Genomic DNA, 55,783 nt, shown 5'->3' on the forward strand with positions numbered 1-55,783 from the left:
AAACCGGCCGCCATCACGCCGCCCATGGTCGCCGCGAGACCGAACTGGCCCTTGGCGAGAATGATCGGAGTGATGAAGGCAAAGCTCGACGCCAGGAACACCGGCACCTGACGCCCGGTGACGATCTGGAACAGAATCGTCCCCAGGCCTGCGGTGAACAGCGCGACGTTTGGGTCCAGGCCGGTAATCAGCGGCATCAACACCAGAGCGCCGAAGGCCACGAACAGCATCTGCGCACCCGACAGCACCGTGCGCCAGAGCGGATCGTTGAACTCTTGCTGCATGCTCAAGCGTCCTTCTGCTTGGTGCCGAAGATCTTGTCACCGGCGTCGCCCAGGCCTGGGATGATGTAACCGTGTTCGTTGAGTTTCTCGTCAATGGAAGCGGTGTAGATGGTCACGTCCGGGTGAGCCTTCTCTACGGCGGCGATGCCTTCAGGGGCAGCCACCAGCACCATCGCGCGGATATCCCGGCAACCGGCCTTTTTCAGCAGGTCGATGGTCGCGACCATGGAGCTGCCGGTGGCGAGCATCGGGTCGATGATCATCGCCAGGCGTTCGTTGATTTCCGGAACCAGTTTTTCCAGATAGGTGTGGGCCTGCAGGGTTTGTTCGTTGCGGGCCACGCCGACGGCGCTGACCTTGGCGCCCGGGATCAGGCTCAGCACGCCTTCAAGCATGCCGATGCCGGCGCGCAGGATCGGTACTACAGTAATTTTCTTGCCGGCGATTTTCTCGACCGACACAGTGCCGGCCCAGCCTTGGATATCGTAGGTTTCCAGCGGCAGGTCTTTGGTGGCTTCATAGGTCAGCAGGGCACCGACTTCCTGAGCGAGCTCACGGAAATTCTTCGTGCTGATGTCGGCGCGGCGCATAAGGCCGAGTTTATGGCGGATCAGCGGATGGCGGATCTCGAGGATGGGCATGGGAAAGGCTCCGGCGGCGGGCAAAAAAACCGGCCTAGATTAATCTATCCGAGGGTGTTGTCCTATAGACATACAGTACGTTAGTCCACAAACGCTTGATCTGGCCTCGCTTGATGCGTACCTTTGCCCGCTTTTCCTGAACCGCCACCCCCTGGAGAGCGCCATGTCCGCTGATCTCGAGCATATCCGTCAAATCATGCGAGAGGCTGACTGCCTGTACACCGAAGCTGAAGTCGAGGCAGCCATCGCCCGCGTCGGTGCACAAATCAACGACCAGCTGGCTGAAAGCAATCCGGTGGTGTTCTGCGTGATGAACGGCGGGCTGATTTTCTCCGGCAAGCTGCTGACTTATCTGAACTTCCCGTTGGAAGCGTCCTACCTGCACGCCACCCGTTATCGCAACGAAACCAGCGGCGGCGACCTGTTCTGGAAAGCCAAGCCGGAAGTGTCGTTCATCGACCGTGACGTGCTGATCATCGACGACATCCTCGACGAAGGTCACACCCTGGGCGCGATCATCGACTTCTGCAAACACGCCGGTGCCCGCGCTGTGCACACCGCCGTGCTGATCGACAAGGACCACGACCGCAAGGCTCGCCCGGACCTGAAAGCCGATTTCGTCGGCCTGCCATGCATCGACCGTTACATCTTCGGTTACGGCATGGACTACAAAGGCTACTGGCGTAACGCCAACGGGATTTTTGCTGTTAAAGGCATGTAAGCCCCGGCGCCAATCCCCTTGTGGGAGCGGGCTTGCTCGCGAAAGCGGTCTGACTTAAACATTAATGTTGAATGTGCAGCCGTCTTCGCGAGCAAGCCCGCTCCCACAGGGTTCTGTGTTCACAGATCCACTTTTGTGCGCCCATGCTAGAGTGCTCGGCCCCGCCCTCCGGAGCCTGTCATGAGCCTTTTGATCCGCAGCTGCGCCGCCCTGTTGCTGACCGTCAGCCTGCCTCTGGCGGCCGCCCCGGCGCCGATGCACGCGCAGTTCCTGCCCCCCGATGACCTGACCCTGCGTGACGCGGAACCCGAGCAGCAACAGCTGTTGCAGGTTACCGAGTATTCAGTGGTGGTCGGCAGCCAGCGCCAGTCCAACCAGCAGCCAATTCCGGTGACCTCACCGTTGCTGATCCGTCTCAAGGGCAAATCCTTGAACAAAGGCGCGACCATCAACCAGGTGCTGGTCAATTTCGATGGCGAAAGCAAAAGCCTGAAAAAGCCGATCTACGACGATAAAAGCAAAACCCTGACGCTGTTTTACCCGATGGCGCAGTACCGCGCGGTGATCGACTTGTTGCGCAATGACACGGTGTATTGCCAGTTCCTCAGCTACGCCAACGGCCATGTCTGGGCTGATCTGCACACGGGTGCTGTTCGTCCGCGTTGAGCCCGGTGGCAAGGGAGGGGTAAACTGCCCGCCCCGTGAAATGTCTGCGAGCTGGAGTCGGCAATGCGTAAAGATAAGAAGCAAGTGATTGGTGACGAGATCGGCGATGAGCAGATCAAGCTGTTCCTCGATTTCGAACCGGTCGACGCCACGTCGCCGTCGCTGCACAAACTGATCAAGGCCTATCGCGGCCTGCGAATCGACGACTTCGAGCGTTTTCTGACGTTCTTCGTCGCAGCCGGTCTGGATCTGGACGGCAAGGATGAGCACGGCAATGACTTCGTCGCCCTGATCAAGGATCAGCGCAACGCGGCCGAATACATCGAACTGATCAACAAGGCCCGCGGTTAACCCCAGACCTACTGGTATTTGTGGCGAGGGAGCTTGCTCCCGCTGGGCTGCGAAGCGGCCCCAAAATTCTGCGAACGACGGAAATTTTGTGAGCGCTGCGCACTCAAGCGGGACGGTGCGGCGATCCGACAAGCTCCCTCGCCACAAAGATTGTTTCACCGGCCATAAAAAAACGCCCCGCTCTCAATGAGAACGGGGCGTTTTTTATGCGGCCGAATCAAGCGTAGCTTTCGGTCTCGTTGCTGGCTTCAACCAGTTCCAGCGCGACGTTGTTCTGCACATTGATCTTGCGATACAGCGCAGCGTCGGTTTCCAGAACCTTTTCGCGGGCCGGGAAGATTTCCGCCAGTTTGGCAGCCCACTCACCGGATGCTTTGTTCGGGAAGCATTTCTCGATCAGCTCCAGCATGATCGAAACGGTCACCGACGCGCCTGGCGAAGCGCCGAGCAGGGCAGCAAGGGTACCGTCCTTGGCCGCGACCAGTTCGGTACCGAACTGCAGAACGCCGCCTTTTTTCGGGTCTTTCTTGATGATCTGTACCCGTTGACCGGCCACTTCCAAGCGCCAGTCTTCGGCTTTCGCTTCAGGGTAGAAACGACGCAGGGAATCCAGGCGCTGCTCCATCGACTGCATCACTTCGCTGACCAGGTATTTGGTCAGGTCCATGTTGTTTTTCGCCACGGCCAGCATCGGGCCGATGTTGCCGGCGCGAACCGACATCGGCAGGTCCATGAAGGAACCGTGCTTGAGGAACTTGGTAGTGAAGCCGGCGTAAGGTCCGAACAACAGTGACTTCTTGCCATCGACGACGCGGGTGTCCAGGTGCGGCACCGACATCGGTGGCGAACCCACGGCCGCCTGGCTGTACACCTTGGCCTGGTGGTGTTTGACCACTTCCGGGTTGTCGCAGCGCAGCCACTGGCCACTGATCGGGAAGCCGCCGAAGCCTTTGCTTTCTTCGATGCCCGAAGCTTGCAGCAGCGGCAGTGCCGCGCCGCCAGCGCCGAGGAACACGAATTTCGCGTCGACGTCACGGGAATTTCCGCTGTTGACGTCCTTGATGCTGACGGTCCAGCCGCTGCCGTTACGCTTGAGGCCGGTCACGCGCTTGCAGTACTTGACCTGGGCATCCGGTGCGCTGGTCAGGTGCTTGAGCAGTTGATTGGTCAGGGCGCCGAAGTTGACGTCTGTGCCGTTCATGACGCGGGTGGCGGCGACGACTTCGTCGGCCGGCCGGCCAGGCATCATCAGCGGCATCCACTCGGCCATGGTGGCCTTGTCTTCGGTGTATTCCATGTCCGAGAAGGCGTGGTGCTTGCTCAGCGTCTTGAAGCGTTCCTTGAGGAAGGAAACGCCATCGTTGCCCTGGACGAAGCTCAGGTGCGGCACCGGGCTGATGAACGTCTTGCACGAGCCGAAGGTGCTTTTCCTGGTCAGGTAGGACCAGAACTGCTTCGACACCTCGAACTGGGTGTTGATGTGCACGGCTTTCTTGATGTCGACGGTGCCGTCGGCGGCCTGCGGTGTGTAGTTGAGCTCACACAGCCCGGCGTGACCGGTACCGGCGTTGTTCCACGGGTTCGAACTCTCCGCGGCACCGGAATCCATCAGCTCGACGACTTCCAGCTTGATCGCGGGGTCGAGCTCTTTGAGCAGTACAGCGAGGGTGGCACTCATGATGCCGGCCCCAACCAGTACTACGTCGACTGCTTCGTTATGCGCCATTTAACGCGTCTCCAAAATCTGCAGCACCAAATTGTCGGCATGGCTGCCAGGTGTTCAGGGGCGTGTCAGTGATGCCCCAGGTACTCATGGCAGTATCGCCATGTCCGAATCTTCGCAATTTTTCGCAACTTCGACGGACGCTACCGGCCGGGTCTAAAAGAGTTACATGAACTCACTTCAACGCGCGGCTGGCAATTCGACTTATGGTCGATACATCCGTTTGTGCAACCAAATCCGTAGAGGACAGGCTTCAGGCTCCGGTATTCGAGGCGTACTCGGTCCTGTGTCGTTGGGCTGTTTCAGACGCTAATGGTGCATATTCAGACGCAAAACTATTCATTTGCTCGCCACACTCTTGTGAAGTTGTGAAAACCCGTTTTTTTCACGCTCTTTTGAAGACGTGAACCTCAAAAAGGGCTGCCCCAGCCTGGCACCGTGCCCGGATGGATTGCCGCCATGGGATACATGACAAGCAAAACGGGCAAACAGCTCAGTGACCGAGCGTAATGACAGCTCTGCAGATTCGCGAAAAGTGGGGGTTTTGCTCAAGGAACAGCAAGCGCGCCAGCTTCACTCGATCTGTGTGGGCGGCTCTCTGTGGGCGGTGCGGGGGTTGTCAATACAAGCGCATTGACGATGCTGCGAGGCCCGATCAGGAGACGTCCTTATAATCGGGGGGAGATTGTAGCGAAGAAACGCAGGGAAATGGTCGTGTTTAATGACTTTTATTAGGTGTTCGGTCAGGTGGTCAACGGGTGTTGAGCCCGCGCACGTGGCTGGCGCTGGCTGACACGGGCGCTAGGGGGCAGGGGATGGTGCAGCCAATTGAGACGGATTTCTTCGATTTCGACCCAGCCATCGCCCATCGGCTGAAGGCTGCACTGTTTGAATGCCTGGCAGTGGCCGTTGTGGTCGAGCAGGGCGAAGCAGCGATGCAGAGGACGTGGGTTGAACAGCGAGATCAGGTAGCGCATGGCGAAGTACCTTGTGGGGTGACTGCTGTAAAGGTTGCCAGCGAGCCGTGACGAGCAAGTGTATGGGCGGTGACATATCTGTGACAGGAACCGCGGTCTGAAGGGTTTGTCAGAGATTTCAGTATTCACTGTGAGGTGCTAGTTACCCACAGTGGCCCACCGCTATACTGCGGGCCTGTTTGTGCCTGATTCTGGAGAGAAGAGCATGTTGCAACGCCTGTTGTTCGGTTTGATCACTGTGACCAGTTTGACCCTGGTTGGCTGCGCCCACAGCCCGCAACAACTGAATCCGGAACCCAAGCTGACGACTCAGCTGGCGCCGGTCGGCCATGGTCAGCCGGTGGTGGTGCGTGTGGTCGACGGTCGTCCGTCGCCGACATTGGGCACCCGTGGTGGCCTGTACCCTGAGACCAGCGCGATCACCGTGCAGGGCGCGCAGATTCTGCCGAAGTTGCAGGCTCAGGCCGAAGCGGCCGTGCGGTTGTTGGGCTTCACCCCAACCTCCAATGCGCTGAATGCTCCGCAGTTGACTGTGACCCTGGCTGAACTGAAATATCAGTCGCCTAAAGAAGGCATGTATGTGACTGAGGCCACCATTGGCGCGACGTTCCGCTCCGATGTGCAGAATGCCAATCGTCGTTACAGCGGTCGTTATGGTGCGTCCCTGGATCAGCGTTTTGGTATGGCGCCGAATCAGGAAACCAATACCAAGCTGGTCAGCGATGTGTTGAGCGATGCGTTGACGCGTCTGTTCAAGGATCCGACGATTGGTCAGATTCTCGGCGAGTAAGCGTTCGCTGGATTCAAAAAAGCCCGGTGCCAGCAATGGCTCCGGGCTTTTTCATGTCCGCTGGTTTCAAGGAGGGTAGCGATCCAGGTTTTCGGTGTGCAACATGACGGCGCCGTGACACAGGGCAGGAATCAGTCAAATGGTTCGTTATTTGTCGGAAAGCAAGGGCACAAGGTGAGGCTTTCGGTAGAATCCGCGCCGCGGCCGCCGGTTCGGCGTCTGCCACACCTGTTCTGCTGAGGTTCGTGATGTCGTTGCATTTGATTTCGCTGTTTACCAACCATCCCGCCAAGTTGATCAACCTGCTGGCCTTGTTGTTGGCCTTCCCGGGTGGTTGGTTGTTACACGCCACTCGTCGCCGCGAACAGCGTGCGAGGGCCATTCTCGAACAAAGCCAGGGTCGTCGTATCGATGAACCGACGTTGATGCTGGATGGGGCGACCCAGCGCATGAACCGGTTTTTCTATCGTTTCGGTTTTGCCTGCCTGGGGTTGGCGTTGCTGGTGTCGTGGATCAGCACACGATTCTAAAGCGCTGACGCAAAACTTGTGGCGAGGGAGCTTGCTCCCGTTGGACTGCGCAGCAGTCCTTTCTTGGGGCCGCTTCGCAGCCCAGCGGGAGCAAGCTCCCTCGCCACAGGGCGCCGTTGTCGTATCCAGCTAAAAAATCTTACAGCGGCAATCCTGCTTTCACACGGTACTGATTGCGCACCGGCGTCGCGTACTGCAGGACCATGAACGGACGATGCTCCTCAGGACACGCGTCCAGACGCTGTTGCCATTGCTCCTGAGCCTTGGCCAGTTCGTCGGCCGCGAACACTTCAGAGGCTTTCGGCACCTGCAATTGCGGGTCGGCGTCTTTCCACTGGGCGTAGGCCAGGTAGTGCACCGGGAACAGGCGGTAGCCGCCGAGGATCTGCCGGTCCATCTCGATCGCCAATTGCTTGGTGTCGTCGAACAGCTCGGTGATCGGCGAGGCGAAGTTCACATGCACCCGGCCCTTGTAGCCGGTGATGCCCTTGGCGATGCTCACATCGTCCTCGCCCGGCACTTTGGTGTAGCTGCCGGTGGTGGCGCGGATGAACAGCTCGCGCGCCTTGGCTTGATCGCACGGGTCGTATTCGTAGCTGATCGACACCGGGGTGAGGTTCAGCGAGCGAATGACTTCGCCGAACGGCTCGTCCTTGCGGCTCATGTGGAACATCTTGAGGATGGCCGACTCGGTGCGGTCGTCGCCGTCTTTGGCCCGTCCTTCAGCCTGGGCGATCCAGATTGAGGCGCAATCGTTGCGGATCGAGTGGTTGATGTAGGCCGACAGCAGCTGATACGCCGCCATCTTCTCGCGTCGACCGGTGATCGAACGGTGCACGATAAAGCTCTTGTTCAGGCGCATCAGATCGCTGACGAAGGGCTTTTGCAGCAGGTTGTCGCCGATCGCGATGCGCGGTGTCGGCAGGCCTGCGTGGTACACGGCGTAGTTGACGAAGGCCGGGTCCATTACGATATCGCGGTGGTTGGCAATGAACAGGTAGGCACTGCCGGACCTGAACTGCTCGACGCCGGTGTACGTCACACCGTCGGTGGCTCGCTCGATGGTGTGGTCGACGTACATCTCGACTTTATCCTGCAGCGTGGCCACGGAGGTTACGCCGGCGAACTCACGGCGCAGCCGATGAGCTATAAGAGGTTTGAGCGCCCAGCCGAAAGCACCGGCAAAGCGCGGGAAGCGGAAGTGGATGAGGATGTCTAGAAACGCCTTGTCACCGAGCAGCCTGTCCAGCACCGCTGGGACTTCGCTATCGTCGTACGGTCGGATGGCATCGAATTCGCCCATCATGCTCTCTTGTTAGAAACGGCTAGGGTAAGTAAAGGTTTTGATCGAAAACCAACGGGGCACGGTCTGAAAAGTTAGCCAGACAAAAATAGCCCTGCAAATAGACCGGCGATTATACGCACAAGTCACTTGGGAGACCGCGATGCTGGAAACCGAGCGCTACGAATGTCCGTATTGTGGTGAAGAGGCTGAGGCCGTGCTGGACTTGTCCGGTGGCGATCAGACCTATATCGAAGACTGTCCGGTGTGTTGTCGTCCGATCACGTTTGTTCTGCAGACTGACGGTCAGGAATGGTTGCTCGAAGTTCACAGCGAAAACGAATGAAAGGGGCACCCCATGCAGCGAATCTACGAGCCGGAAAACCTCATGGAAGGTGAGTTGCTGCAAAGCATGTTGGCCAGCGAGGGCATCGAAGCGCATCTGGTGGGGCGCGATTTGCTCGGTGGCAGCGGCGAATTGCCGATCTTTGGCCTGCTGGGATTATCGGTTGATAACGACCAGGCGGAATACGCCCGGGAGTTAATCAGCGCCTACAATGCCGCGCTGCCGATGCCCGGCGATGAACCGGAAAGTTTTCCCGGCACGCTGGTCTGTTAGGCTGACGTTCGTTTTATCAAGAGTCGTGTTGCCCCATGTGTGGACGTTATGCCCTGTTTCGCTGGAACCCCGCCTTCGCGGCCCTGCCTGGCTTCCCCGCCGATCAGCAGGCCCAGTGGAATATTTCTCCCAACGATTCGGTGTTGATGCTGCGCGCGGGTGTTGACGGCCAGCGTGAATTGGCCCGAGCGCGCTGGGGTTTGACGCCGCCGTGGCTGACCGATTTGTCCCGTACGCCAGCCCATGCCCGGGCCGAGACCGTTGCCGAACAACCGATGTTTCGCCAGGCCCTGCGCGAGCGCCGTTGCCTGCTGCCCGCCAACGGTTTTTACGAATGGCGCGGCACGACCCGCAAGCGTCCGTACTGGCTGACACCGGGGGAGGGCTCGACGCTGTTTTTTGCGGCGATTTGGGAAGCGTATCCGGTGCAGGAACAGGTGTGGTTGAGCACGGCGGTGATCACGCAGCCGGCGGCAAGTCAGCGCCGGCCGTTGATTCTCGATGCGGCGGGGCAGGAGGCGTGGCTCAATCCAGAGACTCCGTTGCATGCGTTGCAGGCGTTACTCGCCAGTGAACCCGCGGCGTTGCGCGAGCGGGTGTTGGCGAACATGGTCAATGATCCGAAGCTGAACGGGCCGGAGTGTCTGACGCCGGGTTGATGAACCGTGAGTGTCTTCAAATATTTGTCAGGTTCAAAATCGACCCCTCACCCCAGCCCTCTCCCCACGGGGGAAAGGGAGCCGATCTCGGTTGCTTTCAGTACCTGAGTTCGGCTCGGTAACTCAGGTCGATGTACCTCGAAAGATCACCTCGGTCAGTCCCCTCTCCCCCCGGGAGAGGGTTAGGGTGAGGGGGCTCTTCAGACCTTGAACTGATTGATCAACCGCCGCTGCTGCTCAGCCAGCTTGGTCAGGTCCGCACTCGCCGCACTCGACTCATCCGCGCCGCCCGCCACTTCATTGGCCACTTGCCCGATGTTGATCACGTTACGGTTGATGTCGTCAGCCACCGCACTCTGTTCCTCGGCCGCACTGGCGATCTGGGTGTTCATGTCGTTGATCACCGACACCGCCTGAGTAATCGTTTCCAGCGCCTCGGCCGCTTTCGCCGCGTGCTGCACGCTTTCATCGGTGCGGTTCTGACTGTCTTCCATCACTCGCACCACATCGCGGGTGCCTTGTTGCAACTGCTGGATCATGGTCTGAATTTCTTCAGTGGCTTTCTGAGTCTTCTGCGCCAGGTTGCGCACTTCATCGGCCACCACCGCAAAACCGCGTCCCTGTTCGCCGGCTCGCGCCGCTTCGATGGCGGCGTTCAAGGCCAGCAGGTTGGTCTGTTCGGCAATCCCGCGAATCGCCGTCAGGATCGCATTGATGTTCTCGCTGTCCTTGGCCAAGGTCTGCACCACGCCAACGGCCTTGCCGATTTCTATCGCCAGCACGCCAATCGAATTCGACGTGTCCCGCACGATTTGCATGCCCTGCGCCGCGGCCTGATCGGCATGGCTGGCGGCTTGTGCCGCCTGAGTCGCGTTGCGCGCCACGTCCTGAGCGGTCGCTGTCATTTCATGCACCGCCGTGGCGACTTGATCAATCTCGGCCATTTGCTTGTGCACGCCGATGTTGGTGCGGATGGCGATGTCGGCGGTGTGTTCCGACGAATCACTGACGCTCTGCACCGAAGTCACCACTTGGGTGATCATCACCTGCAACTTGGCCAGGAAGGTGTTGAAGCCTTTGGCGATCGAGCCCAATTCGTCGGCGCGGTCGCTGGTCAGGCGTCGAGTCAGGTCACCTTCGCCCTGAGCGATGTCGTCGAGCATGGCAACCATCTGCTTCAGCGGCCGGGCAATGCCGTGGCCCACCAGCCAGATCACCAGCAAACCGATACCGGCAATCAATAAACCGACCATGGCCATGCCAAAGGTGTCGGACTTGCGCTGGGCGTCCAGATCGCCCTGAAGTTTTTGCAGGTCGGCCATCACCGCGTTCAGTGGCAGTTGCAGCATGAGGGTCCAGCGAGCGTCGGTCTGGCCGATGCCGAACGGCAGGTACAACTCGATCCGGCCCTTGGCCTTGTCGACGGTGTAGGTGACTTCGCCGCGCTTGAGATTGGCCATGTTGGCGATCTGCTGGCTGTCGAGGATGTCGCTGACCTTCTCGCCGAATTTGCTCGGGTCCTTGGTGTAGGCAACGATCCGGTTGTTGCCGCCAATCAGGGCCATTTCACCCGCGCCGCTGTACAACTTCTGATTCGCGCCCAGGAGCATTTCCTGGATGAAGTTCACTGAGAGGTCGGCGCCGACGATGCCCTGGAAGGCGCCGTTGAGCATGATCGGTTCTATAAAGGAGGCGAGCATCACGATTTTGTCGCCGACCTTGTAGGGCGCCGGATCGATCACGCAGGATTTTTTGGTTTCTTTCGAGCACAGGTAGTACTCGCTGGCGCGTACGCCGGTGGACAGGGTTTTCTGGTCGTCGACGTCCACCAGTTTATCCAGGCCCAGGCTGCCGTCTTCGTTGCGGAACCACCACGGCAGGAAGCGGCCGTTGCTGGCGTCGATGCCCACAACCTTGGTGTCGACGTAGGCCGCGTCGTTGTGATCGAGGACGTTTTTTTCCCAACCGATGTAGGTGCCGAGAATTTTCGGGTTCTTGACGACGTTTTCCTTGATCAGGCTGATCAATTGCTCACGGCTCAGGTTCAACTGTGGCTGGCCATCGGCACCCGGTGTGCCGATCAATGCGTTGACTCGCACCAGTCCGCCGGCAATCAGCAGTGGCGCTTCGAGCTCGCGCTGGATCTGGCTGACCTGGGTTTGCGCCAGTGACGTGAGGCGTTGTTCGATGACTTGCTCGAATTGTGCCTGGGTCCGCTGCTGGACCATGTCTTGTGTCCGTGCGCCGGAAAACAACGCATACAGCACCAGGGCTGCCACGACACTAAGAACGATGGCGCCGGCGAGGGCCGCCACGGAAAACTGGATCGACTTGAATTTCATGGGTGCTCCGCACGCAAGAGGACGTCTGCGGTGCTGTATCGGCAGGGGTGTCGATGGCCATGAGTGGAGGTTGGCGAATTGGCTGTTTTGGAGGGGTTGATGTCGCAAACGAATCATTGCGGGCCGTTATCGACCGCGGTGGGCAGCGTTATGTGAATTTTTCTCTACGCCCATGAGAGGTTTGTCTGAAATGTGCGTCTACACCTCTGTTGTATCTGGCGTCGATACAATTCCACGCCTAGGATACGCGGCATGTTTTCAGGGAATTTTTTGATGAACAAGACATTGGTTGTGTGTGCTCTGAGCGCAAGTCTGCTGCTCGCCGGTTGTCAGTCGGTCAATACCACCAGCGGTGGCGCGGTGGGCGTTGAGCGTAAACAGTACATGTTCAGCATGCTGTCGACCGACGAGGTCAACCAGATGTACGCCCAGTCTTATCAAAAGACTGTCGGTGAGGCGAACACCAAAGGCGTGCTGGACAAGACCAGTAACGAGGCCAAACGTGTCCAGGCGATTGCCGACCGGCTGATTGCCCAGGCGCCGGTTTTTCGTCCGGATTCGGCCCAATGGAAATGGGAAGTCAACCTGATCAAGAGCGACGAACTCAATGCCAACTGCGGGCCTGGCGGCAAGATCATTTTCTACACGGGGCTGATCGACAGCCTGCAACTGACCGACGATGAGATCGCCGCGATCATGGGCCACGAAATCGCCCACGCCCTGCGCGAGCATGGTCGTGAAGCGATGTCCAAGGCTTACGGTATCGAAATGGCCAAGCAGGGCGCCGGTGCCTTGTTCGGTCTGGGTCAGGACAGCCTGGCGCTGGCGGATACCGTGGCCAACTACGGCATGACCTTGCCCAACAGTCGCGCCAACGAAAACGAGGCGGACCTGATCGGCCTGGAACTGGCCGCTCGCGCCGGTTACAACCCGAACGCCGCGATCACCCTGTGGAACAAGATGACCAAGGCCTCGGAAGGTTCGCCGCCGGAGTTCATGAGCACTCACCCGGCGTCGTCGAGTCGTATTGCTTCGTTGCAGGCGGCGATCCCGAAAGTCATGCCGCTGTACGAGAAAGCCAGGAAATCTTGAGTCTTTGATCGTTCCCACGCGAGCGTGGGAACGATCAAAGAGGTCAGCTCAAACCCAACCGCTGCTCTGCATCGCCTTGTACACCGCGACAATGGCGAGGATGAAGAATGCCGACGCCGCCAGGCGACGGATTAACGTCAACGGCAATTTATCCGCGGCAAAGTTACCCGCCAAAACCACTGGCACGTTGGCAATCAACATCCCAGCGGTGGTGCCGATGATCACCAGCCACAGTTCCGGGTATTGCGCCGCGAGCATCACCGTGGCGACTTGAGTCTTGTCACCCATCTCAGCAAGGAAAAACGCGATCAACGTGGTCAGGAACGGTCCGAACTTGCGGGCGGTGCTGGCTTCGTCGTCATCCATCTTGTCCGGCACCAGGGTCCACAATGCCGTCGCGGTGAAGCTCGCGGCGAGGATCCAGTGCAGCGTCGCATTCGAGAAGAAACTACCGACCCAGGCGCCTACCGCACCGGCTGCAGCGTGGTTGGCCAGGGTTGCGGCGACGATCCCGGCGATGATCGGCCAGGGTTTGCGAAAGCGAGCGGCGAGAATGAGCGCGAGCAGTTGCGTCTTGTCGCCGATTTCGGCCAAGGCAACGATTGCGGTGGGAACGAGAAGTGAATCCAGCATCAGGGTTTTCCTAAGGGGCGGGTCGACACGGCTATGACACGTACAGCCTTCCCGCCCCGGGTAAGGTGTTCGTGTCATAGGTCTTGTCAAACCCTGCGATCCGTCTGATGCGGACGCTTGGGTCGCATACGCCATGGTCTGTTGACCAAGTATGTTGACGTATGCCGGACGAGCATGGCGCTCGTGGGAGACTACTCCCCTAGGACGGAGCGGATTCTGCCTAGGCAAATCCGATTGGGCAAGCCTCTTTTTTAAAAGAGGTATTAGCCGCGTTTGGCTCGGTAGATCCTGAAACCCTGTCCTTCAGCCTTGATTGCGCACACCCCGAGATGCTCCTCGATCAGCGGCTGATACTTCAGGAAGCTGTTCGCCACCAAACGAAGTTCGCCACCGTTTTTCAGATGTTTTGCCGCTTTTCGCAGCAAGTTCTCGGTGGCGAAGTAATCCGTGTGAACCCCGACATGGAACGGCGGGTTGCTCAAAATCGCACTCAGACCCATCGGTGCTGCGTCGATACCGTCACCGGTAATCACGTCAGCTTCCAGACCGTTGGCAGCCAATGTCAGGCGACTGCTGGCGGCGGCAAAGGCATCCACATCAAGCAAGGTGACCTGGTTGTGTGGATAGCGACGTTTCACCGCTGCTCCCAACACACCGGCACCGCAACCGAAGTCCAGCAAGTGGCCGCTCGGCAATTTGTCCAAATGTTCCAGCAACAGCGCGCTGCCGCGATCCAGTCGACCATGGCTGAACACGCCCGGCAGGCTGATGACTTTTAGCGGGCCTTCGGCCAGCGGCAATTCATAAGTCTGGGCCAGGCTTTCCAGCGACTTGGCTTCTGGCGCGTTGGCCACAGTGACCAGCCACAGCTGGCAATGCCGCGCGCTGTCGAGCTTGCGCGGTTTGCCGAAGGGGTTCAGTTGCTTGGCCGCGCCTTCGATGCCGCTGCGTTTTTCACCCACCAGATACAGCTCACGACCGGCCAGCCTGGAGGCGAGGGCGTTGAGGATGTAGTCGGTCAGGTCCTTGGACTTGGGCAGAAACACCACGGCGGTGTCGAACGCGCGCTCCGGTGCATTCACACCGAAATGGCTGCGCTCGGCGAAGCGGGCATCCAGCGCTGCTTGATCGCCGGCATGCCAGCACCAGCCATGAGCATCGGGTAGACGGCCCAACAGGTCATCGGCGGGCAAACCGGCGAGCAGCACCGAACCCTGGAATAACTCGGCCTGACGAAGCAGTACTTCACTGCGCGGATCCATACTCTGCTCCTGTAAAAAAAGTGCCGCAGTCTATCAACTGACGACCCGCAGTGCTTTACCGCTGAAGTATCCCTGTGCGTTTTCGGTCAACTGGCCCACGATCCGCTGACGTGCCTCGCGACTGCCCCAGGCGTTGTGCGGGGTGACAATCAACCGTGGAATGTCGTGGGCCAGCAGCGGATTGCCGGCGGTCGGTGGCTCGACGCTCAACACATCGGTGGCCGCGCCACCCAGGTGACCGTTGCGTAAGGCATCGGCCAGCGCCTGTTCGTCGATCAGGCCACCGCGTGCGGTGTTGACCACGAACGCACCGGGTTTCATCGAGGCCAGTTCACGGGCTCCGATGAAGTGGCGGGTGTGTTCATTGAGCGGACAGTGCAGGGTCAGCGCGTCGATCTGCGGCAGCAGTTCCTCCAGTGGCAAACGATCCGGCCGGGCAGGGCGCCCGGGAATCTGACCGAGCAGTACACGCATGCCAAAGGCTTCGGCCAGTCGTGCGACCGCGCCGCCCAGTTCGCCGTGACCGAGCAGGCCGAGGGTTTTGCCTTCCAGTTCGACAATCGGGTAATCCAGCAGGCAGAACTGTTTCGCCTGCTGCCAGCGACCTTCGCCGACAGCCTTTTGATAATCGGCCAGGCGCGTCGCCAGATTGAGCAGCAACATGATCGTGTGCTGCGCCACCGACGGCGTGCCGTAACCCTGGCAGTTGCAGACGGTAATCCCGTGGGCGCGGGCGGCGGCGAGGTCAACGTTGTTGGTGCCGGTGGCGGTGATCAGGATCAGCTTCAGCTCGGGGCAGGCAGCGATGGCGGCGGCGTCGATCAGGATCTTGTTGCTGATGGCAACGGTGGCGCCCTTGAGGCGTTCGATCACCTGGTCCGGCGTGGTCTGGGCGAAAAGCTGTAACTCACTGAAACACTCTTGCAGCGGGCTGAGGTCGAGGTCGCCCAGGTCCAGGGACGGGTGGTCGAGGAAAACGGCGCGGTGAGTGTTCGTCATCAACTGTACCTTTTGTGCAATGAACTGAAGGCGTAATCTGCCGAGCCTATCAGATGAAACACCTGTGGCGAGGGAGCTTGCTCCCGCTGGGCTGCGCAGCAGCCCCAATCCAGGCGACCGAGTTTTGTCGGGAATACCGCGTTATCCGGTTTCACGACTGCTTCGCCGCCGAGCGGGAGCAAGCTCCCTCGCCACAGAGATTGATTTCGCTCGAGTGTTTTTATTGACCCAATTGCCCCAGAGGAACCCCATGTACTGGACAGAGTTTTTGACCGTTGCCCTGATTCACTTGCTGGCCGTGGCCAGCCCAGGCCCGGACTTTGCGGTGGTGGTGCGTGAGAGCGTGACCCATGGTCGTCGCGCTGGCACCTGGACGGCGCTGGGTGTCGGCACGGCGATTTTCCTGCACGTCGGCTATTCGTTGCTCGGCATTGGCCTGATCGTGTCCCAGTCCATCGTGTTGTTTAATGCCCTGAAATGGGCCGCCGCCGCGTACCTGCTGTACATCGGCTTCAAGGCCTTGCGAGCACAGCCAGCCCAACCTGCGGCTGACGATCTGCACAAGGAAGCGGGCGAGCGCACTGCTCGCGGCGCTTTCACTTCGGGTTTCGTGACCAACGGCTTGAACCCGAAAGCGACACTGTTCTTCCTTTCGCTGTTCACCGTGGTGATCAATCCGCAGACGCCGCTGACGGTACAGGCGGGCTACGGCATCTACCTCGCGGTGGCCACCGCTGTGTGGTTCTGTCTGGTGGCGATGCTGTTCAGCCAGCAGCGCGTGCGCGCAGGTTTTGCCCGGATGGGCCACTGGTTCGATCGGACCATGGGCGCGGTACTGATCGCCATTGGTGTGAAACTCGCGTTTACCGAGATGCATTGATTGAGGTAGGAGCTGCCGCAGGCTGCGATCTTTTGGGGTTTTCAGAGAGCCAGGATCAAAAGATCACAGCCTGCGGCAGCGCCTACGAATGCTGGCGCAACGCTAGCATTTGCTGAATGTTGCAAATCATTCCTTCGGCTGATTTGGTTGTCATGGAAGGGCACTAAAGTGCTTACTTTCAGCCACGACCGTGCAGTCAGAAAAGGGACTCTTATGTTGCAGACTCGCGTTATCCCCCCAGCCGAAGGCGCTTACCAGTATCCGCTGCTGATCAAACGGCTGCTGATGTCCGGCGCTCGTTATGAAAAAACCCGCGAGATCATTTACCGCGACCAGTTGCGCTACAGCTACCCGACCCTGATCGAACGGGTCGCACGGCTGGCCAACGTGCTGACGGCGGCCGGCGTCAAGGCCGGGGATACCGTGGCGGTGATGGACTGGGACAGCCATCGCTATCTGGAATGCATGTTCGCCATCCCGATGATCGGCGCGGTGATCCACACCATTAACGTGCGCCTGTCGCCGGAACAGATCCTCTACACCATGAACCACGCCGAGGACCGCTTTGTGCTGGTCAACAGCGAGTTCGTCGGGTTGTACCAGGCCATTGCCGGGCACCTGACCACGGTAGAGAAAACCCTGCTGCTGACTGACTTGCCGGAGAAAACCGCCGATTTGCCGAACCTCATTGGCGAGTACGAGCAGTTGCTGGCGGCGGCGAGCACGCAGTACGACTTCCAGGACTTCGACGAAAACTCGGTCGCGACCACGTTCTACACCACCGGCACCACCGGTAATCCCAAAGGCGTGTACTTCACCCATCGGCAACTGGTGCTGCACACCATGGGCGTGTCGACGATCATGGGCGCCATCGACAGCGTTCGGTTGCTGGGCACCAACGACGTCTACATGCCAATCACCCCGATGTTCCATGTGCACGCCTGGGGTCTGCCTTATGTGGCGACCATGCTCGGGCTCAAGCAGGTCTATCCCGGTCGCTATGACCCTGAGTATCTGGTCGAGCTATGGCGCAAGGAGAAGGTCACCTTTTCCCATTGCGTGCCGACCATCCTGCAAATGGTCCTCAATTCCAAAGCGGCGCAAGGCACGGATTTCGGTGGCTGGAAAATCGTTATCGGTGGCAGTGCGCTGAACCGTGCGCTTTACGACGCGGCCAAGGCCAAGGGCATTCAACTGACCGCCGCTTACGGCATGTCGGAAACCGGGCCGTTGGTGTCGTGTGCACACCTCAACGATGAGCTGATGGCCGGCACCGAAGACGAACGCACCACGTACCGGATCAAGGCCGGTGTGCCGGGGCCGTTGGTGGAGGCGGCGATCGTCGACACCGACGGCAACTTCCTGCCCGCCGATGGCGAGACCCAGGGCGAACTGGTGCTGCGTGCGCCGTGGCTTACCGAGGGCTATTTCAACGAACCGCAAAAGGGCGCCGAGCTCTGGGCCGGGGGCTGGCTGCACACCGGTGACGTGGCGACCCTGGACAGCATGGGGGTGATCGACATTCGCGACCGCATCAAGGACGTGATCAAGACCGGCGGCGAGTGGATCTCCTCCCTGGACCTTGAAGACTTGATCAGCCGCCACCCTGCGGTACGCGAAGTAGCAGTTGTGGGCATCGCCGATCCGCAGTGGGGCGAACGTCCGTTCGCGCTGCTGGTAATCCGCGAAGGCCATGTGATCGGGGCCAAAGAACTGAAGGAACACCTCAAGCCGTTCGTGGAACTGGGGCACCTGAGCAAGTGGGCCATCCCGAGCCAGATCGCCCTTGTTACTGAAATTCCCAAGACCAGTGTCGGCAAACTCGACAAGAAGCGTATTCGCGTCGACATCACCGAATGGCAAGCCAACAACAGCACCTTCCTCTCGACGCTTTAAGTGTCACTTGGCGTGCCCAAAAGGGCACGCCAGCCCCACCAAGCAAGCGCTTGGCTTGTCAAATCCGAAATTTCAGCCATTCTTGCCGTGCCGACGGGTGTCGGCTTGGCAAAGGACTGTTCCAGAGTGGCTGGCAGCTGCAAATCACACTTTAGAGGGATCAAGCAGTACTACCTGCTGGCTATAGTCCGCTCAAGGATTTTTAAGAACGGAGCAAACGCACAAACGGGGGCGATGCAACTTTGGAATGACTTAGGGACTCTTTGGCTCCCAGTCATCCACAGCGTTTTTAGAAGTGCTCACTGCCATAACAATAATGCACATGGAGTAGCGTCGATGACATCAGTAAACCAGTTCTGGCGCCGGGCAAAACTGCCCCTGGCGGTCAGTCTTGCCTCTACGCTCGCCGGGCCAGCATTCGGCGTCAGTTTCAACGTTGGTGAAATCGAAGGTCAGTTCGACTCGTCCCTGTCGGTCGGTGCCAGTTGGTCTACTGAAAATGCCAACAAGAACCTCATCGGCGTCAACAACGGCGGCCGCGGCCTGTCCCAGACTTCCGACGACGGTCACCTGAACTTCAAGAGCGGCGAAACGTTCTCCAAGATCTTCAAGGGCATCCATGACCTCGAATTGAAATATGGCGACACCGGCGTTTTCGTCCGTGGCAAATACTGGTACGACTTCGAACTCAAGGACGAAAGCCGTCCGTTCAAGGACATCAGCGACAGCAACCGCAAGGAAGGCGCCAAGTCCTCCGGCGGCCAGATCCTCGATGCCTTCGTCTACCACAACTACTCCGTTGCCGATCAGCCGGGCTCCGTGCGTCTGGGCAAGCAAGTAGTAAGTTGGGGTGAAAGTACTTTCATTGGCGGCGGTATCAACTCGATCAACCCGATCGACGTGTCCGCGTTCCGTCGCCCCGGTGCCGAGATCAAGGAAGGCCTGATCCCGGTCAACATGTTCTACGTGTCCCAGAGCCTCACCGAGAACCTCTCGACCGAAGCCTTCTACCAGCTCGAATGGGACCAGACCGTTGTCGACAACTGCGGCACCTTCTTCTCGCAACCGGACGTGATTGCGGATGGCTGCGACAACAACCTGGCCGTACTGCGCACCCGAAACGGGCTCAACAGCGCACTGACGTCTGCAGGGCTGCCGGCTTCGCTGCGTAATGCCACCATCAACACCCTCGCTGCGAGGGGCGTGACCTGGGGTGACCCGGATGAAGGCGTCATCGTTCGTCGTGGTCCGGATCGCGATGCCCGTGACAGCGGTCAGTTTGGCGTGTCCTTCAAATACATGTTCGATCCGCTGGACACCGAGTTCGGCGCCTACTTCATGAACTACCACAGCCGCGCGCCGATTTTCAGCGGCAAAGGTGCTCCGGCGAGCGCTTACAGCGCGGCGGGCCTGGTGGGCTCGCTGGTGGCCAGGGGTGTTCCTCTCGCTGTCGCGCGTAACCTGGCACCGACCTTGTTGCCATTGAATGTGGCCGGTAACTCCAGCTACTACGTCGAGTACCCTGAAGATATTCGCTTGTATGGCTTGAGCTTCTCTACCACGTTACCGACAGGTACTGCGTGGAGTGGTGAAGTCAGCTACCGGCCGAATGCTCCGGTTCAGCTCAACACCACCGACATTCTCTTTTCCGGTCTGACACCTCTGAACCCTAACGTTTCCGTACTCCAGGGTACGCCAGGGGCGGATCAAAAAGGCTATCGCCGCAAGGAAGTGACCCAGCTCCAGACGACCCTTACTCACTTCTTCGACCAGGTGATGGGCGCTGAGCGACTGACCCTGGTGGGCGAGGTCGGCTTTACTCACGTTGGTGGTCTGGAAAGCACTAACAAAGCGCGTTACGGCCGTGACCCGAGCTATGGCCCTGGTCCATTGCCAAGTGGTCAGTGCGTGGCATTGAACACCTCTACCCTGGCAGGCGGACCGCAAAACAACGTGAGTCGCTACTGCGAGAACGACGGGTTCACCACCGCAAACTCCTGGGGCTACCGCGGTCGTGCCATCTGGGAATACAACGACGTATTCGCCGGTGTGAACCTCAAGCCGAACGTGGCCTGGTCTCATGACGTGGAAGGCTACTCGCCTGGCCCTGGCGGCAACTTCGAGGAAGGTCGCAAAGCGGTGAGCCTGGGCGTCGATGCCGAGTACCAGAACACCTACACCGCGAGCCTGGCTTACACCAACTTCTTTGATGGCAAGTACACCACCGTCGATGACCGCGATTTCGTTGCGCTCAGCTTCGGCGTGAACTTCTAAGCACTGCATTATCAGGACGAACACACCTATGAAAATAACAAAGAGTCTGTTCCACGTCGGTGTTCTGGGGCTTTCGCTGCTGGCGACCGGTGTCATGGCGGCGGTCCCTGCGGCCGAAGCGGACAAACTGGGCAAAAGCCTGACCCCGATGGGCGCCGAGATGGCAGGCAACGCTGACGGATCGATCCCGGCCTGGAAGCCGATGGCGAAAAACGCCGGCACCGCCGACAGCAAAGGCTTCCTGTCCGACCCGTACGCCAGTGAAAAACCACTGTTCACCATCACCGCACAGAACGTCGACCAATACAAAGACAAACTCGCTCCGGGCCAGTACGCGATGTTCAAGCGCTACCCGGAAACCTTCAAGATGCCGGTCTACCCGTCGCATCGCGGCGCGACCGTGCCGGATGCCGTGTTTGCCTCGATCAAGAAAAACGCCACCGCCACTAACCTGGTGTCCGGCGGCAACGGTCTGGAGAACTTCGAAACCGCAGTGCCATTCCCGATTCCGAAGACCGGCGTCGAAGTCATCTGGAACCACATCACCCGCTATCGCGGTGGCAGCGTGACCCGTCTGGTGACCCAAGCCACGCCGCAGCCGAACGGCTCGTACAGCCTGGTTTACTTCCAGGACCAGTTCGTGTTCCGCGACAAGATGAAGGATTACGATCCGGCGAACCCGGGCAACATCCTGTTCTACTTCAAGCAGAAAGTGACCGCGCCGGCACGTCTGGCTGGTGGTGTGCTGCTGGTGCACGAAACCCTCGACCAGGTGAAAGAACCACGTTCGGCGTGGGTCTACAACGCCGGTCAACGTCGTGTGCGTCGCGCACCACAAGTGTCCTATGACGGGCCGGGTACCGCAGCCGATGGCCTGCGTACCTCCGACAACCTGGACATGTACAACGGTGCACCGGATCGTTACGACTGGAAGCTCGAAGGCAAGAAAGAGATGTACATCGCCTCCGACAGCTACAAGCTCGACTCGCCGCAACTCAAGTACGACGACATCATCAAGGCCGGCCACATCAACCAGGACCTGGCTCGTTACGAGTTGCGTCGGGTCTGGCATGTGGTGGCAACCTTGAAGGAAGGTCAGCGTCACATCTACGCCAAGCGTGACTTCTACATCGACGAAGACACCTGGCAAGCGGCCGTGATCGACCACTACGACGGTCGTAATCAACTGTGGCGTGTGGCGGAAGCTCACTCTCAGAACTACTACAACGTTCAAGTGCCGTGGTACACCCTGGAAACCTTGTACGACCTGCAATCGGGCCGCTACCTGGCGCTGGGCATGAAGAACGAAGAGAAATCGGCGTATGACTTCGGCTTCACCGCCACCACCAGCGACTTCACTCCGGCCGCTCTGCGCCAGGATGGTGTTCGCTAAGCTGTCGTGAACAGAGGCCGCATCCTCGAGAAACGCCCCGACTGGTTCGGGGCGTTTTTTTGAACTTCATAACGATCGTTGTAGCAGCTGTCGAGCTTGCGAGGCTGCGTTCGGCTGCGAAGCAGTCGTAAAACCATGCAACGCGGTCTGTCAGACAAACCGCGTGCACCGAATTTGCGAGGACTTCGTCCTCGAACGCAGCCTCGCAGGCTCGACAGCTGCTACGAGGACGGTGTGACTGTCGGGTTTGCTCGACACTTCTGCTTGTATTCTTTTTGTAGCCATTTGTAGCAATAACCTTCATTCCCTCTTCGTTTACCGCTAGGCTGCGGACATCTGCAACGCCGCCAACCGCCATTCAAACAAGAGCCGGCCATGACTGATCTGTCCCCATACCCGGGCCCTGAAAAAATTGCCGTCGCGGCACTGGACGGGCGTTTTTTTCGGCCTCCGTTGCCCGACGGCCATGTGCTGCGGCCTCGTCTGTGCGAGCGCCTGAGTGCGGGCCTCGGTGGCAGGTTGTTGCTGGTCAGCGCACCGGCGGGGTTTGGCAAGAGTTCGTTGGCGGTGGAGTTCTGTCAGGGCTTGCCGGCTCACTGGCAAAGTCTGTGGCTGGGGCTGAGTCCGCGAGACAACGATCCCGGACGTTTTCTTGAGCGGTTGCTCGAAGGCCTCCAGGACTTTTTTCCGCAACTGGGCAGCCAGTCCCTGGGCCTGCTGAAAATGCGCCAGCGCCACCAGCCGTTTGCCTTTGAAGAATGGCTGGACGGTTTGCTCGATGAGTTGGCCGTGCACCTGTCTACGAGTACGCCGCTGCTGTTGGTGCTGGATGACTACCATCTGGCGCAGGGCCCGGTTCTCGATCGCTGCCTGCAATTTTTCCTCAATCACCTGCCTGACGGTTTGCTGGTCATGGTCACCAGTCGGCAGCGGCCGGACTGGCATCTGGCGCGCCTGCGGTTGTCGCGGCAACTGCTCGAGTTGAATGAGCAGGACTTGCGCCTGACTCACGATGAAGCCTTGACCCTGCTTGATCGGCACAGCAGCTCCTTGCGCGGCGAAGCGCTGGAGAGCCTGATCCAGCGCAGCGAAGGTTGGGTCGCCGGGCTGCGTTTCTGGCTGCTGGCGGCGTCGGAAGCGGGCTCCCAGGGTGCTTTGCCGCAGGCCTTGCATGGCGGGGAAGGGCTGATCCGCGATTATCTGCTCGAAGAAGTCATCGATTGTCTGCCCGCTGAGGTGCAGTCATTCCTTTACGACACAGCACCTCAGGAACGCTTTTGCAGCGAACTGTGCGACGCCGTTCGCGAAGCCCATGACAGTGCCGAGATCCTGCGTTTTCTGTTGGCCCACCAGGTGTTCCTGGTGCCACTGGATGAGAACGGTCACTGGTATCGCTACCACCATTTGTTTTCCGATCTGTTGCGCACCCGGCCTACCGCGCAAGCGATGGTGCCGGCGGCCAGCCTGCACTTGCGCGCCTGTCGCTGGTTCAATGCCCAGGGGCTGCTCGATGAAGCAGTTGAGCAGGCGTTGCGCGCCGGGCACCTGGACGTTGCGGCGAACCTGGTGCAGAACCTCTCCGAAGAACAACTGCTGGCCGAACAGAACGTCGGCATGTTGCTGCGCTGGAAAATGGACTTGCCCGACAGCCTGCTGGTCAGCACGCCACGGCTGATCGTGCTGTACAGCTGGGCGTTGGGGCTGGCGTGTCAGCTGGACGCCGCCGAGGAACTGGCCAGTCATTTGAGCCGCTTCCTGCCGGCCCCGTCGGCCACTGCGCAGAAATCCATGCTGGCGCAATGGCTGGCGCTGAGCGGGATCATCGCCCGCGGGCGCGGCAATCGCGAGCTGACGTTGCTCTACTGCACCGAAGCGCAGGAGAGCCTGCCCGCCAAACGCTACGGGCAGCGCCTGATGTGCCTCTCGACCCTGTCCAACCTGGCCATTGCCGACGGCGATTTGTGGCGTGCACGCGGGTTGAACCGTGAATCTCTGGAGTTGGCGCAACGGGTCGGCAACCCGCTGTTCGAAGCGCTGGCCCATTACGACCGCGCTCGTGTGCTGCAAGCGCGAGGGGAAATCCTTCGTTCGCTGGATGAGGTGCGTCAGGGGTTGCAACGCCTGCAACGGTTATCCTCGCAACGGCTGTATGCCGTACGCGCCCGACTAACCTTGTACGAAGGCTTTTTGTTAGCCCTTCGCTTGCAGCCCCAAGCCGCGCGGGCACGTTTGCAAGCCGGTTTGAATGAAGCGCGCGCCTGTCGTGATATCAGCGTATTGATCGGTCATTGCGTGATCGCCAGGCTTGAGGGCAGCAGCGGCGAATTCGCCAAAGCCTTCGCCGAACTCGCCGAAGCCGAGCGCCTGATGCACATCTGGGACGTGCCACCGATCTACTACCTGGCGATGATCACCCTGGTCAAATGCGAACTTTGGCTGGCCCAGGGGCGTACCGATCTGGCCGAAGCCTGGCTCGCTCGCTTGGGCCAGACCTACAACGGCGAACACGCGGCAGCCCCTCCGGAGTTCCATCCGCAACTGCCGCTGCATATCGAGTTGCAGCAGGCCTTGCTGGAGATCATTCAGGGGCAACCGATGCTGGCCGAAGGACGATTGAATGCGTTGCTGGAGAATGGGCAGCAAACCGGCAGGCAGTTGCTCAGCGTGATGGCACTGACTCAGAAAGTGACGTTATTGCTGGGGGGCGGACGCGAGCCCGAAGCCCGCAAGGCCCTGAGTCAGGCACTGGAAGCGGCGGCCGGTGGAGTGCTGCAACCGTTTGACAGGTTGTTGGCTGAGCATCCGGACTGGCTGCGTGGACAACTTCAACTCGGTGCGCCGACGCCCGTTTCACAGAGCCTTTCAGAACTACTTCCGTCAGTGGCAGCCCGTCCCGCAGTGGAGTCATCCACCGCGGCGGAACAACTCAGTACGCGGGAAATGGCTGTCCTGCGACTGATCGCCCAAGGCTGTTCGAATCAGGAGATCAGCGATCAGCTGTTTATTTCGCTGCACACGGTGAAAACCCATGCCAGCCATATCAACAGCAAGCTTGGGGTTGAGCGGCGAACGCAGGCGGTCGCCAGGGCGAAAGAGTTGGGTGTATTGCAGTAATCGCCGTTTGAAGACCTCCGAAACAAGTTGGGCCTTGCGATCAGAGGTTTTCGGTCATTTCTCCTCTGAGGCAGTCACTCCGGATGTCTGCCCCACGTCGATGGTGTGCTTGCGGATCGACAGTAAGCCGATGGAGCAGTCATCTTCGGTTTTACTGGCAATGGACTGTTGCAGGTTGTCACCCAGCACGTCCCTCATTTTTTTTCTGGGCAACGTTGCATTCCACTCCAGCAGCTCTTGGATCGCCGGGGCGGGGACTCCGCTGGATTTGTCATAGAGGCTTTCTGCGGTGCCGTCGCTCATGATCGCGAAGCCAGTCGTGGCTTCGATTTGCCCACGGTACAACTTTAGCTGCGACGCCGCTTTATGGTCAGTCAGAAACAGGGGGGTATTGGCGAGCTCGCCATTTTCTGGATAAGAAAGGGCCTGAAGTTGTCCGTCCGCATCAACACTTGCGATGACGCCATCGCCCAATTGGCCTGCCAGGTAGCGGCCTCGTGAGTAAGCGACGAAGGACAAGGTGCAAGCCAGGTCATTGATATCGCCGCCGAGCTTTGCAGATTTGCGTCTGAACGCGTCCAGGCAGCGATTAACCAGTCGCTGAGCTGCCTTCGCGTTGTGTTTGTCCATGTTTTGCCAGAGGCTTTCAAAGTTTTTGCAGACAAAGGCCAGGGTAGCGGTGACCGCTACTTGGGCGCCGATGTCGGATCTGGCTCGGGAGTCAGCCCCGTCGGCCAATGAAATGCACGTCACTTCGTTGGACTCTCTGGCCGCGACGTAGTCCTGGCCAGGCGTTTGAGTCTTGAGGTGCGAGCGTCCTGCCACAAACGCGCAGGCCGTTTTACAGCTGAGGTTTTCTGGCATGGGAGTGTCCTTGTTGGGAATAGGTGGATTGCCTGGCAATCCTGGGGTGCCGTCGTTTGCTTGAGCGCGAAGATCGGATTGGGCGATAAAGGGCAGACCATTCTTGCCCCGAATGCGGTTGATAATGTCCGGATCCGGAAAAAGGACGCTTTTATCGACGAGGGGGGCGTTGGCTTCCTTCCGTCTTGGTTCAAAATAGGCGCGGCGCGAGGATAACTATCAATTTTGCGCATCACAACCGCAGTACCCAGCCTTGGCACCAGGATTAAACCCATGCAAACCCCCAATACAGCCCTCATCCGCGAAACCTTCCCCGTCGGCCCGTTGCAGTGCAACTGCACGATCATCGGCGATCCGATCACCAAAAAGGCCATCGTGGTCGATCCGGGCGGTAACCACGAGCTGATCCTCGCGCGGCTCGACGCACTGGGCCTGAAGGTGGTCAGCATCATTCATACCCATGCGCACCTCGATCACTTCCTGGCGTCCGGTCAGTTGAAGGAGAAAACCGGCGCAACCCTGCATTTGCACAAAGAAGATCAATTTCTGTGGGACAACCTGGAGATGCAGTGCCAGATGTTCGGTGTGCCCTATACTCCGGTGCCACCGCCGGACCGCTGGTTGGCTGATGATGAAGAACTGGCCTGCGGTTGCGGCGTGGCATTGCACACGCCGGGTCATACGCCGGGGTCCATGAGCTTTTGGTTTTCAGAGGCTAAGCTGCTGATTGCCGGTGACACGTTGTTTCGTCGCGGGGTAGGGCGCACGGATTTATGGGGTGGCGATCAGGCGACCATCGTGCGGTCGATCAAGCAGCGGCTGTACACCCTCGACGAAGAAGCGACAGTGGTTACCGGGCATGGTCCGGACACACGTCTAGGCGATGAAATGCGCGAGAACCCTTTTGTGCGGGCGTGATTTCTAACGTTGGGGGGGGCATGGCGGAATTATTTTTATCCGCAATGATCCAACGCCCGCAAAGGTTAATGCCTTAGTCCGTTGCACCACAGAATGAAAAAAGTAGGAGCTCTACATGTTCACCAAGCAGCGTTTGATTATTGTCGCTACGGCTGTGGCCTTGCTGTCTGGCTGCGCCACGCCTAACCCTTACGACAGCCAGGGCCAGGCCGACGGTGGTTCCACGGGCATGAGCAAAACCGCTAAATACGGTGGCCTCGGCGCTCTGGCCGGTGCTCTGGCCGGTGCCGCCATCAGTCACGATAACCGTGGCAAGGGCGCGCTGATTGGCGCTGCGGTGGTGGGTGCTTCCGCTGCCGGTTACGGTTATTACGCCGACCAGCAAGAGAAAAAGCTGCGCGCCAGCATGGCCAACACTGGGGTGGAAGTGCAGCGCCAGGGTGACCAGATCAAACTGATCATGCCGGGTAACATCACCTTCGCCACCGATTCGGCGAACATCGCGTCGGGTTTCTATCAGCCGCTGAACAATCTGGCGGGCTCGCTCAAGGAGTTCAACCAGAACCAGATCGAGATCGTCGGCTACACCGACAGCACCGGCAGCCGCCAGCACAACATGGACCTGTCCCAGCGCCGCGCCCAGAGCGTGGCGACTTACCTGACGTCTCAGGGCGTGAGCGGCACCAACCTGTCGGCTCGCGGTGCCGGTCCGGATAACCCGATTGCCAGCAACGGTGACGCCAATGGTCGGGCGCAGAACCGCCGGGTCGAGGTCAACCTGAAGGCGATTCCGGGGCAGGAGTATCCGCAGCAGTAAGCGCGTTACCTTTACTTACCTGACTGAACCCCAGGCGTAAAAAAAGCCCGCCCGATCCTCAACAGATCGGGCGGGCTTTTTTGTATCGACAGTTCAGGCAACAATAAACCAACGGCAATTAAAAAAGCCCCCGGACAATCACTCATCCGGAGGCTTTTTGTGTCGCGCGAAACCTGATTACTTCTTCAGGCCGTAATGCTCATCGAGCATGCCCGGCGCGTTCGGGGCTTTGGGGGCGTAGTCGCGAGGCGGCTCCTGATTGCGCGGCGGCGTCAGGCGTTCACGTGGGGCGGCTGCCGCATCGGCGTGCAGGGAGGCCAGCAGGCGTTGGCGGGTTTGCTCGTCCAGGGCCAGGCGGTTGGCACCCTCGGCGAGATGATCCTGCACTTCCTGATAGCTCTGAGTCAGTTTCTTGACCAGGTTTGCAGTGCTGTTGAAGTGGGTGACCACCTCGTTCTGATAACTGTCGAAACGTTCCTGAATGTCATCCAGCTGACGTTGTGTGCTGCTCGGAGCGGCATTCGGCACCAGGCGAGCGATCAGGAATCCAATGGCGACACCCACAACCAGGGCAAGAGTCGGCAACAACCAAACTAAGAGCGAGTGTTCCACGAGTCCTTCCTCTATAAACGGCTTTGCTTTACGTTAACGGCTCGAACCTGCGCTGTATACCGCGATTCACTCGCAATAGATTGGCACAGACAATTTGCTAGACGAGTCGACCCGATTCGAGGTCACGGAGTTCCTTCCTTGCTTATGCGCGAAACCCCTGTAGTGATTGATGGCCCGGTGGGTCAGTTGGAAGCCCTCTACCTGGATAACGAGCAGCCGCGCGGCATTGCGCTGATCTGCCATCCGAACCCGGTGCAGGGCGGCACCATGCTCAACAAAGTGGTCTCGACCTTGCAGCGCACCGCGCGCGACGCCGGTTTGATTACTTTGCGTTTCAACTACCGTGGCGTCGGGGCCAGTGAAGGCTCCCACGATATGGGCACCGGTGAAGTCGACGATGCTCAAGCGGTCGCCGAATGGCTGCGGGCCGAACACCCGGACTTGCCGCTGACCCTGTTCGGTTTCTCCTTCGGCGGTTTTGTTGCAGCAAGTCTCGGCGGGCGCCTGGAAGCCAAGGGCGAACAGCTGAAACATTTGTTCATGGTCGCGCCCGCTGTCATGCGTCTCGGCGATCAGGATCAACTGCCGCAGCAAGGCGAACTGACGCTGATTCAGCCAGAAACCGACGAAGTCATTGATCCGCAGCTCGTTTACGAATGGTCCGACAAGCTCGAGCGCCCCCATGAGCTGCTGAAAGTGGCAGAATGCGGACACTTTTTTCATGGCAAGCTGACCGATCTCAAGGATCTGATCCTGCCGCGTCTTTCGAATTGATTGCAGTCTGACAAGCGATTACCCATGACGACTCGTACCCGTATCCTCACCGGCATCACCACCACCGGCACGCCGCACCTGGGCAACTACGCCGGCGCCATCCGCCCGGCGATCCTGGCCAGCCGTGACAGCAATGCCGATTCGTTCTACTTCCTGGCCGACTACCACGCCCTGATCAAATGCGATGACCCGCTGCGCATCCAGCGCTCGCGTCTGGAAATCGCCGCGACCTGGCTGGCCGGTGGCCTGGATGTGGACCGCGTGACCTTTTACCGTCAGTCCGACATCCCGGAAATCCCCGAGCTGACCTGGCTGCTGACCTGCGTTGCCGCCAAGGGCCTGCTCAACCGCGCCCATGCCTACAAGGCCTCGGTGGACAAGAACGTCGAAACCGGCGAAGACCCGGACGCCGGTATCACCATGGGCTTGTACAGCTACCCGGTGCTGATGGCCGCGGACATTCTGATGTTCAACGCCCATAAGGTGCCGGTCGGCCGTGACCAGATTCAGCACGTGGAAATGGCCCGTGACATCGGTCAGCGCTTCAACCATCTGTTCGGTCAGGGTAAAGAATTCTTCACCATGCCCGAGGCGCTGATCGAAGAAAGCGTCGCCACGCTGCCAGGCCTCGACGGTCGCAAGATGTCGAAGAGCTACGACAACACCATTCCGTTGTTCAGCAGCGCCAAGGAAATGAAAGACGCGATTTCGCGGATCGTCACTGACTCCCGTGCACCGGGCGAAGCGAAAGATCCAGACAACTCGCACCTGTTCACCTTGTACCAGGCGTTCGCCACCCCGGCGCAGGCCGACGAGTTCCGCAGCGAACTGCTGCAAGGCCTGGGTTGGGGCGAGGCGAAGAATCGTCTGTTCCAGCTGCTGGACAACGAATTGGGCGAGTCCCGCGAGCGCTATCATCAACTGATCGAACGCCCGGCAGACCTGGAAGACATCCTGCAGATCGGCGCCAAAAAGGCCCGTTCGGTGGCGACACCGTTCCTTCACGAACTGCGTGAAGCGGTTGGGCTGCGCTCTTTCGTCGCTCAGACCCAGGTCGCGACCACCACCAAGAAGAAAGCCGTGAAAGCCGCGCGTTTCGTCAGTTTTCGCGAAGAAGACAGCAGCTTCCGTTTCCGTCTGCTGGCGGCCGATGGCGAGCAACTGCTGTTGTCGCGCAACTTCGCCGACGGCAAAACCGCAGGACAAGTGACCAAGCAGTTGCAATCGGGTCAACCGTTGGATGTGCGTAGTGAAGACCGCAGTTTCAGCGTCTGGCTGGAAGGCGAGTGCGTGGGCGACAGCCCGACATTTGCTGACAACGCCGCTCGCGACGTCGCCATCGACACCTTGCGGGTTGCTCTGACGCCGGTTCAGGAATAAATCAGCGGCTCGGCCCGACCAAGGGCCGATTGCCATTCCCACGGGCCGTCGCTACAGTGTCGGCCCGTTTTTGTTGCCTTGCTAACGAATTATGACGCCCCTAGAACGATATCAAGCTGATCTGAAACGCCCGGAATTCTTCCATGACGCCGCGCAGGAAACTGCGGTGCGCCACTTGCAGCGCCTGTACGACGATCTGGTCGCGGCCTCGCACAGCAAACCGGGTCTGTTCGGCAAACTGTTTGGCAAGAAAGACGCGGCACCGGTCAAGGGTCTGTACTTCTGGGGCGGCGTCGGCCGTGGCAAGACCTATCTGGTCGACACCTTCTTCGAAGCGCTGCCGTTCAAGGAAAAGGTCCGCACTCACTTCCACCGCTTCATGAAGCGCGTGCACGAAGAGATGAAGACTCTCGGCGGCGAGAAAAACCCGCTGACCATCATCGCCAAGCGCTTCTCCGACGAAGCCCGGGTGATTTGTTTCGATGAGTTCTTCGTGTCCGACATCACCGACGCGATGATCCTCGGCACGCTGATGGAAGAGCTGTTCAAGAACGGCGTGACCCTGGTCGCGACTTCGAACATCGTGCCGGACGGTCTGTACAAGGACGGCCTGCAACGTGCGCGCTTCCTGCCGGCCATTGCGCTGATCAAGCAGAACACCGAGATCGTCAACGTCGACAGCGGCGTCGATTATCGTCTGCGTCACCTTGAGCAAGCGGAGCTGTTCCACTTTCCGCTGGATGACGCGTCCCACGAAAGCCTGCGCAAGAGCTTCCGCGCCCTGACGCCGGAATGCACGGCAGCCATCGAAAACGACGTGCTGATGATCGAGAACCGCGAAATCCGTGCCTTGCGCACCTGCGATGACGTGGCCTGGTTCGACTTCCGCGAACTCTGCGATGGCCCGCGCAGCCAGAACGATTACATCGAGCTGGGCAAGATCTTCCACGCCGTGTTGCTCAGCGGTGTCGAGCAGATGAGCGTCACCACCGACGACATCGCCCGACGCTTTATCAACATGGTCGACGAGTTCTACGACCGCAACGTGAAGCTGATCATTTCAGCTGAAGTCGAGCTCAAAGACCTCTACACTGGCGGTCGCCTGAACTTCGAGTTCCAGCGCACCCTTAGCCGTTTGCTGGAAATGCAGTCCCACGAATTCCTGTCCCGGGCGCACAAGCCGTAGGATATTTCGGAAATGAAAAAGGGCCTGCATTTGCAGGCCCTTTTTTATATCCAGAATTCACCGCAAACCCTTTAGGAGTGAGCCTGCTCGCGATAGCGTCCGTCCATACAGCATTGATGTGGCTGACACACCGCTATCGCGAGCAGGCTCACTCCTACATGGGTTTTGTGTGTGGATAGAGAACTACGCCGCTTGCTGGAACTGCTGTCGATACTGGTTCGGCGACATTTCAGTGTGCTGGCGGAACAGCCGAGCGAAGAAACTCGCATCGTCGTAACCGACTTCATAACTGATGGTCTTGATGCTCTTGCGGCTGCCGGACAGCAGGCCCTTGGCCGTCTCGATGCGCAGGCGTTGCAAGTAATGCAGCGGCTTGTCGCCGGTGGCGGTCTGGAAGCGTCGCATGAAATTACGGATGCTCATGCCGTGTTCGCGAGCCACGTCTTCGAAGCGGAATTTGTCGGCGAAGTGTTCTTCGAGCCAGTGCTGGATCTGCAGGATGATCACATCCTGGTGCAGCTTCTGACCGCCGAAACCGATTCGGCCCGGCGAGTAGCTGCGCTGCACTTCATAAAGAATGTCCCGCGCCACGGCCTGAGATACGTTGGCGCCGCAGAAGCGTTCGATCAGATAAATGTAAAGGTCGCAGGCCGATGTGGTGCCGCCCGCGCAATACAGGTTGTCGGCATCGGTCAGGTGTTTGTCCTGATTGAGCTGCACCCGTGGGAAGCGTTCGGCAAACGCATTGAAGAAGCGCCAGTAAGTGGTCGCTTCCTTGCCATCGAGCAGCCCGGCCTCGGCCAGCCAGAACACCCCGGTGGCTTCGCCGCAGAGCACCGCGCCGCGAGCATGTTGCTGACGCAGCCAGGGCAGGACCTGTGGATAACGTTGGCAAAGGGTGTCGAAATCGTCCCAGAAGGCTGGAAGGACAATGATGTCGGCGTTTTCCAGGCCGCCGTCCACCGGCATGATCACGTCGCTGAAGCTGTTCACCGGTTTGCCGTCGGGGCTGACCAGGCGGGTTTCGAACGCCGGAGTCAGGCCTTGGCCCAGTTGTTTGCCATAACGCAGGCTGGCCAGGTGGAAGAAATCTTTGGCTTGCATGAGGGTGGAAGCGAAAACCCGGTCGATAGCCAGGATGCTGACGCGCCTCAGGGGCGTGGAGACTTGGTTAGACATAATTCAACTTTATTCTTATAGGGGAAAGTGGTCACCAGACGGCTGGATCGTCTTATTTTTTGTCGGGTGTGTCCAGTGTCCTGTATCGGATGCGAGGCATAGTCTCTGAAGGTCAATTCCGGCTAACAACAACGACAGGTGCCGCATGATCCCCAGAACCTTGTTCAGTTCCGAGCACGAACTTTTTCGCGACAGCGTGCGAACGTTCCTCGAAAAAGAGGCCGTGCCGTTCCATGGTCAGTGGGAAAAACAAGGCTATATCGACCGCAAACTCTGGAACAAGGCAGGGGAGGCGGGGATGCTCTGTTCGCATCTGCCGGAAGAGTACGGCGGCCTGGGGGCGGACTTTCTCTACAGCGCGGTGGTGATCGAAGAGATCGGTCGTCTCGGTCTGACCGGTATCGGTTTTTCCCTGCATTCGGACATCGTCGCGCCGTACATCCTGCATTACGGCAGTGAAGCGCTGAAACACAAATACCTGCCGAAGCTGGTGTCCGGCGAGATGGTTACGGCGATTGCCATGACCGAGCCGGGTGCTGGTTCCGACCTGCAAGGGGTGAAAACCACGGCGGTGCTCGATGGCGACGAGTATGTGATCAACGGTTCGAAGACATTCATTACCAACGGCTATTTGGCGGACCTGGTGATTGTCGTGGCCAAGACCGATCCGAAGGCCGGCGCGAAAGGCACCAGCCTGTTTCTGGTGGAGGCCGACACCCCAGGCTTCGCCAAGGGCAAGCGTCTGGAAAAAGTCGGCATGAAGGCTCAGGACACTTCGGAACTGTTCTTCCAGGACGTTCGGGTGCCCAAGGAAAACCTGTTGGGGCAGGCCGGGATGGGCTTTGCGTACCTGATGCAGGAATTGCCTCAAGAGCGTCTTACCGTTGCTATCGGCGGGCTGGCTTCGGCTGAAACTGCGTTGCAATGGACGCTGGATTACACCCGCGAGCGCAAGGCATTCGGCAACGCGATCGCCGACTTCCAGAACACCCGCTTCAAACTGGCGGAGATGGCGACCGAAATTCAGATCGGTCGGGTCTTTGTCGATCGCTGTCTGGAACTGCACCTGCAAGGCAAGCTCGACGTGCCGACCGCGGCGATGGCCAAGTATTGGGGCACCGACCTGCAATGCAAGGTACTCGACGAGTGCGTGCAGTTGCATGGCGGCTACGGTTTCATGTGGGAATACCCGATCGCCCGGGCGTGGGCGGATGCGCGGGTGCAGCGGATTTATGCGGGGACCAATGAAATCATGAAGGAGATTATTGCGCGGTCGCTTTGACCTTGCGGTGACTGTTAGGCCGCCATCGCGAACAGGCTCACTCCCACAGGGATTGCGCAAAACCTGTGGGAGCGAGCCTGCTCGCGAATGGGTCTATGAGTCAATCAAGGAGCCGGGTTCGGGTGATCCTTGTGAATCGCCTCGATTCCTTCCAGCACTTCATCCGACAGCTTCAACTCGAAGCTCGCTAAATTGCTTTCAAGCTGCTCCATGGTCGTCGCGCCAATGATGTTGCTGGTCACAAATGGCTGCTGAGTGACAAACGCCAACGCCATTTGCGCCGGGTCCAGGTCGTGTTCACGCGCCAGTGCCACATAACGGCTGCACGCGGCTTCCGACTGCGGGTTGAAATAGCGGCTGAAGCGGCTGTAGAGGCTCAGGCGGCCTTTAGGCGGACGCGCGCCACCTTCGTACTTGCCCGACAGGAAACCGAACGCCAGCGGCGAATAGGCGAGCAGGCCGCATTGTTCACGGATGGCGATTTCCGCCAGGCCGACTTCGAAGCTGCGATTGAGCAGGTTGTACGGGTTCTGGATCGACACCGCGCGCGGCCAGCCACGGGCTTCCGCCAGGGCGAGGAAGCGCATGGTGCCCCATGGTGTTTCATTGGACAGGCCAATGTGGCGGATCTTGCCGGCCTTGACCTGTTCGTCCAGCGCTTCGAGGGTGTCTTCCAGTGGCGTGAGGTTGGCCTCAGTTATGTGTTTGTAGCCGAGCTGACCGAAGAAATTGGTGCTGCGCTCCGGCCAATGCAACTGGTAGAGGTCGATGTAGTCGGTCTGCAAGCGCTTGAGGCTGGCGTCCACGGCTTCGGTGATGTGCTGGCGGTTGTGCCGCAGTTTTTTGTCGCGGATGTAGTCGATGGTGTTGCCGGGGCCGGCGATCTTGCTGGCCAGGATCCAGTCGGCACGATCACCGCGGCTTTTGAAGTAATTGCCGATGTAGCGCTCGGTGGTGGCGTAGGTTTCGGCCTTGGGCGGCACCGGGTACATCTCGGCGGTATCGATGAAATTGATCCCGGCACTCTTGGCCCGCTCAATCTGGGCGAAGGCTTCAGCCTCGCTGTTTTGCTCGCCCCAGGTCATGGTTCCGAGGCAGATGGCACTCACGTTCAGATTGGTTCGGCCTAGCTGTCGATAGTCCATCGGGTGCTCCTTGGGCAAAACAATCATAAAAGCAGGTTGAATTATTTTTCGCAATCTGCATAATTGCGCACCTCTTTCTGCAGTGGAAGTGATGCGCCGCCGCCGAAGAATCTTGCCGTTGAACGGACGCGCCGACCCGAGCCCCCGAAAGCGTCTGTATCCGGCTGCCTTTGACTTGTCAAAGTACGCACTATTCAGTAAGATCCGCCGTCTAATTTACAGGGCGGCCCCTGAGGCTATAAAGAATGAAAACTTTTACTGCTAAACCGGAAACAGTACAGCGCGACTGGTTTGTCGTCGACGCTGCAGGTCAGACCCTGGGTCGTCTGGCCACCGAAATCGCGAGCCGTCTGCGTGGCAAGCATAAAGCTGAGTACACTCCTCACGTTGACACCGGCGATTACATCGTCGTTATCAATGCCGAGCAGATTCGTGTAACCGGTGCTAAAACCACCGACAAAATCTACTACTCCCACTCCGGTTTCCCGGGCGGCATCAAGTCGATCAACTTTGAAAAGCTGATCGCTAAAGCCCCTGAGCGCGTGATCGAGACCGCGGTCAAAGGCATGCTGCCTAAGAACCCGCTGGGTCGCGACATGTATCGTAAGCTGAAAGTCTATGCGGGCGCTGTACACCCTCATACTGCTCAGCAGCCCCAAGAACTGAAGTTTTAACGGAATAGTTCATTATGTCGGCGACTCAAAATTACGGCACTGGCCGTCGCAAGACCGCAACCGCACGCGTTTTCCTGCGTCCGGGTACTGGTAACATCTCCATCAACAACCGCACCCTGGAAAATTTCTTCGGCCGCGAAACTGCCCGCATGGTAGTTCGTCAGCCGCTGGAACTGACTGAGACTGTCGAGAAATTCGACATCTACGTCACCGTGATCGGTGGTGGTGTAAGTGGTCAAGCTGGCGCAATCCGCCACGGTATCACTCGCGCACTGATGCAGTACGACGAAACCCTGCGTGGCGCTCTGCGCAAAGCTGGCTTCGTTACTCGCGATGCACGTGAAGTTGAGCGTAAGAAAGTTGGTCTGCGTAAAGCGCGTAAGCGTCCGCAGTACTCGAAGCGTTAATTCGCTTTTACGTTCAAGAAGAACGCCCAGTTTCCTCGCGAAGCTGGGCGTTTTTTTATGGGCGCGATTTATTAAAGAATTGCTCTGTGACAACTTGCCACAGCCGTAGAAGCCCTATACTGCAAGGCTTGGCAGTGGAGCCCCTCGGTAATTACCTTGTCAGAATTGGGGCTTTTCATTACCATTCGGCAAAATTTTTATAAGTTCAGATTTTTACTTAGTAGACGCCTGATTTAACAGGCCACAAAGCTGATGGGAGAGGACTGAATGAGCAATGACGGCGTGAATGCAGGCCGGCGTCGCTTCTTGGTAGCAGCCACATCCGTGGTGGGTGCTGCAGGAGCGGTGGGGGCTGCGGTCCCGTTCGTGGGGTCATGGTTTCCCAGTGCCAAGGCGAAAGCCGCAGGTGCACCGGTGAAGGTGAATGTCAGCAAAATCGAGCCAGGACAGCAGATGATTGCTGAGTGGCGCGGTCAGCCGGTGTTCATTGTCCGCCGAACCGCGGAAATCCTGGGGAATCTGAAAAAGATCGAGGGCCAGCTGTCTGACCCGACCTCCAAGAACTCGACACAACCGACCTACGTTGATCCAGAAACGCGTTCGATCAAGCCAGAGGTTCTGCTGCTGATCGGTATCTGCACGCACCTGGGTTGCTCGCCGACCTTCCGTCCAGAAGTGGCACCTGCGGATCTGGGCAAGGACTGGGTAGGTGGTTATTTCTGCCCTTGCCACGGTTCCCACTACGATCTGGCTGGCCGCGTCTACAAGTCGCAACCTGCGCCTTTGAACCTGCCAGTTCCCCCGCATTCCTATGAGACCGATGACATCATTGTCATTGGCGTCGATACGGAGAAAGCGTGATGAGCAAGTTCATGGATTGGGTTGATGCGCGCTTCCCCGCGACGAAAATGTGGGAAGACCATCTCAGCAAGTACTACGCCCCGAAGAACTTTAACTTCTTCTACTTCTTTGGCTCCCTGGCACTGCTCGTTCTGGTCAACCAGATCGTTACCGGTGTCTGGCTGACCATGAGCTACACCCCGTCGGCGGAAGAAGCGTTTGCTTCTGTCGAATACATCATGCGCGACGTCGAGTACGGCTCGATCCTGCGTCTGCTCCACTCCACTGGCGCTTCGGCGTTCTTCATCGTGGTCTATCTGCACATGTTCCGTGGCTTGCTCTACGGTTCGTACCAGAAGCCGCGTGAGCTGGTGTGGGTCTTCGGCATGCTGATCTATCTGGCGCTGATGGCTGAAGCCTTCATGGGTTACCTGCTGCCGTGGGGTCAGATGTCCTACTGGGGTGCCCAGGTGATCATCTCGCTGTTCGGTGCGATCCCGGTCATCGGCAACGACCTGACTCAGTGGATCCGTGGTGACTACCTGATTTCCGGTATCACCCTGAACCGCTTCTTCGCCCTGCACGTTGTGGCCTTGCCGATCGTGATCCTCGGTCTGGTGGTGCTGCACGTTCTGGCGCTGCACGAAGTCGGTTCGAACAACCCGGACGGCGTGGACATCAAGAAATTCAAAGACGAAAACGGCGTACCGCTGGACGGCATTGCCTTCCACCCGTACTACACCGTGAAAGATATCGTCGGCGTGGTGGTGTTCCTGTTCATCTTCTGTTCGATCGTGTTCTTCTTCCCGGAAATGGGTGGTTATTTCCTCGAGAAGCCGAACTTTGAAGTGGCGAACGCCTTCAAGACGCCAGAGCACATTGCTCCGGTCTGGTACTTCACCCCGTTCTACGCGATTCTGCGGGCGATTCCGGACAAGCTCCTGGGCGTTATCGCCATGGGCGCGGCCATCGCTGTGCTGTTCGTCCTGCCATGGCTCGATCGTAGCCCGGTCAAGTCGATGCGCTACAAAGGCTGGCTGAGCAAGATCTGGCTCTGGGTGTTCTGCATCTCGTTCGTGATCCTGGGCGTGCTGGGCGTACTGGCCCCAACCCCTGAGCGGACGTTGCTGTCGCAGGTATGTACCTTCCTGTACTTCGCCTACTTCATTCTGATGCCGTTCTACACCAGGCTCGAGAAGACCAAACCGGTTCCGGAAAGGGTGACTGGCTGATGAAAAAGCTATTTGCTGTACTGATTCTTGCTGCTTTGCCTGTGCTGTCCTTCGCGGCCGAACACGGTGGTCCTGAGCTGGAAAAGGTCGATATCGACGTTTCCGACAAGGCTGCCATGCAGGATGGCGCACGTACATTCGCCAACTACTGCATGGGCTGTCACAGCGCCAAGTTCCAGCGTTACGAGCGTGTCGCCGATGACTTGGGCATTCCGCACGACCTGATGCTCTCGAAGCTGGTGTTCACCGGCGCCAAGATCGGCGACCACATGAGCATCGGCATGCAGCCGGCTGACGCCAAGACCTGGTTCGGTGCGGCTCCGCCCGACCTGACCCTGGTCGCTCGCGTTCGTGGCACTGACTGGCTCTACGGTTACCTGAAATCTTTCTACGAAGACCCATCGCGCCCTTGGGGCGTGAACAACAAGGTGTTCCCGAACGTCGGGATGCCTAACGTTCTGGTCGGCCTGCAGGGTCGTCAGGTGGTAGGCTGTAAACAAGTTCAAATCGTCGAAGACGGCAAGAAGCAATACGATCCGCTGACCGGCACGGCTTTGACGCATGAAGCCTGCGACCAGCTGACCATACTGCCGAAAACCGGCACGCTGAACGAAGAGCAGTTCGACGAGAAGGTCAAGAATCTGGTGACCTTCCTGGCCTACTCGGCCAACCCGGTGAAGCTGCAGCATCAGCGCATCGGTACCTATGTGTTGCTGTACCTGGCGTTCTTCTTCGTATTCGCATACTTGCTCAAGCGTGAATACTGGAAAGACGTCCATTGATATTGCTGTAAAATTGCTGTCAATCGCGCGCGCCCAAGGGCGTCTCTGAAGGTGTAACGAGCCTGGTGATCCAGGCGTTACGAGAGGCGCCCTCTGGGCGCGCGCGTTTTTCCGTTTCCGATAATTTCAACAAGCGAGGAGGACCGCCATGGGCGTGACCAATCGGTTGGCCTGTTACTCCGACCCCGCCGACCACTATTCCCACCGAGTGCGTATCGTACTTGCAGAGAAGGGTGTCAGCGCCGAGATCATTTACGTGGAAGCTGGTCGCCAGCCGCCTAAACTGATTGAAGTGAACCCTTACGGCAGCTTGCCCACCCTGGTCGATCGTGACCTGGCGTTGTGGGAGTCGACCGTGGTGATGGAATATCTGGATGAGCGTTACCCGCACCCGCCTTTGCTGCCGGTTTATCCAGTGGCGCGTGCCAACAGCCGTCTGCTGATTCATCGTATTCAGCGTGACTGGTGTGGTCTGGTGGATCTGATCCTGGATTCGAAGACCAAGGAAGCAGCCCGTGTTGTGGCTCGTAAAGAGCTGCGCGAAAGCCTGACTGGTGTGTCGCCGTTGTTCGCCGACAAGCCGTTTTTCCTCAGTGAGGAACAAAGCCTGGTGGATTGCTGCCTACTACCAATACTCTGGCGATTGCCGATCCTGGGTATAGAACTGCCGCGGCCTGCCAAGCCGCTGCTTGATTACATGGAGCGCTCGTTTGCGCGTGAGGCTTTCCAGGCGAGTCTGTCTGGTGTCGAACGCGATATGCGCTAAGGCTTAAGGAGCCGCTATGAACTCCAGTCGACCTTATCTGGTCCGCGCGCTCTACGAGTGGATTGTGGACAACGATTGCACCCCGCACATGCTGGTCAATTCCGAGTATCCGTCGGTGCAGGTGCCTCAGGGTTTTGCCAGTGACGGACAGATTGTCCTGAACGTATCGCCGGCAGCCGTGCGTCATCTGCACATGGACAACGAAGCGGTCAGCTTCGAAGGGCGCTTCGGTGGCGTACCGCACACCCTGTACGTGCCTATCGCGTCGATCCTGGGCATTTACGCCCGGGAGAACGGTCAGGGCATGGTGTTCGATCTGGAATCGCCTATGGAAGACGAGGAAGAGATCGAGCCGGATGACGATATTCCGCCACCCGACAGCGAGCCGCCGCGTCCCAGCGGTCGACCGAGTTTGAAGGTGGTGAAGTAATAAAAAAGGCGATCCGAAAGGATCGCCTTTTTTATTACTGTAGGAGTGAGCCTGCTCGCGATGGCGGTCTCAAGGACACCATCGCAAGCAGTGCTCCTGCAGGATCAGTCAATGTACTCAAACAACTTCACAATCTTCTGCACACCGGAAACGCCTTGCACCAGGTTGGTCGCTTGGGCAGCTTCCTGTTTGGTCAGCAGACCCAGCAGGTAGACGATGCCGTTCTCGGTGACAACCTTGATGCGCGAGCCCGGAATGTTCGGGTCGGTGAGCATCTGGGTCTTGATCTTGGAGGTCAGCCAGGTGTCGTTCTGCCGGGCAAGGAAGCCGGAAGGTGGCAGGACTTGCAGTTCGTTGTGGACTGTCTTCACCCGCTGAACAGCTGCAGCGGCCTGTTCGGCTTTGGCCTTGAGGTCTGCGCGCGGGGTTTGCCCGGCAAGCAGAACGACGCCATTGAAGCTGGTGACGACGATGTGCGAGTCGTTATCCAGCGCTGGATCGGCCTTGGCGATGTTCACGCCAACCTTGGTGTCGATCAGAGAGTCGTCGATCTTGCTGCCGAAGGTGCGGGTGCCGCGGTCATCTTCAATCGGTGCTTCACGGCTGGCGTTTACCACCGAGGTGCAGCCGCTGATGCCGAGGCACAGGGTCAAGGCCAGAAGGCCTAGGCGATTAGGGGTCATTCTTCACTCCCGAACAGTTGGCTGTCGATCAAATCGCAAAGGCAATGGATCGCCAGCAGGTGGACTTCCTGAATACGTGCGGTGACGTTGGCCGGTACGCGAATCTCGACGTCCTCAGGCAATAGCAGCGACGCCATGCCGCCGCCATCGCGACCGGTCAATGCTACGACAATCATTTCGCGGTCATGTGCGGCCTGGATCGCTTGAATAATGTTTGCCGAGTTGCCGCTGGTGGAAATCGCCAGCAATACGTCCCCCGGCTGGCCGAGGGCGCGGATCTGTTTGGAGAAGATTTCGTTGTAGCTGTAGTCGTTGGCGATCGAGGTGATCGTCGAGCTGTCGGTGGTCAGCGCGATGGCTGGCAGGCTCGGACGCTCGCGCTCGAAACGGTTGAGCAGCTCGGACGAGAAGTGCTGGGCATCACCGGCAGAGCCGCCGTTGCCGCAGGACAGCATTTTGCCTTCGTTGAGCAGGGCGTTGACCATCACCTGGCTGGCTTGCTCGATGTGCGGTGCAAGTACGTCCATCGCCATTTGCTTGGTATCGATACTGGCCTGAAAAAGCTGGCGAATTCGGGATTGCATGTCCATCTGTGTGACCTTAATTAGCGCGGCTACTCGGCACATGAATGTGCAGCCCGCAAAGCAAAGAGCAAAAGTGTTGGGTGAAAGTGTCCGGCTCGAGGTGCTCGCGATCAGCTGTCGAAGGCATTTTGCAACCAATTCAACTGATCGAGGTTGCTGTCGATGGCAACCACGTCGAAACGGCAAGGGGAATTGGCCCAGCGCGACTCGCGCTGAAGAAAATACTGCGCGGCAAATATCAGCTTCTGCCGTTTGCGCTCATCAATGCTATCGAGCGCGCCACCCCATTGAGTGTTTTTTCTGTAGCGGACTTCAACGAATACTACTGTATCGCCATCAAGCATGACCAGATCAAGCTCACCGCGTTTACACAACCAGTTCTGCGCCAGCAGGCGCAGACCCTGTTGTTGAAGATGCTCGAGCGCATGGCGCTCGGCATCTTTACCGCTTTGCTGGCGTGACCTGTCGGGCATCAGCGTGCGGTGTCCGGCAGGCGTTGAACCTGACCACTCACGAACTGTGCCCACGGCAACTGACGCACAACTCGTTGGTTAGCGGTCATGCCCAGGCTGCCCGATTGACCTTCGATGCGGCTGTCCGGCAGAGCCTTGAGTTGACCCAGGCGTGGTGCCAGGCGATAGGCGTCAACGCCCATCGCGTACAGACGACCCAGGCTGCCAGCAGCTTGTGGCCATTGTGCGGTCACTTGTTTGCGCAGTGGGTCGTTGGCCTCCAGCAACCATGGGGTTTCGCAGAAGCGGATGCCGTTCATGTCGTTGTACTGATTCACATCACCGCTGGCGCTGAACACGTGGGAGGTGGCGTAAACCGGCACGTCGCCGGCGTACTGGAAGTTCAGGGTTGGCTTGATCTGCTGGGCTTGCTGAGGCGTTGCAGCCAGGAAGATGAACTCGATGTCCTGGCGACGCGAAGGCTGGGCAGCTACCTGCCCGCCAACGGTGCTTTGCAGGCTCTTGGCACGACCTTCGCTCTGACGCAGCTGGAACATGTCGGCAATCTGCTGGGCCAGTTGAACCGGTTGGTCGACACGTTCGGTAGCGACGATGCTGCCACCGTTAGCCTGCCAATCCTGGCTGAACGCTCTCAGCACGCGATCGCCCCATTCGCCTTTCGGCACCATGATGGCTGCGCGATGCAGGCCATCGGCGCGAGCGCGACGCGAGACTTCACGAGCTTCGTCTTCAGCAGCCAGACCAAACTGGAACAGTTGGGCTGGGCCCTGTTCGCCTTCGCTGTAATTCAGCGCCAGGGTGGTGATCGGCAGTTGCGGGCGAGCGCTGAGCTGTTTGACCAGCGGTTTCTCCAGCGGGCCTACGACCAGTTGCACGCCATCGGCCTGAGCCTTGCGGTAGAACTCGTCCATCGAAGTGAGTTTCGAGCTGTCATAGAACTCGATGGCTGGCGGCTTCTGCCCGGCTTGTTGGGCCTGGTAGTGAGCAGCCATGAAACCTTCGCGCAGTGCTTTGCCGACCGACGCCAGCGGGCCGTCTTGTGGCAACAGCAGGGCGATTTTGCTCAGGGGCTGGCTGGCCAGGTCCTTGAGCTTGGTCAGTGGCAACGGCAATTGAATGGCGGCCGGGTGCTTTGGGTTCTGTGCGCGCCAGTTGTCGATCGCGGCTTGCTGCTGTTCCAGGGTGCCGGCAGTTTTCACCGCCAGCGCCAGGCCCATCCAGCCGCCGAGGTCGTCGGTGGCGCTCGGCTGCAATTGATCGGTCGGCAGCGAGGCGATCAGGGTCCAGATCGCTTCGTGGTTTTTGCTTGCCGCTTCACCTTCGAGCATTGGCGCAATAAAGATGCGTTCCCGTGCGGCAGCCAGCGTCTGGCCATCGGCTTCAAGGGCGCGGGCATGGACGGTGCCGGTGCGAACCTGTTGCTCGACCGGCAGTTCGCTCAGGCGTTGCAGGCTCGGATGACTCAAGGCAGTCAGCGCCGCTTTGGGCTGATTGCGAACCATGGCCAGTTCAGCCGCCAGGGTGCTGGCGAAAACCTGTTGGCCAGGCTTGAGTGTTTCGACGGGGACTTGTTGCAGGATTTGCGCGGACTGGCCGGCATTCCCTTGACGATAGGCCAGGTCTGCCGCGCTCAGGCGCAACAGGGAGGCTTTTTCCGGGTCTTTGCTTTGAGCGGCCTGTGCGAGCAACTGCTCGATACTGGCGTCCGGGGTGCGTGGAAGTTCGCCAAGGCTGGAGGAGGGCGAGCTGGCGCAAGCCGCCAGCAAGGCAGCGAGGCAGAGGGCAGTGAACAGCCGCAGGCAAGCGATCATGTAGTGTTCCTGATACTCGATCAAATTAGCGTGGAATTGTACCCAAGCACTGGCCGGGGCGCGATGTTACTGGTGTGAATCGATCAATTTAGCTCGTGCAAATGTTGCGGCACTGCACAAAAGGGCGCAAAACCGTGGGTTGCTTGCGCGATCGCGAACGTCGTGACGCGCTACAATGGCGGCTTTTACCGATCATGAGGTGTGCGCTTTGACTGCTCCAGGTGCTTTGAATTCCGCTGCTGGCTCGCTTTATGTGGTGGCGACGCCCATCGGCAACCTGGACGATATCAGTGCGCGTGCGCTGAAAATCCTGCGAGAGGTCGCCTTGATCGCTGCCGAAGATACCCGTCACTCTCAGCGATTGATGCAACATTTCGGTATTCCTACACCGCTGGCAGCCTGTCATGAACACAATGAGCGGGATGAAGGTAGCCGCTTTATCACTCGCTTGCTCGCCGGTGACGATGTGGCGCTGATTTCCGATGCCGGCACGCCGTTGATTTCCGATCCGGGTTATCACCTCGTGCGTCAGGCTCGTGCTGCGGGTATCAATGTGGTGCCGGTTCCGGGTGCCTGCGCATTGATCGCGGCGTTGTCGGCGGCGGGGTTGCCGTCGGACCGTTTCATCTTCGAAGGCTTCCTGCCGGCCAAGGCTGTCGGTCGGCGCGCCCGTCTTGAGTTGGTAAAGGAAGAACCGCGCACGCTGATTTTTTATGAGGCGCCACACCGCATCCTTGAATGTCTGCAAGACATGGAGCTGGTGTTCGGTGGGGAGCGCCCGGCTTTGCTGGCCCGTGAAATCACTAAAACCTTTGAAACCCTTAAAGGCTTGCCACTGGCCGAGTTGCGCGAGTTCGTCGAGTCAGACAGCAATCAGCAGCGCGGTGAATGCGTGGTGTTGGTGGCGGGTTGGTCTGCCCCCGAGACCGAGGACGCCGTCAGCAGTGAAGCGATGCGCATTCTGAATCTGTTGCTTGAAGAAATGCCGCTCAAGCGAGCCGCAGCGTTGGCGGCGCAAATTACCGGCGAGCGCAAGAATGTGCTTTATCAGGTCGCGCTGGATAAACAGAAGGGCGAGTGAAAACCGACGTACAGGCGCAGCCCAAGGCGTTTAGCGCTTGTCCTTCGGCCGCTCTGCCGTTAATCTTCGCAGCGGAGAGTCGATCGGACAGTCGCTGCCCTCTATGAGAATTAGGGGGGGGAGGAAAGTCCGGGCTCCATAGGGCGAAGTGCCAGGTAATGCCTGGGAGGCGTGAGCCTACGGAAAGTGCCACAGAAAATAACCGCCTAAGCGCTTCGGCGCCGGTAAGGGTGAAAAGGTGCGGTAAGAGCGCACCGCGCGACTGGCAACAGTTCGTGGCTAGGTAAACCCCACTTGGAGCAAGACCAAATAGGGTCCCAAGGCGTGGCCCGCGCTGGGACCGGGTAGGTTGCTAAAGATGTCCAGTGATGGCCATCGTAGACGAATGACTGTTCAAGACAGAACCCGGCTTACAGATCGACTCTCCACCTTTTTTCTACCCTCTGCTTAAATCATTGAGCAGGGCGCTGGTGATGGCAATTTCCCTCCTTACACAATCGTCGCAGAAGCACTTTCGTAATACCGAAAAAATCTTACTCTTAATAAATTACTTTAACTTTCGAGCGCAGCCATCAGTGCTGGTTCAAGTTATTGAGCTGGATGACACGTCTGATTCTCCTTACCCCTCCTAATACGCTCCTAAATCTCAGTTCTGTAAGGGTTTTCCTTTAATCCGCGCCTTGACGGTGCGGTGGCCGCATTCCTATAGTGTGCACAAGTGGCGGAAAGTGGCATGAAGTGGGTTTTTTGAACTCAAAACGCTAATATTTGGAGAAACGCTGTCGTGTTTCGCGGAGCTAACGCTATCAGTCTCGACGCAAAGGGCCGTCTCGCTATGCCGAGCCGGTACCGTGACGAGCTCGTTTCGCGTAGTTCCGGGCAGTTAATCGTCACAATTGATGCCGTTGATCCGTGTTTGTGTGTTTACCCCCTCGATGAGTGGGAAATTATTGAAACCAAACTGCGCACACTCCCTTCGTTTAGCGAAGAGAGCCGCCGCCTGCAACGTTTACTGATCGGTAATGCCGTCGACCTCGAGCTCGATGGCAGTGGTCGTTTTCTGGTTCCGCCGCGTCTTCGTGAATATGCCAAGTTGGATAAGCGCGCGATGTTGGTAGGCCAACTGAACAAGTTCCAATTGTGGGACGAGGATGCCTGGGATGCGGTTTCTGCCGCTGACCTGGCTGCCATTCAACAACCGGGCGCCCTGCCTGATGAACTGCGTGATTTGATCCTGTGACTATTGATAGCGGCTTTAACCACATCACCGTACTGCTTGACGAAGCCGTGGAGGCTCTCGCCGTACGTCCTGATGGCTGCTATCTGGACGGTACGTTCGGGCGTGGCGGACACAGTCGATTGATCCTCAGCCAGCTCGGCCCCGATGGTCGGGTACTTGGATTCGACAAGGATCCTCAAGCGATTGCCACCGGGCAAACGCTAGCGGCCGAAGACGGCCGCTTTGTCGTTGTGCAGCGCAGCTTCGCCGAGCTCGGTTCGGAAGTCGCCGAACGGGGTCTGGCTGGCAAGGTCAGCGGCGTTTTGCTCGACCTCGGCGTGTCCTCGCCGCAGCTCGACGACCCTGAGCGCGGCTTCAGTTTCCTCAATGATGGCCCGCTGGACATGCGCATGGATCCTTCCCGCGGGATCAGCGCCGCCGAATTCGTCAACACCGCCCCCGTGGAAGAAATCGCCCGGGTGTTCAAGCAATACGGCGAAGAACGTTTCTCCGGCCGCATGGCCCGTGCCGTGGCCGAGCGTCGCGACATCAAGCCGTTCGAGCGCACTGCCGATCTGGCTGAAGTCCTGAAAGTCGCCAACCCTGCATGGGAAAAGGGCAAAAACCCGGCGACCCGTGCGTTCCAGGGCTTGCGTATTCACGTCAACAACGAACTGGGTGATCTGGAAGCCGGCCTCGAAGCCGCGCTGGAATGCCTGGAAGTCGGCGGCCGTCTGGTCGTCATCAGCTTCCACTCGCTGGAAGACCGTATCGTCAAACTGTTCATGCGCAAACTGGTGAAAGGCGAAGCCGACAACCTGCCGCGCAACCTGCCGGTCCGTCACGTCGCCTTCGAACCCATTATCAAAATCCATGGCAAAGCGCAGTCCGCCTCCGAGGCCGAACTCAAAGCCAACCCACGCTCCCGTAGCGCCGTCATGCGCGTCGCGGAGAAGCTGCGGTGAGCAAGCTTTTCGCCAAGCCACTTCCCGGCGGAAGCTTTTTCATGCTGCTGCTGTTTATTGGCGTGCTCGTGTCGGCCATCGGCGTTTCCTACAGCGCCCACTGGAACCGTCAACTGTTGAACTCGTTGTACAACGAGCTGAGCGTGCGCGACAAGGCGCAAGCGGAATGGGGCCGTTTGATTCTCGAACAGAGCACCTGGACTGCCCACAGCCGTATCGAAGTCCTGGCGACCGAGCAACTGAAGATCGCGCATTCCTGGCGCCGCTGAAGTGCAGATGGTGGCGCCATGATGAAACTCGAGGGCGCACTCTTTCCATGGCGGTTCCGCCTGGTGCTGGGTTTGCTCGGCGTCATGGTCGTTGCGATTGCCTGGCGCATTATCGATCTGCAGGTCGTCGACCGTGCCTTTCTTAAAGGTCAGGGCGATGCGCGCAGTGTCCGTCATATTCCGATTCCGGCTCACCGTGGTCTGATCACCGACCGTAACGGCGAGCCTTTGGCTGTGAGTACCCCAGTCACCACTCTTTGGGCCAATGCCAAGGAAATGCAAACGGCCAAAGAGAAGTGGCCTGCATTGGCGGCTGCCCTGGGGCAGGACCCGAAAGCCCTGGCCGAACGTCTTGAAGCCCAGGCCAACAAAGAATTCATTTACCTGGTGCGCGGGCTGACCCCCGAGCAGGGCCAGTCCGTGCTCGATCTGAAAGTGCCGGGCGTTTATGGCATCGAAGAATTTCGTCGTTTCTACCCGGCCGGTGAAGTCACTGCCCATATGGTCGGTTTTACCGACATCGATGACCACGGTCGTGAAGGCGTCGAGCTGGCCTACGACGAATGGCTGGCTGGGGTCCCCGGCAAGCGACAGGTGATCAAGGATCGGCGTGGCCGACTTATCAAGGATGTTCAGGTCACCAAAAACGCCAAGGCCGGAAAGCCCTTGGCGTTGTCCATTGATCTGCGTCTGCAATACCTGGCCAACCGTGAACTGCGTAACGCGATCATCGAGAACGGCGCCAAGGCCGGCAGCCTGGTGATCATGGACGTGAAGAGCGGCGAGATCCTCGCCATGGTCAACCAGCCGACCTACAACCCGAACAACCGTCGCAACCTGCAACCGGCGATGATGCGTAACCGCGCGATGATCGACGTGTTCGAACCGGGTTCGACCATGAAAGCGATTTCCATGAGCGCCGCGATTGAAACCGGGCGCTGGAAGCCGACCGATACCGTCGAGGTTTATCCGGGCACCTTGCAGATTGGTAAATACACCATCAAGGACGTCTCCAAGAGCGAAGGTCCGGTGCTCGACCTGACTGGCATCCTGATCAACTCCAGTAACGTCGGCATGAGTAAGGTCGCCTTCGATATCGGCGGCGAAACGATTTTCCGTCTGGCGCAAAAAGTCGGCCTCGGCCAGGACACCGGCCTGGGCTTCCCGGGCGAGCGCGTCGGCAACCTGCCGAACTACCGCGAATGGCGCAAGGCTGAAACCGCCACGCTGTCGTACGGCTACGGTATCTCGGTGACCGCGATCCAGTTGGTCCACGCCTTCTCGGCCCTGGCCAACAATGGTCGCCTCGCGCCGCTGACCCTGATCAAAACCGACAAGGCGCCGCAAACCACACAGGTATTGCCGGAAGCTGTCGCGAAAACCATGCAAACCATGCTGCAACAAGTGATCGAAGCGCCGCGCGGTGTATTCCGTGCGCAAGTGCCGGCGTATCACGTGGGCGGCAAGTCGGGCACCGCGCGTAAAACGTCGGTCGGCACCAAAGGCTATGCCGAGAATTCCTACCGCTCGCTGTTCGCCGGTTTCGGCCCGATGAACGATCCGCGCTACGCCATCGTGGTGGTGATCGATGAGCCGACCAAAGCCGGTTACTTCGGTGGTCTGGTATCGGCGCCGGTGTTCAGCAAAGTGATGTCCGGGACCTTGCGCCTGATGAACATCACCCCGGACAACCTGCCACCTACTCAACAAGCGAACGCAGCACCGGTCGTTCCGCTGAAAGCCAATGGAGGGCGAGGCTGATGTCTCTGAGTCTGAACAAGATTTTCGCCCACGCCGGCCGCGATCTGTTGATCCGCGAACTGACCCTGGACAGCCGCAACGTGCGGGCTGGCGATCTGTTTCTCGCCGTTCCTGGCGGCAAGTTCGACGGCCGCGCGCACATCGCCGACGCCCTGCAACGCGGCGCTGCCGCTGTGGCGTATGAAGTCGAAGGCGCGACCGTATTGCCGATTACCGATGTGCCGATGATTCCAGTCAAAGGCCTGGCGGCGCAGTTGTCGGACATCGCCGGGCGTTTTTACGGTGACCCTAGTCGTCACCTGAACCTGATCGGCGTGACCGGCACCAACGGCAAAACCAGCGTGACGCAGTTGGTTGCGCAAGCCTTGGATTTGCTCGGCCAGCACTGCGGCATCGTCGGCACATTGGGCACCGGTTTTTACGGCGCGCTCGAAAGCGGCTTGCACACCACGCCGAACCCGATCGCCGTGCAAGCGACCCTCGCTGACCTGAAAAAGGCCGGCGCCAAAGCGGTCGCCATGGAAGTTTCTTCCCACGGTCTGGATCAGGGCCGCGTGACCGCGCTGGCGTTCGATGTGGCGGTGATGACCAACCTGTCCCGCGATCACCTGGATTACCACGGCACCATGCAAGCCTACGGCGAAGCCAAGGCCAAGCTGTTTGCCTGGAATGATTTGAAATGCCGGGTGGTCAACCTCGACGACGAGTTCGGCCGCCAACTGGCTGCGGACAAACTCGAATCGCGCCTGATCACCTACAGCCTGGAAGATGCCAGCGCCTACCTCTATTGCCGTGAAGCGCAGTTTGATGACGAAGGCGTGCGCGCCACGCTGGTCACGCCGCAGGGTGAGCATCACTTGCGCAGCACCTTGCTCGGTCGTTTCAACCTGAGCAACGTACTGGCCGCGGTCGGCGCCTTGCTGGGGCTGGACTACGCGCTGGACGAAATTCTCAAGGTCCTGCCGAAACTCGAAGGCCCGGCCGGACGCATGCAGCGCCTCGGCGGCGGTACTCAGCCGCTGGTGGTGGTCGATTACGCCCACACCCCGGATGCGCTGGAAAAAGTCTTGATGGCCCTGCGTCCTCACGCCAAAGGCCGTTTGCTGTGCCTGTTCGGTTGCGGTGGTGATCGCGATCGCGGCAAACGTCCGCTCATGGCTGAAGTGGTCGAGCGTCTGGCTGACGGCGTGCTGGTGACCGATGACAACCCGCGCACCGAAGATCCGGCAGTGATCTTCGACGACATCCGCGCCGGTTTTACCGCTGTGGATAAAGTTACCTTCGTCGCTGGCCGTGGCCAGGCGATTGCCCAATTGATCGCCAGCGCTTCGGCGGATGACGTGATTGTCCTGGCCGGTAAAGGTCACGAGGACTATCAGGAAATCAACGGCCAGCGTCACGCGTTCTCCGATCTGGTCGAGGCCGATCACGCCTTGACCGCGTGGGAGGTGGCCCATGCTTAAAGCCTTGAAACTGAGCGAACTGACCGGCGCGCTGAATGCCCGTTTGGTCACTGCCGATGCCAGCTTCGACGGCGTCAGCATCGACAGCCGCGCGATCAAGCCAGGCCAGCTCTTTATTGCCCTGACCGGCCCGCGCTTCGATGGTCATGACTACCTCAATGACGTCGCCGCAAAAGGCGCCGTAGCCGCGTTGGTCGAGCGCGAAGTCGCCGACAGCACGCTGCCGCAATTGCTGGTGAAAGATACTCGTCAGGCTCTCGGTCAATTGGGCGCGCTGAACCGTGCTGCTTATACCCACCCGGTTGCGGCCATCACCGGTTCCAGCGGCAAGACCACGGTCAAGGAAATGCTCGCCAGCATCCTGCGCACGCGCGGTCCGGTGTTGGCGACCCGTGGCAACCTGAACAATGATCTCGGCGTTCCGCTGACCCTGCTCGAACTCGCACCGGAACATACCGCTGCGGTGATTGAACTGGGTGCTTCGCGTCTCGGCGAAATTGCCTACACCGTCGGCATGACCAAGCCTCATGTGGCCGTGCTCAACAACGCCGGGACCGCCCACGTCGGCGAGTTCGGCGGGCCGGAAAAAATCGTCGAAGCCAAGGGCGAGATTATTGAAGGGCTGGATGCCGATGGCGTCGCCGTTCTCAATCTTGACGACAAGGCGTTCGACATCTGGAAGACCCGCGCTGCCGGTCGCAAAGTGCTGACCTTCGCCTTGAGTAATGTCAGCGCCGATTTCTACGCCAGCGATCTGGACCGTGACGCTCGCGGTTGCCCGGCCTTCAACCTGCACACTCCTGAAGGTATGGAGCGCGTTCAACTGAACCTGCTCGGCACCCATAACGTTGCCAATGCGATGGCCGCCGCCGCTGCTGCCCATGCGCTGGGCGTGTCGCTGTTCGGCATCGCCACAGGTCTCGGCGCAGTACAACCGGTCAAGGGCCGCACAGTCGCGCAACTGGCCAGCAATGGCATGCGCGTCATCGATGACACCTACAACGCGAACCCCACCTCCATGTGCGCCGCCGTTGATATACTCGCCGGCTTTTCCGGTCGCACCGTTCTGGTGCTCGGGGATATCGGCGAGTTGGGCGAATGGGCGGAGCAGGGGCACCGCGATGTGGGCGCGTACGCCCGCGGCAAGGTTTCCGCGCTTTACGCTGTCGGGCCAATGATGGCTCACGCCGTGAACGCTTTCGGCGAGCAGGCCTATCACTTCAGCACTCAGGCTGAACTGATCAAGGCCCTCGGCGCCGAGCAAGACACAAACACCACCATTTTGATCAAGGGCTCGCGCAGCGCTGCGATGGAAAACATCGTCGCCGCTTTGTGCGGGACCAGCCTGGAGAAACATTAATGCTGCTGCTGCTAGCGGAGTATCTGCAACAGTTCTACAAAGGCTTCGCGGTCTTTCAGTACCTGACCCTGCGTGGGATTCTCGGTGTGCTGACCGCGTTGGTTTTGTCGCTGTGCTATGGCCCGTGGATGATCCGCACTTTACAGAACCGTCAGATCGGTCAATCCGTTCGTAACGACGGTCCGCAATCGCACCTGTCCAAGTCGGGCACCCCGACCATGGGCGGCGCGCTGATCCTGTCGTCCATTGGCGTCAGCACATTGCTTTGGGCTGACCTGACCAACCGTTATGTCTGGACCGTTCTGCTGGTGACCTTGTTGTTTGGCGCGATCGGCTGGGTCGACGATTACCGCAAAGTGATCGAGAAGAACTCCCGTGGCTTGCCGAGTCGCTGGAAGTACTTCTGGCAATCGGTGTTCGGCCTGGGCGCGGCGATCTTCCTTTATATGACCGCAGCGACACCGGTGGAAACCACCCTGATCCTGCCGATGCTCAAGGACCACAGCATTCCGCTGGGTATAGGCTTCGTCGTCCTGACCTACTTCGTGATCGTTGGCTCGAGCAACGCGGTCAACCTGACCGACGGCCTCGACGGTCTGGCGATCATGCCCACCGTCATGGTCGGCGGCGGGTTGGGGATCTTCTGCTACCTGTCGGGTAACGTGAAATTCGCTGAATACCTGCTGATCCCGTATGTACCGGGCGCAGGCGAGTTGATTGTGTTCTGCGGCGCCTTGATCGGCGCGGGCCTCGGGTTCCTCTGGTTCAACACGTATCCGGCCCAGGTGTTCATGGGCGACGTCGGCGCACTGGCGCTGGGCGCGGCACTGGGCACCATCGCGGTGATCGTCCGTCAGGAAATCGTCCTGTTCATCATGGGCGGTGTGTTCGTGATGGAAACCCTGTCAGTCGTCATTCAGGTTGCGTCCTTTAAGCTCACCGGTCGCCGTGTGTTCCGCATGGCACCGATACACCACCACTTTGAACTCAAGGGCTGGCCCGAGCCACGCGTGATCGTCCGTTTCTGGATCATCACCGTGATTCTCGTGCTGGTTGGCCTTGCCACCCTGAAGCTGAGGTAGAACGAGTGTCTCTGATCGCTTCTGACCACTTCCGCATCGTTGTCGGCCTCGGCAAGAGCGGCATGTCCCTGGTTCGCTTCCTGGCGAACCGGGGCACGTCGTTTGCTGTCGCCGATACGCGGGAAAATCCACCGGAACTGGCCACGCTCAAGCGTGACTATCCGCACGTGGAAGTGCGTTGTGGCGAGCTGGACGTCGAATTCCTGTGCCGCGCCGACGAGCTCTACGTGAGCCCCGGCTTGGCGCTGGCGACCCCGGCCCTGCAGGCTGCCGCCGCCCGTGGCGTGAAATTGTCCGGCGACATCGAGCTGTTCGCGCGTAACGCGAAGGCGCCGATTGTCGCCATCAGCGGTTCCAACGCGAAAAGCACCGTCACCACACTGGTCGGCGAGATGGCTGCGGCGGCCGGCAAGCGCGTCGCCGTTGGCGGCAACCTCGGCACACCGGCGCTGGACCTGCTCAGCGACGACGTCGAGCTGTACGTGATGGAACTGTCGAGCTTCCAGCTCGAAACCACCGATCAACTCAACGCCGAAGTGGCGACCGTGCTCAATGTCAGCGAAGACCACATGGACCGCTACAGCGGTCTGCCGGCCTATCACCTGGCCAAGCACCGGATCTTCCGGGGCGCCAGGCAGTTTGTGGTCAACCGTCAGGATGCCCTGAGCCGTCCGCTGATTGGCGAAGGTCAGCCATGCTGGACCTTCGGTTTGAGCAAACCTGATTTCAAGGCATTCGGTATCCGCGAAGAAGACGGCGAGAAGTACCTGGCCTTCGAATTCCAGAACCTGATGCCGGTGCGCGAGTTGAAAATTCGCGGCGCCCACAACCAGTCCAACGCCTTGGCGGCATTGGCGCTGGGCCACGCGGTCGGCTTGCCGTTCGATGCCATGCTCTCGAGCCTGCGTACCTTCGCCGGGCTTGAGCATCGTTGCCAGTGGGTCCGTGACCTGGACGGCGTGGGTTACTACAACGATTCCAAAGCCACCAATGTTGGCGCCGCACTGGCAGCGATCGAAGGCCTGGGCGCGGACATCGACGGCAAAGTCGTGTTGATCGCTGGCGGCGATGGCAAGGGCGCCGAGTTCAAGGACCTGCGTGATCCGGTAGCCGCCAACTGCCGCGCCGTCATTTTGATGGGCCGCGACTCCGACAAGATTGGCGAAGCCATCGGCGACGCAGTGCCGTTGATCCGGGTCGGTTCGCTGGTTGAAGCGGTTGAGCAATGCCGCGCCGCTGCGCAACCGGGCGATGTGGTGCTGCTGTCGCCGGCCTGCGCCAGTTTCGACATGTTCAAGAATTACGAAGACCGTGGTCACCAGTTCGTCCGCGCAGTGGAGGATCTGGCATGAGCCTGATGAACATCATCAAGCCGTATCCGTCGCCGTTGATCACCGGGCGTGGTATCGACCTCGACTTCCCGATGCTCGCCGGTTGCCTGGCATTGATCGGTCTGGGCCTGGTCATGATTGCATCGGCCTCGACCGAAGTGGGGGCCGTGCAGTCGGGCAGCGCCCTGTATTACATGATTCGCCACCTTATCTACATCGTGCTGGGCTTGGGTGCTTGCATCGTCACCATGATGATTCCAATTGCCACCTGGCAACGCCTGGGCTGGCTGATGTTGATTGGTGCGTTCGGTTTGCTGGTGATGGTGATCATTCCGGGGATCGGCCGGGAAGTGAACGGTTCGATGCGCTGGATCGGTTTCAGCTTCTTTAACGTCCAGCCTTCCGAAATCGCCAAGGTGTTCGTGGTGATTTACCTCGCCGGTTATCTGGTGCGCCGTCAGAAAGAAGTACGTGAAAGCTGGATGGGCTTCTTCAAGCCGTTCATTGTTCTGCTGCCAATGGCAGGCCTGTTGCTGATGGAACCGGACTTCGGCGCCACCGTCGTGATGATGGGCGCCGCTGCGGCGATGCTGTTCCTTGGCGGGGTCGGGCTGTTCCGGTTTTCCTTGATGGTGGTGCTGGCGGTCGCAGCGGTGGTGTTGCTGATTCAAGTGCAGCCCTATCGAATGGCGCGTCTGACCAACTTTGCGGATCCGTGGGCCGACCAGTTCGGTGCCGGCTACCAGTTGTCGCAAGCCTTGATTGCTTTTGGTCGCGGCGAATGGCTCGGCGTCGGCCTGGGCAACAGCGTGCAGAAACAGTTCTATCTGCCGGAAGCCCACACCGACTTCGTGTTCTCGGTACTGGCCGAAGAACTGGGTGCCGTGGGCTCCTTGTGTACGGTTGCGCTGTTCGTGTTCGTTTGCGTTCGTGGCATGTACATCGGTTATTGGGCCGAGAAGGCCAAGCAATTCTTCGCCGCGTACATCGCGTACGGCCTGTCGTTCCTGTGGATCGGCCAGTTCCTGATCAACATCGGGGTGAACGTCGGTCTGTTGCCGACCAAAGGCCTGACCCTGCCGTTCCTCAGTTACGGCGGCAGCTCGTTGGTGATCTGCGGTGGGTGTCTGGGCTTGTTGCTGCGCATCGAATGGGAGAGTCGAACCCACTTGGGCAGCGAAGAGATGGAGTTCCATGAGAGCGACTTCGCCGAGGAGCCGACCCATGGGCGCTAACGTATTGATCATGGCGGGCGGCACCGGTGGCCACGTGTTCCCGGCGCTGG

The 55,783-nt window shown here is 59.2% G+C and carries 54 protein-coding genes, 1 other RNA gene, 2 pseudogenes and 1 riboswitch (2 of these 58 running past the window's edge); of the genes and pseudogenes, 39 read left to right on the forward strand and 18 right to left on the reverse strand.

What is annotated here, in order from left to right:
- Together ABH912_RS25480 and upp are read right to left on the reverse strand one after the other, a co-directional pair.
- A protein-coding gene (locus tag ABH912_RS25480; RefSeq protein WP_033061271.1) for a uracil-xanthine permease family protein crosses the window boundary here: on the reverse strand, positions 1-284 show its start. Its footprint begins 991 nt before the window's first position; the window shows 284 of its 1,275 coding nt (coding positions 1-284); its start codon is at positions 282-284; the stop codon falls past the left edge of the window.
- Between the two features lie 2 nt (positions 285-286).
- On the reverse strand, positions 287-925 hold the full coding sequence (gene upp / locus ABH912_RS25485; protein ID WP_033061273.1) for a uracil phosphoribosyltransferase: 639 nt from the start codon (positions 923-925) through the stop codon (positions 287-289).
- A gap of 163 nt (positions 926-1,088) precedes the next feature.
- On the opposite strand from upp, the gene ABH912_RS25490 reads away from it, so the two are divergent.
- From ABH912_RS25490 to ABH912_RS25500, 3 genes are all read left to right on the forward strand, one after another.
- Positions 1,089-1,646 (forward strand): hypoxanthine-guanine phosphoribosyltransferase, encoded by a 558-nt coding sequence (locus tag ABH912_RS25490; RefSeq protein ID WP_033061274.1) that lies wholly within the window; start codon positions 1,089-1,091, stop codon positions 1,644-1,646.
- 180 nt (positions 1,647-1,826) lie between these two features.
- On the forward strand, positions 1,827-2,312 hold the full coding sequence (locus tag ABH912_RS25495) for a hypothetical protein (RefSeq protein WP_429511914.1): 486 nt from the start codon (positions 1,827-1,829) through the stop codon (positions 2,310-2,312).
- A 63-nt stretch (positions 2,313-2,375) separates the two neighbouring features.
- Positions 2,376-2,663, forward strand: coding sequence for a PA4642 family protein (locus ABH912_RS25500; protein ID WP_033061276.1), 288 nt, complete (start codon positions 2,376-2,378; stop codon positions 2,661-2,663).
- A gap of 217 nt (positions 2,664-2,880) precedes the next feature.
- Here the strand turns inward: ABH912_RS25500 and mqo are convergent, their stop codons facing one another.
- Together mqo and ABH912_RS25510 are read right to left on the reverse strand one after the other, a co-directional pair.
- The gene (mqo, locus tag ABH912_RS25505) at positions 2,881-4,389 is read right to left on the reverse strand and encodes a malate dehydrogenase (quinone) (protein ID WP_033061277.1); all 1,509 of its coding nucleotides are present in this window, start codon (positions 4,387-4,389) and stop codon (positions 2,881-2,883) included.
- 740 nt (positions 4,390-5,129) lie between these two features.
- Complete coding sequence (locus ABH912_RS25510) at positions 5,130-5,363, reverse strand: hypothetical protein (RefSeq protein WP_033061279.1); 234 nt, start codon at positions 5,361-5,363, stop codon at positions 5,130-5,132.
- Between the two features lie 205 nt (positions 5,364-5,568).
- On the opposite strand from ABH912_RS25510, the gene ABH912_RS25515 reads away from it, so the two are divergent.
- Positions 5,569-6,153, forward strand: a complete 585-nt coding sequence (locus ABH912_RS25515; protein WP_033061281.1) for a YajG family lipoprotein — start codon at positions 5,569-5,571, stop codon at positions 6,151-6,153.
- A 248-nt stretch (positions 6,154-6,401) separates the two neighbouring features.
- Positions 6,402-6,683: a hypothetical protein gene (locus tag ABH912_RS25520; RefSeq protein WP_033061282.1), complete on the forward strand. Its 282-nt coding sequence runs from the start codon at positions 6,402-6,404 to the stop codon at positions 6,681-6,683.
- A gap of 139 nt (positions 6,684-6,822) precedes the next feature.
- On the opposite strand, the gene ABH912_RS25525 is transcribed toward ABH912_RS25520, so the two are convergent.
- Positions 6,823-7,986, reverse strand: coding sequence for a 1-acyl-sn-glycerol-3-phosphate acyltransferase (locus ABH912_RS25525; protein ID WP_197281783.1), 1,164 nt, complete (start codon positions 7,984-7,986; stop codon positions 6,823-6,825).
- A 142-nt stretch (positions 7,987-8,128) separates the two neighbouring features.
- Between ABH912_RS25525 and ABH912_RS25530 the strand changes: the two genes are divergently transcribed.
- From ABH912_RS25530 to ABH912_RS25540, 3 genes are read left to right on the forward strand one after another with little or no spacing between them, the layout of a single operon-like run.
- Complete coding sequence (locus tag ABH912_RS25530; protein ID WP_008153387.1) at positions 8,129-8,311, forward strand: CPXCG motif-containing cysteine-rich protein; 183 nt, start codon at positions 8,129-8,131, stop codon at positions 8,309-8,311.
- A 12-nt stretch (positions 8,312-8,323) separates the two neighbouring features.
- Positions 8,324-8,584 (forward strand): putative signal transducing protein, encoded by a 261-nt coding sequence (locus tag ABH912_RS25535; protein ID WP_046053423.1) that lies wholly within the window; start codon positions 8,324-8,326, stop codon positions 8,582-8,584.
- Positions 8,585-8,619: 35 nt separating this feature from the next.
- Positions 8,620-9,243, forward strand: coding sequence for an SOS response-associated peptidase (locus ABH912_RS25540; protein WP_033061288.1), 624 nt, complete (start codon positions 8,620-8,622; stop codon positions 9,241-9,243).
- 200 nt (positions 9,244-9,443) lie between these two features.
- Here the strand turns inward: ABH912_RS25540 and ABH912_RS25545 are convergent, their stop codons facing one another.
- Positions 9,444-10,286, reverse strand: a complete 843-nt coding sequence (locus ABH912_RS25545; protein ID WP_370695251.1) for a methyl-accepting chemotaxis protein — start codon at positions 10,284-10,286, stop codon at positions 9,444-9,446.
- Positions 10,287-10,301: 15 nt separating this feature from the next.
- Positions 10,302-11,702 (reverse strand): annotated as a pseudogene (locus ABH912_RS25550) (HAMP domain-containing protein); the annotation flags it as partial.
- A gap of 156 nt (positions 11,703-11,858) precedes the next feature.
- Between ABH912_RS25550 and ABH912_RS25555 the strand changes: the two are divergent.
- On the forward strand, positions 11,859-12,677 hold the full coding sequence (locus ABH912_RS25555; protein WP_033061292.1) for a M48 family metallopeptidase: 819 nt from the start codon (positions 11,859-11,861) through the stop codon (positions 12,675-12,677).
- Positions 12,678-12,725: 48 nt separating this feature from the next.
- On the opposite strand, the gene ABH912_RS25560 is transcribed toward ABH912_RS25555, so the two are convergent.
- The 3 genes from ABH912_RS25560 to ABH912_RS25570 all read right to left on the reverse strand — a co-directional run bounded on the left by ABH912_RS25560 (position 12,726) and on the right by ABH912_RS25570 (position 15,571).
- A complete protein-coding gene (locus tag ABH912_RS25560) occupies positions 12,726-13,310 on the reverse strand; it encodes a TMEM165/GDT1 family protein (protein ID WP_008155932.1) in 585 nt (194 codons plus the stop codon).
- An 88-nt stretch (positions 13,311-13,398) separates the two neighbouring features.
- Positions 13,399-13,523: riboswitch (yybP-ykoY riboswitch) on the reverse strand.
- A gap of 50 nt (positions 13,524-13,573) precedes the next feature.
- Entirely contained in the window at positions 13,574-14,572 is a 999-nt protein-coding gene (locus ABH912_RS25565) for a methyltransferase (protein WP_429511915.1), read from the reverse strand.
- Between the two features lie 33 nt (positions 14,573-14,605).
- Positions 14,606-15,571 carry a 2-hydroxyacid dehydrogenase gene (locus tag ABH912_RS25570; protein ID WP_429511916.1) on the reverse strand — a complete coding sequence of 322 codons (966 nt, stop codon included), beginning with the start codon at positions 15,569-15,571 and terminating at the stop codon, positions 14,606-14,608.
- A 250-nt stretch (positions 15,572-15,821) separates the two neighbouring features.
- Here ABH912_RS25570 and ABH912_RS25575 point away from each other — a divergent pair, with 250 nt between their 5' ends.
- The 5 genes from ABH912_RS25575 to ABH912_RS25595 all read left to right on the forward strand — a co-directional run bounded on the left by ABH912_RS25575 (position 15,822) and on the right by ABH912_RS25595 (position 25,128).
- Positions 15,822-16,451, forward strand: a complete 630-nt coding sequence (locus tag ABH912_RS25575) for a LysE family translocator (RefSeq protein ID WP_033061299.1) — start codon at positions 15,822-15,824, stop codon at positions 16,449-16,451.
- Positions 16,452-16,664: 213 nt separating this feature from the next.
- Entirely contained in the window at positions 16,665-18,347 is a 1,683-nt protein-coding gene (locus ABH912_RS25580) for a fatty acid--CoA ligase (protein ID WP_429511917.1), read from the forward strand.
- A 336-nt stretch (positions 18,348-18,683) separates the two neighbouring features.
- Positions 18,684-20,621: a DUF1302 domain-containing protein gene (locus ABH912_RS25585; protein WP_429511918.1), complete on the forward strand. Its 1,938-nt coding sequence runs from the start codon at positions 18,684-18,686 to the stop codon at positions 20,619-20,621.
- 28 nt (positions 20,622-20,649) lie between these two features.
- Positions 20,650-22,014, forward strand: a complete 1,365-nt coding sequence (locus ABH912_RS25590; protein ID WP_033061304.1) for a DUF1329 domain-containing protein — start codon at positions 20,650-20,652, stop codon at positions 22,012-22,014.
- Positions 22,015-22,389: 375 nt separating this feature from the next.
- A complete protein-coding gene (locus ABH912_RS25595; protein WP_429511919.1) occupies positions 22,390-25,128 on the forward strand; it encodes a LuxR C-terminal-related transcriptional regulator in 2,739 nt (912 codons plus the stop codon).
- A gap of 54 nt (positions 25,129-25,182) precedes the next feature.
- Here the strand turns inward: ABH912_RS25595 and ABH912_RS25600 are convergent, their stop codons facing one another.
- Positions 25,183-25,992 carry a PP2C family serine/threonine-protein phosphatase gene (locus ABH912_RS25600; RefSeq protein ID WP_429511920.1) on the reverse strand — a complete coding sequence of 270 codons (810 nt, stop codon included), beginning with the start codon at positions 25,990-25,992 and terminating at the stop codon, positions 25,183-25,185.
- A 273-nt stretch (positions 25,993-26,265) separates the two neighbouring features.
- On the opposite strand from ABH912_RS25600, the gene ABH912_RS25605 reads away from it, so the two are divergent.
- Positions 26,266-26,910 (forward strand): MBL fold metallo-hydrolase, encoded by a 645-nt coding sequence (locus ABH912_RS25605; RefSeq protein WP_046048274.1) that lies wholly within the window; start codon positions 26,266-26,268, stop codon positions 26,908-26,910.
- Between the two features lie 115 nt (positions 26,911-27,025).
- The gene (locus ABH912_RS25610) at positions 27,026-27,727 is read left to right on the forward strand and encodes an OmpA family protein (protein WP_429511921.1); all 702 of its coding nucleotides are present in this window, start codon (positions 27,026-27,028) and stop codon (positions 27,725-27,727) included.
- Positions 27,728-27,904: 177 nt separating this feature from the next.
- On the opposite strand, the gene ABH912_RS25615 is transcribed toward ABH912_RS25610, so the two are convergent.
- Complete coding sequence (locus tag ABH912_RS25615; RefSeq protein WP_008025941.1) at positions 27,905-28,339, reverse strand: YhcB family protein; 435 nt, start codon at positions 28,337-28,339, stop codon at positions 27,905-27,907.
- A gap of 144 nt (positions 28,340-28,483) precedes the next feature.
- Here ABH912_RS25615 and ABH912_RS25620 point away from each other — a divergent pair, with 144 nt between their 5' ends.
- The 3 genes from ABH912_RS25620 to zapE all read left to right on the forward strand — a co-directional run bounded on the left by ABH912_RS25620 (position 28,484) and on the right by zapE (position 31,679).
- Complete coding sequence (locus ABH912_RS25620; RefSeq protein WP_429511922.1) at positions 28,484-29,113, forward strand: alpha/beta hydrolase; 630 nt, start codon at positions 28,484-28,486, stop codon at positions 29,111-29,113.
- Between the two features lie 24 nt (positions 29,114-29,137).
- Entirely contained in the window at positions 29,138-30,493 is a 1,356-nt protein-coding gene (locus tag ABH912_RS25625) for a tryptophan--tRNA ligase (protein ID WP_033061314.1), read from the forward strand.
- Between the two features lie 91 nt (positions 30,494-30,584).
- Positions 30,585-31,679, forward strand: coding sequence for a cell division protein ZapE (gene zapE / locus ABH912_RS25630; protein WP_008155962.1), 1,095 nt, complete (start codon positions 30,585-30,587; stop codon positions 31,677-31,679).
- Positions 31,680-31,862: 183 nt separating this feature from the next.
- On the opposite strand, the gene ABH912_RS25635 is transcribed toward zapE, so the two are convergent.
- Positions 31,863-32,759, reverse strand: coding sequence for a GlxA family transcriptional regulator (locus ABH912_RS25635; protein WP_429513160.1), 897 nt, complete (start codon positions 32,757-32,759; stop codon positions 31,863-31,865).
- A gap of 244 nt (positions 32,760-33,003) precedes the next feature.
- Here ABH912_RS25635 and ABH912_RS25640 point away from each other — a divergent pair, with 244 nt between their 5' ends.
- Positions 33,004-34,140, forward strand: coding sequence for an acyl-CoA dehydrogenase family protein (locus tag ABH912_RS25640; protein ID WP_429511923.1), 1,137 nt, complete (start codon positions 33,004-33,006; stop codon positions 34,138-34,140).
- Positions 34,141-34,244: 104 nt separating this feature from the next.
- Here ABH912_RS25640 and ABH912_RS25645 read toward each other — a convergent pair whose 3' ends face one another.
- The gene (locus ABH912_RS25645; protein ID WP_429511924.1) at positions 34,245-35,285 is read right to left on the reverse strand and encodes an NADP(H)-dependent aldo-keto reductase; all 1,041 of its coding nucleotides are present in this window, start codon (positions 35,283-35,285) and stop codon (positions 34,245-34,247) included.
- Positions 35,286-35,530: 245 nt separating this feature from the next.
- Between ABH912_RS25645 and rplM the strand changes: the two genes are divergently transcribed.
- The 7 genes from rplM (at position 35,531) to ABH912_RS25680 (ending at position 40,416) form a co-directional block, all read left to right on the forward strand.
- Positions 35,531-35,959 (forward strand): 50S ribosomal protein L13, encoded by a 429-nt coding sequence (rplM, locus tag ABH912_RS25650; RefSeq protein ID WP_007905295.1) that lies wholly within the window; start codon positions 35,531-35,533, stop codon positions 35,957-35,959.
- A 14-nt stretch (positions 35,960-35,973) separates the two neighbouring features.
- Positions 35,974-36,366, forward strand: a complete 393-nt coding sequence (gene rpsI / locus ABH912_RS25655) for a 30S ribosomal protein S9 (protein WP_003216038.1) — start codon at positions 35,974-35,976, stop codon at positions 36,364-36,366.
- A gap of 267 nt (positions 36,367-36,633) precedes the next feature.
- A complete protein-coding gene (gene petA, locus ABH912_RS25660) occupies positions 36,634-37,227 on the forward strand; it encodes a ubiquinol-cytochrome c reductase iron-sulfur subunit (RefSeq protein WP_033061319.1) in 594 nt (197 codons plus the stop codon).
- Positions 37,227-38,438, forward strand: coding sequence for a cytochrome b (locus tag ABH912_RS25665; protein ID WP_008155974.1), 1,212 nt, complete (start codon positions 37,227-37,229; stop codon positions 38,436-38,438). The genes petA and ABH912_RS25665 overlap by 1 nt, the downstream gene beginning before the upstream one ends.
- Positions 38,438-39,220 carry a cytochrome c1 gene (locus ABH912_RS25670; protein ID WP_033061320.1) on the forward strand — a complete coding sequence of 261 codons (783 nt, stop codon included), beginning with the start codon at positions 38,438-38,440 and terminating at the stop codon, positions 39,218-39,220. Before ABH912_RS25665 ends, ABH912_RS25670 begins: the two co-directional genes overlap by 1 nt.
- A 148-nt stretch (positions 39,221-39,368) precedes the next feature.
- A complete protein-coding gene (locus ABH912_RS25675; protein WP_027922678.1) occupies positions 39,369-39,986 on the forward strand; it encodes a glutathione S-transferase N-terminal domain-containing protein in 618 nt (205 codons plus the stop codon).
- A 16-nt stretch (positions 39,987-40,002) separates the two neighbouring features.
- Positions 40,003-40,416 (forward strand): ClpXP protease specificity-enhancing factor, encoded by a 414-nt coding sequence (locus ABH912_RS25680; RefSeq protein ID WP_008155980.1) that lies wholly within the window; start codon positions 40,003-40,005, stop codon positions 40,414-40,416.
- A 104-nt stretch (positions 40,417-40,520) separates the two neighbouring features.
- On the opposite strand, the gene ABH912_RS25685 is transcribed toward ABH912_RS25680, so the two are convergent.
- The 4 genes from ABH912_RS25685 to ABH912_RS25700 form a co-directional block, all read right to left on the reverse strand.
- The gene (locus ABH912_RS25685; RefSeq protein WP_008147477.1) at positions 40,521-41,099 is read right to left on the reverse strand and encodes a BON domain-containing protein; all 579 of its coding nucleotides are present in this window, start codon (positions 41,097-41,099) and stop codon (positions 40,521-40,523) included.
- Entirely contained in the window at positions 41,096-41,689 is a 594-nt protein-coding gene (locus ABH912_RS25690) for a phosphoheptose isomerase (RefSeq protein ID WP_008025961.1), read from the reverse strand. The genes ABH912_RS25685 and ABH912_RS25690 overlap by 4 nt, the downstream gene beginning before the upstream one ends.
- 104 nt (positions 41,690-41,793) lie before the next feature.
- On the reverse strand, positions 41,794-42,156 hold the full coding sequence (locus ABH912_RS25695) for a YraN family protein (protein WP_019582357.1): 363 nt from the start codon (positions 42,154-42,156) through the stop codon (positions 41,794-41,796).
- Entirely contained in the window at positions 42,156-43,967 is a 1,812-nt protein-coding gene (locus ABH912_RS25700) for a penicillin-binding protein activator (RefSeq protein ID WP_033061324.1), read from the reverse strand. The genes ABH912_RS25695 and ABH912_RS25700 overlap by 1 nt, the downstream gene beginning before the upstream one ends.
- 175 nt (positions 43,968-44,142) lie before the next feature.
- On the opposite strand from ABH912_RS25700, the gene rsmI reads away from it, so the two are divergent.
- The 12 genes and pseudogenes from rsmI to murG all read left to right on the forward strand — a co-directional run.
- Positions 44,143-45,048 carry a 16S rRNA (cytidine(1402)-2'-O)-methyltransferase gene (gene rsmI / locus ABH912_RS25705; protein WP_165353260.1) on the forward strand — a complete coding sequence of 302 codons (906 nt, stop codon included), beginning with the start codon at positions 44,143-44,145 and terminating at the stop codon, positions 45,046-45,048.
- Positions 45,049-45,123: 75 nt separating this feature from the next.
- Positions 45,124-45,477: RNase P RNA component class A (gene rnpB / locus ABH912_RS25710), an RNA gene on the forward strand.
- A gap of 355 nt (positions 45,478-45,832) precedes the next feature.
- Positions 45,833-46,288 (forward strand): division/cell wall cluster transcriptional repressor MraZ, encoded by a 456-nt coding sequence (gene mraZ / locus ABH912_RS25715; protein WP_033061326.1) that lies wholly within the window; start codon positions 45,833-45,835, stop codon positions 46,286-46,288.
- Positions 46,285-47,232, forward strand: coding sequence for a 16S rRNA (cytosine(1402)-N(4))-methyltransferase RsmH (gene rsmH, locus ABH912_RS25720; protein ID WP_008147489.1), 948 nt, complete (start codon positions 46,285-46,287; stop codon positions 47,230-47,232). The genes mraZ and rsmH overlap by 4 nt, the downstream gene beginning before the upstream one ends.
- Positions 47,229-47,523, forward strand: a pseudogene (gene ftsL, locus ABH912_RS25725) (cell division protein FtsL). The gene rsmH and the pseudogene ftsL overlap by 4 nt, the downstream one beginning before the upstream one ends.
- Positions 47,523-49,262 (forward strand): peptidoglycan D,D-transpeptidase FtsI family protein, encoded by a 1,740-nt coding sequence (locus ABH912_RS25730; RefSeq protein ID WP_185753120.1) that lies wholly within the window; start codon positions 47,523-47,525, stop codon positions 49,260-49,262. Before ftsL ends, ABH912_RS25730 begins: the two are co-directional and overlap by 1 nt.
- Entirely contained in the window at positions 49,262-50,725 is a 1,464-nt protein-coding gene (locus ABH912_RS25735) for a UDP-N-acetylmuramoyl-L-alanyl-D-glutamate--2,6-diaminopimelate ligase (protein ID WP_033061331.1), read from the forward strand. Before ABH912_RS25730 ends, ABH912_RS25735 begins: the two co-directional genes overlap by 1 nt.
- Positions 50,718-52,085, forward strand: coding sequence for a UDP-N-acetylmuramoyl-tripeptide--D-alanyl-D-alanine ligase (locus ABH912_RS25740; protein WP_429511925.1), 1,368 nt, complete (start codon positions 50,718-50,720; stop codon positions 52,083-52,085). The genes ABH912_RS25735 and ABH912_RS25740 overlap by 8 nt, the downstream gene beginning before the upstream one ends.
- Complete coding sequence (gene mraY / locus ABH912_RS25745) at positions 52,085-53,167, forward strand: phospho-N-acetylmuramoyl-pentapeptide-transferase (RefSeq protein ID WP_033061333.1); 1,083 nt, start codon at positions 52,085-52,087, stop codon at positions 53,165-53,167. The genes ABH912_RS25740 and mraY overlap by 1 nt, the downstream gene beginning before the upstream one ends.
- Positions 53,168-53,172: 5 nt before the next feature.
- On the forward strand, positions 53,173-54,519 hold the full coding sequence (gene murD, locus ABH912_RS25750) for a UDP-N-acetylmuramoyl-L-alanine--D-glutamate ligase (protein WP_033061334.1): 1,347 nt from the start codon (positions 53,173-53,175) through the stop codon (positions 54,517-54,519).
- A complete protein-coding gene (gene ftsW / locus ABH912_RS25755) occupies positions 54,516-55,733 on the forward strand; it encodes a putative lipid II flippase FtsW (RefSeq protein ID WP_033061335.1) in 1,218 nt (405 codons plus the stop codon). The genes murD and ftsW overlap by 4 nt, the downstream gene beginning before the upstream one ends.
- On the forward strand, positions 55,723-55,783 hold the start of the coding sequence (gene murG, locus ABH912_RS25760) for an undecaprenyldiphospho-muramoylpentapeptide beta-N-acetylglucosaminyltransferase (protein WP_429511926.1). The gene runs 1,010 nt beyond the window's last position; the window shows 61 of its 1,071 coding nt (coding positions 1-61); its start codon is at positions 55,723-55,725; the stop codon falls past the right edge of the window. Before ftsW ends, murG begins: the two co-directional genes overlap by 11 nt.

This window comes from Pseudomonas sp. BT76 TE3572 (genome assembly GCF_050435365.1).
GTDB classification, from domain to species: domain Bacteria; phylum Pseudomonadota; class Gammaproteobacteria; order Pseudomonadales; family Pseudomonadaceae; genus Aquipseudomonas; species Aquipseudomonas fluorescens_W.

Excerpts from the sequence above, each read along its gene's own strand:
- upp (WP_033061273.1), bottom strand. The coding sequence starts at position 925 with ATGCCCATCCTCGAGATCCGCCATCCGCTGATCCGCCATAAACTCGGC.
- ABH912_RS25490 (WP_033061274.1), top strand. The coding sequence starts at position 1,089 with ATGTCCGCTGATCTCGAGCATATCCGTCAAATCATGCGAGAGGCTGAC.
- ABH912_RS25495 (WP_429511914.1), top strand. The coding sequence starts at position 1,827 with ATGAGCCTTTTGATCCGCAGCTGCGCCGCCCTGTTGCTGACCGTCAGC.
- ABH912_RS25500 (WP_033061276.1), top strand. The coding sequence starts at position 2,376 with ATGCGTAAAGATAAGAAGCAAGTGATTGGTGACGAGATCGGCGATGAG.
- mqo (WP_033061277.1), bottom strand. The coding sequence starts at position 4,389 with ATGGCGCATAACGAAGCAGTCGACGTAGTACTGGTTGGGGCCGGCATC.
- ABH912_RS25510 (WP_033061279.1), bottom strand. The coding sequence starts at position 5,363 with ATGCGCTACCTGATCTCGCTGTTCAACCCACGTCCTCTGCATCGCTGC.
- ABH912_RS25515 (WP_033061281.1), top strand. The coding sequence starts at position 5,569 with ATGTTGCAACGCCTGTTGTTCGGTTTGATCACTGTGACCAGTTTGACC.
- ABH912_RS25520 (WP_033061282.1), top strand. The coding sequence starts at position 6,402 with ATGTCGTTGCATTTGATTTCGCTGTTTACCAACCATCCCGCCAAGTTG.
- ABH912_RS25525 (WP_197281783.1), bottom strand. The coding sequence starts at position 7,986 with ATGGGCGAATTCGATGCCATCCGACCGTACGACGATAGCGAAGTCCCA.
- ABH912_RS25530 (WP_008153387.1), top strand. The coding sequence starts at position 8,129 with ATGCTGGAAACCGAGCGCTACGAATGTCCGTATTGTGGTGAAGAGGCT.
- ABH912_RS25535 (WP_046053423.1), top strand. The coding sequence starts at position 8,324 with ATGCAGCGAATCTACGAGCCGGAAAACCTCATGGAAGGTGAGTTGCTG.
- ABH912_RS25540 (WP_033061288.1), top strand. The coding sequence starts at position 8,620 with ATGTGTGGACGTTATGCCCTGTTTCGCTGGAACCCCGCCTTCGCGGCC.
- ABH912_RS25545 (WP_370695251.1), bottom strand. The coding sequence starts at position 10,286 with ATGATCACCCAAGTGGTGACTTCGGTGCAGAGCGTCAGTGATTCGTCG.
- ABH912_RS25555 (WP_033061292.1), top strand. The coding sequence starts at position 11,859 with ATGAACAAGACATTGGTTGTGTGTGCTCTGAGCGCAAGTCTGCTGCTC.
- ABH912_RS25560 (WP_008155932.1), bottom strand. The coding sequence starts at position 13,310 with ATGCTGGATTCACTTCTCGTTCCCACCGCAATCGTTGCCTTGGCCGAA.
- ABH912_RS25565 (WP_429511915.1), bottom strand. The coding sequence starts at position 14,572 with ATGGATCCGCGCAGTGAAGTACTGCTTCGTCAGGCCGAGTTATTCCAG.
- ABH912_RS25570 (WP_429511916.1), bottom strand. The coding sequence starts at position 15,571 with ATGACGAACACTCACCGCGCCGTTTTCCTCGACCACCCGTCCCTGGAC.
- ABH912_RS25575 (WP_033061299.1), top strand. The coding sequence starts at position 15,822 with ATGTACTGGACAGAGTTTTTGACCGTTGCCCTGATTCACTTGCTGGCC.
- ABH912_RS25580 (WP_429511917.1), top strand. The coding sequence starts at position 16,665 with ATGTTGCAGACTCGCGTTATCCCCCCAGCCGAAGGCGCTTACCAGTAT.
- ABH912_RS25585 (WP_429511918.1), top strand. The coding sequence starts at position 18,684 with ATGACATCAGTAAACCAGTTCTGGCGCCGGGCAAAACTGCCCCTGGCG.
- ABH912_RS25590 (WP_033061304.1), top strand. The coding sequence starts at position 20,650 with ATGAAAATAACAAAGAGTCTGTTCCACGTCGGTGTTCTGGGGCTTTCG.
- ABH912_RS25595 (WP_429511919.1), top strand. The coding sequence starts at position 22,390 with ATGACTGATCTGTCCCCATACCCGGGCCCTGAAAAAATTGCCGTCGCG.
- ABH912_RS25600 (WP_429511920.1), bottom strand. The coding sequence starts at position 25,992 with ATGCCAGAAAACCTCAGCTGTAAAACGGCCTGCGCGTTTGTGGCAGGA.
- ABH912_RS25605 (WP_046048274.1), top strand. The coding sequence starts at position 26,266 with ATGCAAACCCCCAATACAGCCCTCATCCGCGAAACCTTCCCCGTCGGC.
- ABH912_RS25610 (WP_429511921.1), top strand. The coding sequence starts at position 27,026 with ATGTTCACCAAGCAGCGTTTGATTATTGTCGCTACGGCTGTGGCCTTG.
- ABH912_RS25620 (WP_429511922.1), top strand. The coding sequence starts at position 28,484 with ATGCGCGAAACCCCTGTAGTGATTGATGGCCCGGTGGGTCAGTTGGAA.
- ABH912_RS25625 (WP_033061314.1), top strand. The coding sequence starts at position 29,138 with ATGACGACTCGTACCCGTATCCTCACCGGCATCACCACCACCGGCACG.
- zapE (WP_008155962.1), top strand. The coding sequence starts at position 30,585 with ATGACGCCCCTAGAACGATATCAAGCTGATCTGAAACGCCCGGAATTC.
- ABH912_RS25640 (WP_429511923.1), top strand. The coding sequence starts at position 33,004 with ATGATCCCCAGAACCTTGTTCAGTTCCGAGCACGAACTTTTTCGCGAC.
- ABH912_RS25645 (WP_429511924.1), bottom strand. The coding sequence starts at position 35,285 with ATGGACTATCGACAGCTAGGCCGAACCAATCTGAACGTGAGTGCCATC.
- rplM (WP_007905295.1), top strand. The coding sequence starts at position 35,531 with ATGAAAACTTTTACTGCTAAACCGGAAACAGTACAGCGCGACTGGTTT.
- rpsI (WP_003216038.1), top strand. The coding sequence starts at position 35,974 with ATGTCGGCGACTCAAAATTACGGCACTGGCCGTCGCAAGACCGCAACC.
- petA (WP_033061319.1), top strand. The coding sequence starts at position 36,634 with ATGAGCAATGACGGCGTGAATGCAGGCCGGCGTCGCTTCTTGGTAGCA.
- ABH912_RS25665 (WP_008155974.1), top strand. The coding sequence starts at position 37,227 with ATGAGCAAGTTCATGGATTGGGTTGATGCGCGCTTCCCCGCGACGAAA.
- ABH912_RS25670 (WP_033061320.1), top strand. The coding sequence starts at position 38,438 with ATGAAAAAGCTATTTGCTGTACTGATTCTTGCTGCTTTGCCTGTGCTG.
- ABH912_RS25675 (WP_027922678.1), top strand. The coding sequence starts at position 39,369 with ATGGGCGTGACCAATCGGTTGGCCTGTTACTCCGACCCCGCCGACCAC.
- ABH912_RS25680 (WP_008155980.1), top strand. The coding sequence starts at position 40,003 with ATGAACTCCAGTCGACCTTATCTGGTCCGCGCGCTCTACGAGTGGATT.
- ABH912_RS25685 (WP_008147477.1), bottom strand. The coding sequence starts at position 41,099 with ATGACCCCTAATCGCCTAGGCCTTCTGGCCTTGACCCTGTGCCTCGGC.
- ABH912_RS25690 (WP_008025961.1), bottom strand. The coding sequence starts at position 41,689 with ATGGACATGCAATCCCGAATTCGCCAGCTTTTTCAGGCCAGTATCGAT.
- ABH912_RS25695 (WP_019582357.1), bottom strand. The coding sequence starts at position 42,156 with ATGCCCGACAGGTCACGCCAGCAAAGCGGTAAAGATGCCGAGCGCCAT.
- ABH912_RS25700 (WP_033061324.1), bottom strand. The coding sequence starts at position 43,967 with ATGATCGCTTGCCTGCGGCTGTTCACTGCCCTCTGCCTCGCTGCCTTG.
- rsmI (WP_165353260.1), top strand. The coding sequence starts at position 44,143 with ATGGCGGCTTTTACCGATCATGAGGTGTGCGCTTTGACTGCTCCAGGT.
- ABH912_RS25730 (WP_185753120.1), top strand. The coding sequence starts at position 47,523 with ATGAAACTCGAGGGCGCACTCTTTCCATGGCGGTTCCGCCTGGTGCTG.
- ABH912_RS25735 (WP_033061331.1), top strand. The coding sequence starts at position 49,262 with ATGTCTCTGAGTCTGAACAAGATTTTCGCCCACGCCGGCCGCGATCTG.
- ABH912_RS25740 (WP_429511925.1), top strand. The coding sequence starts at position 50,718 with ATGCTTAAAGCCTTGAAACTGAGCGAACTGACCGGCGCGCTGAATGCC.
- mraY (WP_033061333.1), top strand. The coding sequence starts at position 52,085 with ATGCTGCTGCTGCTAGCGGAGTATCTGCAACAGTTCTACAAAGGCTTC.
- ftsW (WP_033061335.1), top strand. The coding sequence starts at position 54,516 with ATGAGCCTGATGAACATCATCAAGCCGTATCCGTCGCCGTTGATCACC.